The following is a 53,348-nucleotide window of genomic DNA, read 5'->3' as shown; positions in this document are numbered from 1 at the left end:
GCGGGCATTCATCCCAAAGCTAAAGCATTGGGCTTTCTGCCCGAGTTTCTGGTAAGAAAAAAGAACGGACGGGTACGATGCCCCGTCCCCTACTTCTGCTACAGCAATACGGGTACATCTTTCATGAAATCGTTCGTCTGGATTTGCCACATTTGCATATCCGCCGCGAGCGACCGGATAAGGTCGGCATGTTCAGGTAGCTCGGCAAGGTTTGTCGTCTCCCAAGGATCCTGCTCTAAATCGAAAAATTGGATGCAATCCGTGCCAGCACCTGTCTCTTCAGAGACATAGTAACGAATCAATTTCCAACGTCCATCCGTGATGGTGCGGTGAATGTCTCTATACGCCGCGAAGGCTGTAGCGCGCACCCGTTCTACACGCCCCTTCATCAATGGCACTAAACTGCACCCCTCAGTCGTATCTGGACAGGTAACATCGGTGAGATCGCAGACAGTGGGAAACACGTCATACAGATAGGTTAGCGCATCAACCGTTTCCCCTTCAGGGATCCCCGGTCCAGCAAAGATGGAAGGCACGTGGATGCTATGGTTATAGAGATTCTGTTTGCCCAACAGCCCGTGTTGCCCAACAGCGAGTCCATGGTCGGCGGTGTAAATGATAATTGTGTTGTCGAGGTGTCCGGTTGCCTCCAATGTGCTTAGCACGCGTCCCATTTCGGCATCCTGATGCGTAATCATCCCGTAATAGTCGGCGATGTGTTGCTGAACGATTTCGGGCGTGCGAGGGAAGGGTGCTAACACTTCGTCCCGAATGCGCATTTCACCGTTGTCGAACGGATGTTCGGGGAGGAAGTTTTCGGGAACAGGAATATCCTCGGGTGAATACATCGTTGCGTATTCTCCGGGTGCTGTTCTCGGATCGTGCGGTGAAGTAAAGGAAAGGTAAAGAAAGAAAGGGTTCTCTGCGTCGTAGGCTTGCAGGAATTCCACGGAGGCATCTGTGAAGAGTTCCGTAGAAAACTTTTCTCCAATGTACTTGGCATCCTCCGGGTATTTTCCCGTTGGATCGAAATCGAAAACTGGCACTTTATATTGATCGCTCATTCCGCCAAAGAAAATCTTCGCGCCGGCATCGAAACTGTCGGTAAATGTTTGTCGGTCATTGTGCCATTTGCCACTAAAAAATGTGTGATAGCCTGCGTCTCGCATGACCTGTGGCCAAACTGCCAAATCTCGGTTAATTTGGTTGCCACCACTCCGGAAAAGGTTAGCACTCGTGAGGACGGCGGCGCGGCTTGGCACACAAACGGCTCCGACAAGCGATCCCATAATGTGGGTTTGTCGGAAAGTTGTCCCGCGTGTCATGAGGGAGTCCATTGTTGGTGTTTGGACCGTTGGGTCGCCCATGCCACCGATAGCATCCCACCGGTGATCGTCAGCAATCATGAAAAGAACATTGGGTCGTGACATATTTAATTATTCCTTGCGGTTCGGTCAGGTTGGTTTGGAATTTGATGTCAATCCCCGTAGATATAGAGGAAACACCCAAGCAAAAACCCCTCCATTTCATTACGGGCTACGCGCTCTTCAAAACGGGAAGAAGACATCACCTTTGTGATAAGCAAGCAAGAAAAAAATCGTACAGGCACTCAAGTCAGTACTGAATTCACCAGAAATCACCGCGTAATGGAATGGCGCGGTGCCCAGGAGGCCATAAATTAAAAAATGAAGATTGCTAAGATTGAACAATTCTATCCACGTCGCCGGATGCGTCTCGTGAAAATTACAACGGACACCGGCATCGTCGGATGGGGAGAAACCACACTTGAAGGTAAACCCAAAAGTACGTGGGCGGCTGTCGAAGAACTCTCCGACTATTTTATCGGCAAAGATCCGCTCCGTATTGAACACCATTGGCAACACGTTTACCGCTCTGCCTTTTTCCGAGGCGGAAATATTCTCATGTCTGCCCTGTCCGGTATCGATCAGGCGTTGTGGGACATCGCCGGTAAATACCACGGCTTACCTGCCTATCAACTCTTAGGTGGTGCGGTGCGCGATCGTATCCGCGTTTATGCACACTGGGGTATCGGAAGCTTGACAGATGAAGGAAAAGCATCCGCGAAAGAACGCCTCGAATTCTTACAGAAAAAAGGGGGCTACACCGCGTTTAAAAGTGGTCCCGGTGGTAAATGGCGTGGGCATGAACCTCCTGCAGTGATTGATGAATTTGTGGCGCGTGCCTATCTTATGCGTGAATGGGTGGGTCCCGATGTCGAACTCGCCTTCGACTTTCACGGTAAGATGACTCCCGCCCTTGCAATCGAGATTTGTCACGAACTTAAAGGGATGCGCCCCATGTTCGTAGAGGAACCCATCCCGCAAGAGAATGTTGACGCCCTTAAACAGGTGTCCGACCATGTGCCCTTTCCAATCGCGACTGGGGAACGTTTGCTCACCCGCTGGGGGTTTCGAGAGGTATTTGAAAAACAGGCGGTCGCTTACTTACAACCCGATACTTCACATGCTGGCGGCATCACTGAACTGAAAAAGATTGCGAACATGGCAGAGGTCTATTACATGCACATCGCGCCGCATTGTGCGATCGGACCCGTCGCTTTCTCTGCCTCCCTTCACGTTGATGCCGTTGTCCCGAACTTCCTAATTCAGGAACAGATCGACGACGGTCTGGGGGCAGGTTTATTGACTGAAGCGTGGCAGGTCACAGATGGCCATATTGCGTTGCCGACACAGCCGGGACTCGGTTTTGAGATCGATGAAAAGGAAGCGGAACGGATACTTGATACCTATCCAGAGGAGCTCGGTGGCGAATTTTATTACGACACCGATGGCAGCGTCGCGGATTGGTAGATTGGTTGTTAGTACTCACATAAAATTGATTGGGCATGGGGATTAGATGTTCAAAACAGAAGTTTTGGCGTTATCCCCTTAATTCAATCTATATCTACACTAATCCTCGTAAACAATTTTTCCGTTTTCCCTTGCCCATTTCTCCGAAAATCCAACGTGTGAAATGTTATTTCGACTACGATCCAACTGTTGCTCAGTTTTCGCGGCAACGATTTCTGGTTCGAGTTCAAAAATTACTTTTACTTTCGTTTGATTTGATGAATAGAATATGGCCAAATAGATTTTATTATTTCTCCAAATTCTATTCAGGGATTCCTGACGTTTTTCAGGAGGATCTCTAAACATCCTATCAAGCTGCCCGGATCCTCCTTCCTTACATGATAGATATTCATATAAAATCGTGGAATCGTGAGGATCACGAGCATCCGCATTGCGTTTTGAGATAATAAGTTCATGACCTAAGATATCAGCAATAATCATTTCTTTGACAAGCCCAGGCTGTAAAAGATTGTCAATTCCAACGGTTCGGGCTAATTCTGATGCTTTCACTACAAGTTCAACTATTTCGCGATATATTTTGTTACTCACGGGCAAACTCCAAAATTTGTTGATTACATTGCAGTTCACGTAGTCTTTCTTCACCAATTCTAACAAAATCTTGATTAATCTCAAAAGCGATGAAATCCCGCCCATGTCGTTTACAGACTACTGGACAGGTACCTACGCCTGCAAAGGGGTCTAAAACCAGATCTCCAGGTGATGAGCTTGCTAAGACAAGCCTCTCAATTAACTTTTCGGGCTTCTGGATGGTATTGAGTGCCTCTCGACAGGCTAATTCTTTTGATTTATAAGTCAATTGCTTTATGTCGCCCCAGACATTGCCAGGATTTTTCCCTTTTGCGTTAAACTTTGTTTTTCCGAATTTACCCTTCGTTACGGATGGCACACGCTCACACCGAAGCCGATGCTCTAATTCAACAAGTTGCTTGACTCTAATAGCATCTAAGTTATAACAGCGCGGTTTCTTTCCCTTAATGAAATAGCAGATAATATCATAGTTATTGGTGTAATTAATACGCCCTTGCGCGAGTCGACTCGGTTGATACCACACGATCTTTGAACGAAGGTTCAAAAATTTCCGGTAGTCTATAAAGTCGATGCAGTCAGGTTTCCCAAACAGATAAAGTGCCCCTCCTGCCTTGAGCTTCTGCGTGAACCTTTCAATGAGCACGAGATTAAATTCCTGAATTGAGGTGATTTGGTCCCACGGTTCGTCTGTCACCCCATAAGGTCCATCACACACAATTAGATCGACAGAGTCATCTTCTATATCTTCGAGCAAAAGAAATGTATCGCCACAGTAGATAGTGTTGTGTCTGAGCATAATATTAAATGGTGTTGTAATGCTGCTGGTCTGTGTAGCAGTTTTGCATAGAAAACAATGTTCATAAACCCAGGCACTCCAGCGAAGTGCTATATCTACAGAAAATTTGGGTTAGTTCGACAGTATTCTCGAATATTTTCAGTTAAACTGAAATCATCATCCCGTCTTGGAATCTCCTATCAGGTCCTCGCTTTGCCTCCTCAAGAATATGTGTTGCCAACGCAATACCACTTCTTTTATCTATTTTGTCGTCAGCGTTTCCAGTATTGTAATTTTTTGCAGGCTCAATACAATTCTGACACCCCGACCGACATTCACAACTTTCAGCGATTTCAATGCCTTTCTTCAGTACATCTTGCCAGACGCTGAAAAGTTTTTTTGCAACACCAATACCACCAGAGTAGTTTTCGTAATAGAAAGCGGTCGCTTCATCACGAATCTTTGAGTAGGTACTTGTGTCAAATCGGTCCGCTGGAATGACAAACATTCCTCCGACGCGGATAATGTGCTCCAGCGCACTGATTCCGTCAGTGGTACGTTCACTTGGTGGAACATTTATCCAAAAGGCATGTAGATTGTTCTGATAGTATGCATCATTTGTTTGGTGCAGTTCCCTTGGCTCGCCTGTGCGTTCATCTACTATTCTGTAACCGGTGAAATTCATGGTGAGATTCAGAACACCATAGTATACTTCAATTTCACCATAAGCGACTCCATTGAAAACGGCTGTTGGCATCAGCACAGTGAAAAAACTCGGATCTGTTCTGAGATTATGCTCAGTATCAGTCAAGACAACAGCATCTGCCTCATGGGCATGCACAGAGTACTTTCGACGAAAGAAAGTGAAAGTGGCACCGATGTAAGCTTCCCGAAACCGCCGCATCTCCGAAATTTGTCCGAGCTTCTCGTTACCTCGCTTCAATTCAAAAGACTGGCCGATACTCCCACGGATGTTCAAGTTCTGATGCGGTTTGAAGCCCTTTGGAACTGTTCCGGTATTCATTTGAGATATATCATAAAACGCGCTACCGAGAATGTGCTCCTCATCAGAAGACAACTCTCCATCTGTTTCATAGGTAAGAGATGGAAGGTGCCTCCGAATGAGTTCTTCATTAGAAGGATCAATAACTAATTCATCCAACGGTTTGTTTAAGAAAGTGTCCAAGTTTCCGACGAAAAAACGATCTATTGGGTCATTCATAGCATAAAACAGCACAAAAGCCTCTTTGTTCCAGCCGCGTCCTGCGCGCCCAATCTGTTGCCAAGCAGACATAATATTGGAAGGGAATCCTGCAAGTATGACTCCATCCAACCCACCAATGTCCAGTCCCAATTCTAAAGCATTGGTCGTGAATACAATACGAATTTCACCATCTTTAATTTTTTGTTGTATTTCCCGTCGATCATCACTTTTCATATCAGCGTAGAACGGGGATATGTCATCCGGGTTGAGTCCTTGTTCTTCCGCCTTCCGCTTACAATTGATAAGGGCATCTTCAAGGAATCGTTTCGTTGGACAAAACACAAGGGTTTGCAACTGATTGGCAAGAATACTTAAGGCAGCTTGCTCAATCCGTAGCCTAAAAATTTCTCTATATCTGAAATCAGGAATAGCAGGATTCACGAAGACAAAGTGGCGTTTCGGACGGAACATATCTCTTGCTGATATAACCTCAATGTTCCGCCCTATAAGATTTTCGGCATGCTCCGCAGGATTAGCACAAGTCGCAGTTGATAGGAATACACGTGGATTCGCTCCGATACGATCCAGATGGAGAAAAAAGCGGCGTAGTAAAAGTGCCATGTTAGCACCGAAAAAACCGCGATATTCATGCATCTCATCAATAATAACATACCGTAAATTACGCAAAAACCCTTCCCACTGTTCCTTATAAGCTAAGAATGACATGTTCAAGTATTCAGGATTGGTCAATAGAATTGGTATCGGATAATTCCGTAGTAGATCTCTATGTTCCTTGTCTGTGTCCCCATCATAAGGAAATGATTCAATCCGAAGCGGCTCACAAAGTTTTTCAATCTGTTCTCTCTGGTCAAAGGCTAAGGCTTTCATTGGATAGATCATGAGTGCATGAGAACCCGGATTGCGTACCAAAGCGTCAAGCATCGGTGCCGAGAATGCCAAAGTCTTACCACTGGCGGTGGGAGATTCCAAAACTATATCTGTCCCATTCAGCGATCTACTGATCGCCTCTGCTTGGTGTTTGTAGGGAGTAGTGATTCCGGCGTGGATAAGAGCATTGCGTACGGATGAGTGTAATTCAGAGGGCCACTCCTTTACGTGCTGAGGCTGCATGTGCTCAACAGTTCCAGTTTGTATTTCATCATCGTCACGCAATGCATCAAATTCTTTCAGTTGTTCCTTGAATTGCGAAATATCAATCATTTAGTTCCTTCTTTCAATTTACTTAACGTGAGTTTGATAAATATTGGACTGATGTAGCGTCCACTGTTAATGAACATGATATACTGCACAAACTGGAAGTTTATGGTACGTTTCACGCCTCTGTGATGCGAAAATAGAATGGGCAACACATCCGAAATGATTAATCAAACTGGCGTTACTTAGGACTTACGCATTCTGCTCTTTTTTTTGTAGCACAAACTTCCCAGTTTGTGGCGGGAGACCACTATGTTTTCCGAAAATTTTTATCTAACAGAACGGGCTCCAGTCAAAATTGCGTAAGTCCTGTTTACTTATGAAGTTTTGGCTCATGTAAGACTGTGTGCTAACGAAGATGTCAAATCCATGCGGTGCCCGCTTCCACAAAAAACAAGCACACATCACACATACTTTTGACATGAGCGAAAGGTGTTTTCTGTGTCAATTATCTTGTAGGTAGCAACTTGAGTTATATTAGAGTAGGTTACCCACAGCAGCACAGGCTCGGCACTTGCTGCGGACTTGTATACTACGCATTGCACCCTTGCACCAGCAGGCACCGAAAAACAACACGCACACCGTGCGTTTGCCGAGCAAGCCAGATGTTTGTTGTCCAGTCTTAGCGATTTCTATTTATTAATGTTATTTGAAAAGAGATTCAAATAGAATTTTGTTGCTCAATTTTTATTTCTTGTTCCTATTTTTATACTGATTGATCCTTTCAGGGAGATCATAGAGATAAGTTAATAAAAACTCCAAGAATTCCATTATGTCATATACATCTTTAGGTTCTATTGAGTCTCTTCCAGGAATTGGATGCGAAGAGATATTACCAAGCAGTCTTACCTCGTTAGACCATTCTTTCATGATCGGGGGTAAATGCCCTTTTGAGGCAAAATCATCAATTTCCTGTATCAAGGATCTTTTCGCATTACCATCCCAATCTGGGTGACATCTCAATGCTGCTTGCAGTGCGTTTCGCGCCGATGATGCCCCAGTATACCAATTACCATCCTCAACAACCCTTCTCGACTCAACCCAATATATGCCAACTTCTTCTGGCCAGTGTTCAGGATAACTTTCCGTCCGTCTTGCCTGAGGTATAACCAGAGAGTCGTGGATGTTCCCATGCTCACTGGCAGACCAAAAAACTAAGACATATCCAGCACAGTTCCCACACTTAAGTGTATCAAAATTTAGTGTCTTTGATGAATTCGGTTTTGTCTTCTCTTCATGATGTACAGTTTCAAAATTACCGTTCTCCATACAGAATGGACAAATGATATTGTATTTAGACAAGTTACTTCCCGAATAGCCTGATTCACCGAAACGCCACAAACTATGATTCTTCATACCATATTCCTATATAGGTGATTGTAGATGAACTTGTATTTTATGATCCTTTAGATTGTTGTTTCTCTTTATACTTCGCGATCGCCCCACGTTCCACCATTCAAATGGAGAAAATGTCAGTTCGTCCAACAAACATAGTTACCGGAGGGAACACCTCAACTGTGAAAGTTTTGCGTCCATCAGCCCAAGTGATCGTTACCTCAACAGATTTTTTTTGATGTTCTCGTGGGAAGATCAATGTTCTTTCAGGGACTTCTGTGGGTCCAGTCCTTTCTTCAATAGACGCGAGCTTGAACTCAAAGTGAAGGGTTACAATATTACCCGTTTGTTCCCAATCGGCATCTTTAAAGCGATGAAACCCCTGCACGAATTCTGCTTGTAGATCAACAGGCACCCCTTGAAAGACAACATCAAATTTTGCTTGCCACGTATTTACATCGGAACCGACCTGGACACGCGGAGGTTTTACCTCCACAAACACAACAGCACCTATGTTTGTATCCGCCCCACACCCGATAAAGATATAGATAATCAGAACAAAAAACGAAATCCCAAAGGCAACATTACAGTTCATAATCCGATAACAACCACATTGGAATCTGCTTGTTCTGATAATAGTTTCCATTTATTTTCTTTCTTCCTTATACTTCGCGATTGCTCCCGCCCGCCAACTCCGATTTCGCGTAATGCGCCGGCATCTGTGAACTTTTCCACCTGCCCACATCCGCGTTTTTTACCTGATCTGTGACCGCTAAGGTGCGCGTCGTAATCGGTAAATCTATCGTATTATTCTCATTTTTGAACCACCACCGCAAGGACGAGTAGTGTGAATAGAATAAAAAGATACTTTTTCTTCTCATCTTCTTCAACGCAACCTATGCTTTATACCACCGGTTTCCGGTTTGCAACGTAAGGCGGTTCAAGCATCAACCGCTGGTCATCGTCTGACATGAGGTTGCGGAGTTCGTCGTCGTATCTGCCTTGTCCCCACGAGGCATGCCCGGGTGAGTACTTGAACAGAATGGAGCGCCGTTCGTGCGAAGCGGTCCACGGAAGGGTCCCGTGCGTCAACGCCTCTGTGAAGATGACAACATCCCCTGCCTTCTGATGCACAGGTGCCATACAGGTCTGGTTGTCCTTCACGGGTCGGAACTGTGAGGGACACGGATAGTTGCTCTTATGGCTACCGGGGATACAACAGAAACCCCCATGTCCGGGCAGCATATCCGTTAAAGCCCATGACACAACGGTTAATCCGTTATACATCCGATCGTTTCGGAAGACGTAATACTGCGCTGGGTCGTATGGTGTTCCACCCCCGTGAAGCATTCCACCCGGATTCCCCTCTATCATTAAGATGCCGTAGACATGATCCAATCGGAATTTTGGACCCACGATCTCTGCTAAGAACGGCATAATACGCGGATGATTCAGGAGTTTGCGGAACGCGGCGTTCTCCCAGTTCAAGAATCCTCCGAACCTCTGTGAATAGACATCCTCATCCATCGGATCTGGGTAATCTTGTGCATCGATAAGGGCATTGAGTTCTGCGAGCTCGTCTGTCCCTAAAACGTTTTCGATGTTCACATACCCCCAAAGGTCGAACAGATATTTATCTTCGGGGCTCATTTTTAAATTTTCCTTGCGGTTCGGTTAGATGGATTGGGGCTTCATATGCCTTTCCGTCAAACCAGCCCGCCCGTTGGTTGGGCTTACGCTCGCTTTATAATAAATTACGTAAGCCCTATTTTCCTTATTGGTGTGCCGAGCGTGAAGTGGGTTCCAATCGTGTCACAAGGATCTGTTCTCTGTCAATCAGTTCGCCGACGCGGGCAGAGATTTCATTTAGCCATCGGTCGTCTTCATAAACCGCTGCATAGAGCTGTTCTCGCTGCGCTTCGCTCTCAAACCGCCGAATCCAGACGTAGAGATCGTCCTCTTCTTCACCGATGAAACTGCCAATCACAACCATCCCTTTAGAAATTTGGAACGGAAGGACGGTCTCTTCCATGTATTTCACCCAATTCTCACGTTGACCGGGTTTCGTTCTATACTGTCGTAGTTCAAAAAAAGCCATAAAAATCTCCTCTTTTAATTATACCTTGCGGAGAAACGGCGTAGGTTAGGAGTCTGAAGTGTTTTCCTTAAATCCGTTCTCCACTATGTTACGGGCTACGGGTTTATGGTGCGGAAGGCAGAGCGAAAATCGCTCTATTAAAAATCCTTACAATCGGTTGTAACCGTAGCCTTTACCTGTAATTTCAAAGAGTGCTGCTGCCGCTTGGAAGTGAATTTCAGCGTCCTGATCTTGGAGAATCAATTCAAGCAGCGTTACTGCCTTCGAGTTCTTAGCATCTCCGAGCGCCTTGATAGCATCAAGACGGAAGCCTCTTGTAATCTGAGCTTCATGGAGTGCTGTTAGTTTTTCCACCAACGCTGTCACCGCCGTGTCCGTCGCGATTTTACCCAATGCCCGCGATGCATCGCGTCGAATTTCGACGTGGTTTTCATCGTTGTTCATCACTTCAATAAGTGCGTCGGTTGTTGTTTCATCAGCCAACTCACCAAGTCCCTGCGTTGCTGCTCGGCGGACATCTTTTTCGGGTTCGCTTCCGCCTTTCATTATCTGCACGAGTTCCGGTATGAGTCCACTGATTCCGGCTTGCCCAATGCCAAGTGCAGTGGCTTTCCGGATGTCAACATTTGGATCAACTAACCGCTGTCTGAGTTGTGAAAGGTCTAAGGCAACATCCGCTGTATTACACCGACCGAGCACAACCATTGCCGCATTTCTGACTTGGTGATTTTCCCACGCATCCTCAGCGCGGGCTGCCATTTTCGGTGCGACAAACGCTGGTAAATCCAGTTTTTTAGCGGCGTTGACGAAGACTTCCCAACTCCAATTCCGTTTCAGGTCGTCTGCGCCGATGGCTTTCCTATTTGCGGCATCCTCCAATGCGACGATATATTCCGCATCATCAACGAGCCGTCTCCCAACCGCTTCAGCGGCACGGGTGCCTCCAATTTCACCAAGTGCCGTTGCGGCTTTTGTCCGAGCAGAAGCCTTCGCCAACGCATCGGTACTCGCATCCAACACGACCCGTTTGTCTTCCAAAATAGCGATTAACGCCGGAACCGCTGCTTCACTTTTGAGCTGCCCCAAAGCAACAACAGCATTCTTTGATATATCTCCGATCCGGACATCCAAAGCACGCATCAGGACGGCTTCCGCTGCCATGTTCCCAATATTGCCGAGTGCTGCCACAGCAGCGTTACGGACAGTATCCGGTTCTAATGGATCCTCAACGATCTCACTCAGTCTCGGAATCGCTTTGGTATCCTTGAGTTTTCCCAAGGCGACAGCGGCTTGCAATCGGATCTCGGCATTTTCATCGGAGAGTGCAGTTAGCAACGCGGTAGAGGCCCGTTCATCTTTGAGAGCGCCAAGGGATACGGCTGCTGCTGCGCGAACGGATTTCATCTCATCTCTGTTTTCGAGAACAGGAATTAACGGTTCAACAACCCGGCGTTCTTTGAACCCACCCAACGATTCGGCGGCGCGTCTCCGAACGACATAACTTGGATTTTTCAATTCCACCAGCATTGCATCAACGGCAACCTTTTTCGCACTCGCTCCGATCACATGAACGAGTGCCCATCTCGTCCACTCATCCTCTGCAGATTTCAGAGCATCAAGTGCGAATTCGGCTGTTGGAATGTTGTTATCTTTGATTAATGAGGCAATAACCTGGTCTTGAACAGATTGCACCTCGTATCCATCATCAAAACTCCCCAAGCCCTTCTTGATAATATCAACAAGCCCTTTATCCCCGGCTTGAATCTCCAGGAGTGCCTTTGCGGCTTGAAAGCGCGTGGTTTCATACTTATCGTTTTTCAGAACATCTACGAGCGGATCAACAACCTTCAGTCCTTTTATTTTCCCGAGTGCGATCGCTGCTTCCTGTCGGACAGCCCCCTGTTTATCCTTTCTCAACGCAGTAACCAGCGGTGGAATGGCATCATCCCCTTTAACTTCACCGAGTGCCCACGCTGCGCTTTGTCGGACGGTTGCGCGTCCATCGTCCCGAAGTGCGTTTGCCAGAGGCTCTACGACAGTGTCCCCTTTGATGATACCGAGTGCTCGAGCGACCTCACTTCGAACAAGACTTGGAATCGGTTTAAGTTCACCCCATGTCCGATAATTTGCGCGTGGATAGTCAGGCGTCCATTGAATCTGGAAGGTGTCAACCTGTGTTCGGAGTGTATCCAGCGTTTTGTATTCCCGTTTCATGTGCCGTTGAAAATCTGAAATTTCGTCAAATTGTGTGGAAAGCACCCAGAGTAAGACAGGAATCGTTTCAGGGGCTTGAATTCGGCTCAATACCTTGACAGCATTCGCGCGTAAGACTGGACTGGTCTCGTCACTGAACATCAGAAGTAGCATCGGCTGCGTTGCTTCTTGAGGCTTGAGCCGCCAGAGTGCCGTAAGCGCGGCAATGCGTAAGGTCTCTCGCATATTTTTTTCCATCGCTATGAGAATCAATTTTTGAACGGTATCTTCTGTGGATACATCAATTTTTCCGAGTGCCTCTGCTGCATTTGTCGCAGTAGTATCGTCATAGGAGAGTGCGTTCGTAAGAGCGACGACTACCCCGTTATTCTCGCCGCGTGCCCGCATATTACCAAGCCCGACGGCTGCAAGTGCTTTTACCTCTTTGTATGGATCGCTATCCAATGCTTCAGTGAGCGGAACAATTGCGCGCCGGTCCCCGATTTGTCCGAGCGCATCTGCGACCTTCACTCGGATTTCGTCTGTGCCGTTTTTGAGTGCGTCGATCATCGGTAGCACGGCAACGCCACGCATTTCGATGAGTGCTGCCAACGCTTCATCTTGCAAATCTTCATTTTTTAATTCGTCTATGAGTGGCTTTACGCCATCTCCCATTTTGAGCAACCCGAGTGCTTGGATCGCGGCTGATAAGGTTCCGCTCCTATATTTTTTCATCCATAAACTATCAATATAAGCACTCGCGATGTACCGATACTCTGTGGCAAAGCCGAGGTCTTCATCGGGAATAAGGTTTCGGGCGCCAGTGTCTAATACCTCAAGGAGTGGTGCCACGGCGGGTTCCCCGATACGATTCAGCGCGTCTATGGCGGTATCTTTGACGTAACTGTTCGGATCTGCGAGAAGTCGGACGAGGTCAGGCACAGCTGTTTCTGTTTGGAGCCTTCCGAGGAGTTTCGCGGCGTGCATTCGGACCTGTGCACTGTTGTGTCTGAGGGCGAGTTGGAGTCCCGGCACAATGGCTGCGTAAGGGTTGGGTGACCCAACCTCTACGACACCGATGGATTGTTCAAGCGCGACGATTGCTCTGTAGGCGACTTCAGGGTCATTTTTCGTTTCGGCAAGGGCTCCTTCAAAAATTGGGATGAGTTCAGGATTCCGCATCGCTCCAAGATAACGGACAGCCTCCTTTTGTATGGCTGTATCTTTATGATGCATCGCCTGCTGCAAGCGTTCAACAACCGCTTCTCCATTTCCGAGTTTTGTCATGAGTTCTGAGACCGCTGCGAGCGCGTGCGGTTGATAGCATTTTTCTGCGGCTAAAACCCCTATAACGACAGCCGCATCCGAATGCGATACGAGTTCAGAGAGCAATTCTGGACGTTTTCCGCCCGCTTCAACGAGCGATACAGCGAAGAGCCCAGAGATGGCGTTCTGCGAACGGACAAGTCTCTCTTGTCGATCAAGGTCGTCAGAATCCGGATCTTCCATCAACGAGATAGCGAGGATGTCTGCCGCGAGCGTTTCAAGATAAGCGTTCGATTGCGCAATCGCTTGGTGCCACCCTTCCGTCTCAGTGCGCGTGCGGTTTTGCAGGAAAGCCTTGAGGTGTCGCGCCTCCTGATTTGCAGCATCTGTCTTCTGGACCGCGGCTTGTGCAGCAGCATAATCTCCGCGAACGATAGCAGCTCGCGCTTCAATAATGTCCCTGTTCTCTTTCTCACCACACCCTATCACGAGGGCAGTAGTTACGATGAGCGAGAAATGGATACAAATCTTCAATATATTACATAAGAGGTGTTGCTTCATTTTTTAATTTTTCCTTAAAGTCAAAAATTCCCAAACCCAGTAAAACTAATCGGAAACCTGCTCGTAATGAAATTATGTCCTCCTTAAATGGCATAATTTGTCTTTGCTTTACATTTGGAGAGCGGTCCAGGAGCAATAAATTAAATTCCAGCGATCACGAGTTTTGTCAGGTCTGCGACAGCGTAGATATTCCGTCCGATTCGGTTCAATACCGCCAATCTGTTCGCGCGCAGCGATGGATCCTCCGCCATAACCAACACATCATCAAAGAATGTATCTATCGCGGGTTGTAAAGCAGCGAGTTGCGTCAGTAGTTTCGCGTAGTCGCGTTCCCGAATGCTTTGCTGACTTCTGTCTTGCAAGTTTTGGCTTGTGAACTGCGCCAAAAAGAGTTCTGCGTCGGTGATACAGGCATACAACTGCTTCTCAGCAGCGTCCTGCAGGAGTGCAGCGTCTACAGTTTCTGGCGCGTCCGGCGGTAAAATTCTCAATACTCGATTGAGTGCATTATACACTTCCTCAAAATTTGGTGTCAAGCGAAATTCGGCAAGTGCACTGGCGCGTTCGAGAATATCAATGATGTCAACGGTCCCAATCGCCAAGACAGCATCGGCGAGATCTGGCGCATATCGATGCGTCTCCAGCAAAATAACGCGTAGGCGTTCTTTAATGAAGTTAAGAACACTCGTTCGTGTATCTTCGGCTAATTCGACGGTATAGAGGGAGATCGCCTTTTCGACAACGGTATCTAAAGACAGCAGTAGTTTCCGGTCTCGGAGGATTCGGATTGTGCCAAGGGCATGTCGTCTTAAGGAGTATGGGTCTTGTGAACCCGTGGGGCGTTCGTCTATACCGAAATACCCGACAATCGTGTCAAGCTTATCGGCGATTGCGACGAGCGCGCCGACTTCAGTTTCAGGTAGCGGCGTATCAGCACCGAGCGGTTGGTAATGCTCAGCAATAGCCGTCGTAACAGGTTCCGCTTCTCCACCGTTCTCTGCGTAATATCTCCCCGTAATTCCCTGCAATGATGGAAATTCGATCACCATTTGCGTCGTCAAATCCGCTTTACAGAGCCATGCTGCGCGTTCTGCATGACCGACGGTTGTTTCCGGGACTTGCAATTCTGCTCCGATGAACTGAACTAACGCTTTAAGCCGATCGGCTTTATCCCAGAGTGAACCGAGCTTGGCGTGGAAGACAACGGCATCTAAACGTTCAACCTTATCAGCGAGACTGGTTTTCTGGTCTTCGTTGTAGAAGAACTCTGCATCGTTGAGTCTGGCGTGGAGGACGCGTTCATTCCCGTGCCGAACCCCGTCAATATTCCCGTCCGTCCCGTTGGAAATCGTGACGAATTTCGGGGCGAGGACAGATTCACTTCTCCACATCGGAAAATAGCGTTGATGGGTCTTCATTGCGGTAATCAACACCTCAGACGGTATTTCCAAATGCGACTCACTAAAATTGCCCACGATCGGTTGTGGGTTCTCTACAAGATAGTTCACTGTATCCAGCAATTCTTCATCCAGTTTTGGAAGGCATCCTTCGCCCTCAAAAACGTCTCTGACCTGTTTCTCGATTGTGTCCCTGCGCTCTTTTGGACAGGCGATGACATCAACAGCACGCAGTTTTTCAATATACGTGTCTAAGTCGGCAGAAGTTAAAGTTATCGGTTCAGGATGTAAGGAGCGATGCCCATAGGTTAACCGTCCTGCGTGTGCGGCACCGTAGGGGCAGTCGATAACAGCATCTCCGAGTAACGCCACGAGCCATCGGATGGGACGCGCAAAGCGAGCGAATGCCCGCGGTTCTTCGGCGTCGGTCTCCCAACGCATGGTTTTGGGAAAACGGAGGGCTTCAATCCATTCCGTTAACAGCGTTTTCAAGATGTCTCGTGTTGGGCCACCCGTTTCGAGTTTGGAGGCAGCGACATATTCACCGCGTTCCGTTTCAACAATACGGAGTGCTGTCAAGTCAACACCCTGTGTTTTTGCGAAACCGATTGCGGCTTTTGTCGGCTCGCCGTTTTCATCGTAGGCGATACGTTTCGGGGGTCCCACGACCTCTGTCTCTTGGCTCTCCTGCAGCGTTCTTACGTCCTTGATACTGAGCGTGATACGACGCGGTGTGCCGAGTGTTTGAACTTCGCCAAATGGGATTCTGTGATTTGTGAGGGATTCAGTCGCGATCTCGCGTAGTTGTTCAAGGACAGGCGGGACATAACTCGCAGGTATCTCTTCCGTGCCGATTTCAAAGAGGAGGTCAGCGGTTTCAGTGCGGTTAGAAACCGCACCTACCGCGGTGGGGGCTGATTCAGTGTCCCTTCCCAGTAACGGGTGGGAACCCTGGTTAGAAACCGCACCTACCGCAGTGGGGTGTCTCTCTATGTGAAAACGTCCCATGAGGGGGTGTTCCATCTCTTCACGCTGTTTGACATACGCGCGTGCGATCCGCTGTGCAAGCCGTCGGACACGTTCAATGTAACTCACCCGCTCCGTGACACTGATGACCCCGCGTGCGTCCAACATGTTGAAGGTATGTGAACATTTCAAGACATGATCGGTTGCAGGTAGCACTAACCCCGCATCTAAACACGCGTGGGTCTCCTTCTCATACGTGCTGAACAACTCAAAAAGCATGTCTACATCCGCACGCTCAAAGTTGTAAGTCGAGTACTCCACTTCGCTCTGCCGGTGGACATCACCGTAATTGACGTGTTCGTTCCAGCGGATGTCAAAAAAGTCATCGACATCCTGTAAGTAGAGAGCGATGCGCTCAAGTCCGTAAGTAATCTCAGCACATATCGGATCCAGGTCAATGCTCCCCATCTGTTGGAAGTAGGTAAATTGTGTGACTTCCGCGCCGTTCCACCAGACCTCCCAGCCGAGTCCAGAGGCACCGAGCGTCGGTGATTCCCAGTCGTCTTCTACAAATCGGATGTCGTTCTTGCGGGGTGAAATGCCGAGACTATAAAGGCTCTCAAGGTAGAGCGGAAGCACATTTTCAGGTGCTGGTTTGAGTATCACCTGATATTGATAATATGCCCCAACACGGAAAGGATTTTCGGCATATCTGCCGTCGGTTGGACGGCGCACAGGCTCCACATACGCCACGCGCCACGGTTCTGGGCCGAGGCATCGCAAAAATGTTGCGGGGTTAAATGTGCCTGCCCCGACTTCTATATCGCACGGTTGCTGGATGATGCACCCGTGGTCTGCCCAAAATTTCTCTAACGCTAAAATTATTTCTTGAAGAGTCATATCTGTTTTTCTTTCCACGCTCCATTTGGATTGATTAAGTCAAGTAGTTATTGTATCACAATAGATATTTTTAATTCAACGGATTTTCAGGAGTACGCAGTTGGCGGATGTTTGTCTGAATAGCGGATTTTGGCGGATGATACGGATTTCTCGGATTCTATGGGCAGTGAAACTATGGAAAAGTGCTCGGATTTCAGAGTATTCAGAGTAAAATGGGAAAAATTGAGATAGGAAAAACAGCCACGAACCAAGGTGATCCGTGCTTTTATGGCATTTCAGAGGAAAATGCTACTCTGAAAATAAGAGTTGGATTTCAGAGTGGAATTGACTGAATGCCTCTGGGTTTCACATCTTTTTAACTGGACACATACATACAAAAAATGCTAAAATCGTTACAGAATCAAGTTTGTGTGAATATAGGGAGAGATCGGTCATGAGATATACGCTATCTATATTTCTATGTGTATTCGTATGCGTTGCGCCCCTACAGGCACAGTTGAATCCACAAGCCGCAACGGATGCGAGGCGGGATGCTAAAGTGGATACGTCCGGGATCACATGGTTACTCGGTGGCTATGCGTGTAATTTATTTGCTATAGGTTTTGCTTACCTTTCCGAACCAACGATACCTGTTGAAAGGTTGATTGGCAAATCACCTGACTATGTTGAGACCTATACGGTTGTCTACAAGCAGGCTGCGAAAAGCGAGCGAACAACAATGACGCTGGTAGGTGCGGGAGTAGGTTTAGCAACAACTATTTTAGTAAGATACTTCATATTACCAACACTTGGGTTGTGAATGCGTGCCTTTTCAAGCGGGGGGGGGATCTAAAAGTTTCGATCGGTTGACAGGAAATTGGAATCCACACCGCTCAACTATCGATTCAAGGGTTCCTGCAACCTATCTCAGTTCTTTAATCATAACTTATCCTTCACTTTTCCTGAAAGTCTTTAAAGGCATCACGAGTTTTCGTCAATAGCACCCACACGCTAAAGCGTGGGGCTTGTGCTTCATCGTAGTTCGCCTTCCGAAGAAGGACTTACATCTACTCCACAAGGGGATCTAAGCAGCCCCGAAGAATGTTGATCGCAGCGTTGACATCCCTATCGTGGTGTGAACCACATTCGGGACACGTCCACTGCCTATCTGAAAGAGAAAGATTTTCGTTGTGATGCCCACATTCCGAGCAAGGTTTCGTCGTCGGAATCCATTGCCCAACTTGAAAGAACTCACGCTTATGTTTGATACACTTATACTTCAATATCTCAACAAACTGGTAAAAAGCAAGGTCAGAGACTTTACGTCCCCAGAGGCGTTTCATTCCCTCAAGGTTCAGTGTCTCGGTGACAATGTTGTCAAACTGACGACACAGGTCAGTGGCGCGTTTGTAGTGCCAATCTCTGCGTTGATTCGTGATTTTCACGTGAAGCCGTGCGAGTTGACGGATAGCACGCCACCAATTGCCAGACCCTTTTTGCTTGCGACTCACGGCTTTATTGAGTTTTCGGAGTTCGTTCAAGGACTGTTTCAGGGGTTGTGGATGCTGAATCTTCTCACCGGTGCTCAGTGTCAGATAGGTTTCCATGCCAAAGTCTATCCCTACGCTTTCACCTGTAGCGGACAGCACTTTTGGGGAGGTGTTATCTGTCACAACATAGAGCCAATACGTGCCGGCAGCGTCCCGACCGATTTGGACATAACGGACATCGCCATGCCACTGACGATGCTGATGGAAAGAGAAGTAGATTTTCTGATACTTGTTGAACTTTTCAGAAATAGGATTCCACACTCTAAAAGAGATACGGACACGCCCCTCTTGAAGTTTATAGGCATACGGGAACTTCGCAGATCGATATTTATCACGCTTTTTGAACTTCGGGGGACCGACGCGTCTGCCTCGCTTTCCCTTTTTGAGAAAATCAAAAAACTTTTCCCACGCAAGGTGCAAGCGAATAATAACAGCGTCAAGCGTGTCACGGGGTATCCATGCCCACTGTCGCTTGGTGCGGTTGAGCAACTTCGTCAAGTGCGGTTGCAGGCGATACCTGCCGGCATATTTCCCATAGATGCGGTAATATCGATTTTCCAAAGCAAGGAAGTGATTATGCACGTCGCAAAGTTCATCGAGCATATTGCCCAAGCGCATATTCTGCGGATGCTCGCGTATCTGATATTTGTAAGTTCTCACAGTGTTACCAGCTACCAGTTCTTTAACCCCTTCTCAGTGGGTTGGCAGACACATTACCAAGCGGTAATGCTGAGAATGTCGGTTTCCAACTGGTAAGAATAGTATAACATTTCTTAGCAGTTTTTGTCAAGAAAAAAAGAGCGGGCATTCCCCTCCACGCTAAAGCATGGAGTCCCCTGCCCGAAGAAATTGATGGCAATAGATTCAATAGTTCCGACATCAAATGTCAGCATATCAATATCATCAAATTCAGTCTTAACATGTTTTGACATCATGGCATAGATGAACTTATGAGATCTGAACCAGTTATCTATATCCTTATCAGGAATTTCATCTTCTATCACTCTCATTTTCGCAGTGTATTCATCGAGAGTCGCGGGAAGATCAGTCAGTTGATAGGATGTAGATTTGATTTCTACTAATTTCCAATCTATACCAAAGCCTTTTGACTCTTCTTTTAAAATTTCTTTAAATTTCTGCTCAAAATTAACTTTCATTGTTCCCTCCGTTTTCGGCATTTCGGACAGTGAGCATCAATGATTGTCCGTCTTTGCCTTTCACAGCACGTCCTTTGTCGCTTTTCTATGTTTTGGTCGTCCCTATATAAAAAATAACATGCCGCTGAAAGAAAATCAAGTGAAAGCAACAGATTTCAGCCTGTCGATAGTAGCCTGTTCATCCTGCTCAATTGTGATTTCCACAGCACTTTTGATGCATTCCAGGAGATCCTTAGCGTGATCGCGTAAGTTACGAGAAAAAGGGTAAATTACAACGCTTTTCTATATCCCATTTTAATTTGCCACGAGGCAATTTAACATGTTACAATTAAAAATTAAACAAAACTGATATTAAACAGGACTCACGCAAACAGTTCATAAAGGTCTTCCTTACTATAAACACAACCTCTTGAAAATATCCGTTTTTCTCAAAACCAGTGCTGTTCGTAGTAGCGCAATTCATTGCACTTGCCTAAGTTCTATTAAAACCAAGATTACCAATTTCTAAAAGAGGCTCTATGTATTTTCATGAAATCTTTTTACAAAATACCGGCCCTATTTCAGAATGCCATGTAAAGCCACCATTTGATGACGCTGGAAACCCCCTCCCTATAGTGATTGTGGGTCCCAACGGATCTGGCAAAACTATTTTTCTTTCCTACATCGTTGATGCACTTACTGAATTCGCGAAACAAGCCTTCCAAGACATAGTCCTTCCCGATAGTTCAGGTCGCATACCATATTTCCGAGTTATTCATCCAAGGGCAATTAGAAGTGGACAACGGTTTAGTCTAAGCCTCCTTCATTTCAAAGCGAATAATGACAACTTACACTACTGTGAAAAATCTGGAGTCCTTGATGCAGTGTCTTATTCACCGAGCGTGAAATCTGTATTTACTCCAGTCTGGAACTGGCCAACAGATGGAAACCATAAAAATGTATCGGCCAACGAAAAGATTGTTGGGACTCAAATGAAAAGCGGGGCATACGCTTTTTTTCCCGCAAGTCGTCGTGAAGATCCCGATTGGTTAAATCCGAAGAGTTTAAAAACACATCCGACCTCTTCCTCGTCACGTTTTAGTCGACGACTTGATAAACCTCTCTGGATAGAAACTTGTGCTGAGGAAAATATTTCTTGGGTGTTAGATGTATTTCTTGATTCTTTGATTGATCCTGATGAACAACAGAAACTTAACAATTTTGTAAACGCTCTACAAGGACAACAAATTACAATGCCGCTGGAATTATCACCTATAGTGAACAATATGGTGAATAGACACACGTTTAGGCAAGCCCGTAAGAATGTTGAACGCATATTGCAGGCAATACTTCAAGACGGAACTGCAGAGTTAATGCTAAACTTTCGTAACATTGGACCTTCAAGAATTAGTATCAAGATGAGCGATGGACGAATTATCCCTACACTACAGTCACTATCAGAGGGGCAATCTCAATTGTTCCACCTATTTGCGACAGTTATTAGGTATGGTGAACGGACTGATCTCAACAGAAGCGTAGATCTTTCTCAGATTACAGGTCTTGTTGTCATAGATGAAATTGCTGCTCATTTACATCCAACGCTCCAGCACGATGTCCTGCCCGAACTTATAAGTCTGTTCCCGAAGGTCCAGTTTATCGTATCGTCTCATTCTCCGCTGTTTCTGCTCGGTATGGAAAAAAGATTTGGTGTAGACAGGGTTACAATTCTTGAAATGCCAGATGGAGATAGAATTAATAGTGAAAAGTATTCTGAATTCGGAAAGGCATTTGAATACTATAAAACTACAGAACGTTTTGAAGAAAATACAAAACAACTTATCGCCAATGCCACAAAACCTGTTGTGTTGACGGAAGGAAAGACAGATGCGTGTTATATTCAAACAGCATTAGAGCTGCTCAGTGAAGAAGAACTCCTAAACTCTTTGGATATCAGACCTGTTGGTAAAGAAGGCGACGAGGGGAACGCCGGTGGAGGACAAACAGGATTAAATAACTTCCACAAAATTTACGCGGCTCACCCGTTGTCTTTCAACCATGCCATATTGCTCCTTTATGATTGGGATGCAAATAAGCCTGACGATCAAATTGAGAAACTTTGGATAAGATCAATTCCAAAGAATGTTGAAGATACCGAAGAAAAGAGAGGAATTGAAAACCTCTTTCCTTCACACCTTTTCACAGACTGTTTCTATGAAGAGAAACCGAAAAAAGGAATCCACGGCAAATCTAATGTAATTCATGATTTCAAGAAGCAGGAATTTTGCACTTGGATTTGTGAGGAGCGAAGGAATCCTAATGACTTTGAGAAGTTTAAAGAAGTAGTAGGTATTCTTAAGGCATTTATTGAAGCCCATCAGTTACCCACAATCCAGTAACCGCTACCCGGATAACAAGCATTTTTCAAGGCAATTGCGAAACGGATTTCAACCAGTTGATAGCAGTCTGCTCGTCCTGCTCAATCGCGATTTCCACAGCGCGTTTGGCATATTCCAGAAGGTCTTTGGCGTGCTTGTGTAAACTAAAAGATTCATCGACTTTCTGTTGCATTTCAACCTGTTTCTCTTTGGGAAGAATAGGAATAGGAAAATCTAAAATGTCATCGTCGTTCAATGTGGGATAAGACGTTCCAGTGTTGGGCTTCCAGGACCACGTTAGAAAAAGTTTGGAACGTAAACACGCCAATAAAGTTTCTTTATTAACTTGACCATTTTCACTCAACACACAGAATGCCCCGCTTCCAACATACCCATCTTCTCGAACGATAGTAATCGCGCCTCTGTAGGTTCTAACTTTAGAGATAATAACATCGCCCTTTTTCAAAACGCGTTTCGCATTTGCAGGCAAATCTTTACCCAAGACTTCCTCCGGTACTATCTCTCCAGTGGAAACATTGACGCTTCCTATCTCCACATAGCGATATAATTTTTCTGGGTCTACTTCAAAAGTACTTTTGTTCTGTTTGAATTCATTTTTAATTTTGTTAGATCTATTGGAGTAGTTTTCTATTCCCTTTTCTATTTCATCATATTTCGGTTGAAAGTAATCCGCGTCAATGCGTCCAGCGCGCTCGGTGTCCGAAAAATTTTTGACGAAGGTTCGCTGCTGCTCCGGTTGCCAGTCTGCGAGACCGAGTTCGGTAAAAAGTAAGGTTTGTGCTTGGTGGTATACCTTCTCTGACGATTGGATTAGATGAAAAGCTTTATCAAACGATGATGTTATTTCCTTTTGAAGCTGATTGCCTAAAAGTGGTATTTCTATCCTTTTTACTTCCTCTAAGTTAACATTTGATTGATTAACTGAATGTCTTGCTCGCCGCTTGATGTCAATTATACCGTATTTGGTATTCAAAAACGCTGTCAAATATTCAGGCGTAACGATTTCTGGATCGGGATTTATGCGGACAAGGTAGGATGCAAAGACAATATTTTCATCCGAGAATTTCTTGAATATACCCGTTCTTCCTACAAATTCTTTCGAGTTTGTCCTATTAAACAGAACATCTCTATCTTCCAGCTTGTATGACGCGATTTGACTATCACTTAATTCTGCGTGCTTTAATATGCTCGGGTCACACAGCATGTTGCTAATTTCGTTCATCCTGTAAATTTTTGTTCCTATATTGTCTTCATTCATTTCAATTGAAACGCCATATTGACTTGAAATAAGCGTATTTCCTATAGGAGTGTACTGGAGTTTTTCATTTTTGTAAGGTTCGCAACTTAGGTATTGACTATCCCAACGAAAGTCAGGATGCAAGGATAGGTGAGATAGTTTTCTGATTTTGAACTGCAAATTTTTATTCTCCAGACCAAAAACTCAAATTTTCGCTCTTTGCCCATTCAATAAAGGCTTCCGCAATCCCGTCAGAGAGTTCCCCATTGTGATTGTGTAGGTCGTGTTCAACAATCAGATGTCCGTTTTTGTCTAATTTGTATTGCCCAGCGCCATTTTCGAGAAAAACGTAATCGCCGGAATTATCCTTTCCACTTTTCTTGGAGACAGCGAAAAAGATAGGGTAGTCCTCAACTTCAGGACAAAGGGCACCTTTGGACGGATCATCGTTCCACTTTTGCACAAATAGAACACTCGTGTTAGTGCCGGTGTGAGGTTTGAAAGTATTGGTATCCAGCCCGACTACAGCCAAAATACGGGCATGTTCCGCGATAAAATCGCGGATATACTTGTCGGATGCGTTGTTGAATCTGCCTTGCGGAAGCACAATTGCCATGCGTCCACCGGGTTTGAGGAAATCCAAGTTACGCTCAATAAATAGAATGTCGCGTCCCACCTTGGTTTGTGGTTTACCGTTTCCTTTAAAGCCGAGGGTGTATTGGTGGAGGATGCGGCTCTCCTTGATGTCCCCAGCAAAAGGTGGATTCGCCATTAGGATGTCGAAGCTAAAAAGTTTGTCTCTCCCTGGTTCGGTTCTTAATGCTTTAAGCCGATCGAAACCGTCTCCATAGGTACGAACCCACCTACTGTTCTCCTCTGTACTGTCACTCCAGCGGTCATAATCCAATGTGTTGAGGTGCAAAACATTTGTTTCACCGTCTCCTGCAATCAGATTGAGGGTTCTGGCAACCCTGACTGTCCTTTCATCAAAGTCAATGCCAAACACCTTGAGGATGTGTCCTCTGTCGGTATCCAGAATCTCCGAATTGGTGAAAAGTGTTCCAGTCAGTTTGAAAATTGTGTGTACCGGAAACCCGCAACTGCCGGAGGCAGTGTCGATCATATACTCGCCGGACTGCGGGTTAAGCATTTTCACGCACATATCAATGACGTGCCGCGGGGTGAAGTATTGTCCCTTCTCGCCTTTGGCGGATTTACTCACGAGATACTCAAACGCCTCGTCCACGACTTGTAGGTTGGAATTGAACAACTTAACATCTTGCAAACTGGACACGCAGACGGATAGGTGACTATCAGAGAGTTCAAACGTTGAATGTTCGGGAAAAACGCCTTTCCACTGATTCTTTGCCTCGTCAAAAAGCCTTTGAATCTTGGTTTTGAGTTCACTACCAGTTTGACCTGTGTTCCTAAACTCCATAGCTCGAAATCCATCGTCCGAAATCGACGCTGCTGCCAGCCTAATAACCTCATAATTCATGTCATAAGTTATTCCACCTTCTTGTTGCGGAGCACCGCTCTGCTGTTGACGGACAAAGTAGTCAATAACGCCTTTGTCTTTGTAACTCAGCGATTCATCATAAAGCTTAGTAAAGATGAGCTTAAAAACCTCTTCAAAAACATCCACCCCCGCGTTGGCAAGCACTTCATCCTCTAATTCTAAGATGACCTCTTTTAAGGACTTGTGCTCCGTAGTGAGTTTGTCCTTAAGAATGAGATCTTTAAGGGTAAAGTGTTCTTTAAGGATATCCGCCAAAGTCTGCTCGGCATCAGGGATATCAGTAATGTCTTCAAAGTAGTTTGGATCTCTCCGGTGGTAGTGTGAAATCTGTTGTCCATTTGTCCATACGGCAATGGGCGCGCCAGTCGCATTGCAATAGGAACGGAGTTGCTCCTTACCATCTTGAAGTTTCGGTTTCTTTACCTCAATAATAATATAAGGGGTGTCTGGTCTGTCCTTGTCAAGGATAACGATGTCGGCGCGTTTTCTTTCTCTACCGAAATTTACGAGGTGTTCAAATCTCACACGATCTGGGGAATAATGATACCGATTCAGGAGCCGTGCCGCGTAGAGTTGGCGGATCAGTTCTTCAGGTTTTAGTTGGATTTCACTATTGCGAATTATGCATTTAATGTGTGGTGTCTCTTTGCCTCTCGCTGTCTTGATGAAAACTTTTTGGCGCAACGTTTGAACTTCAGGGTCTGTGAAGAGATCCAGGTGGTAATTGCTGTCTTTGAGGATAGTTTGGATGATGTCGGGTTGGGTCATGGATTTTCCTATATCGCCGAAGTAGAGTTTGCAAGTCCCTATTATGACAATAATTGTTATGTTTCATCTGATATATAATTTTTCAAATATTGCCCAATTTCTTCGCTACTTTGGATTATGTCAGTGAAATGTGTTTCACAAACATCGTTGAAACGCAAAAACACATCGCGAGTGGTCGTATTCTTTTTTTCAAAGATACCCAGAGGTCGATAGTCAATACCCCACGCCTTGAATTGGTGTAATGTAAGTGCTGCTGCTTGGGTTTTAGTATCACTATTAAGTGCAAACACAAATAGGGGTGGAACCTTCCCGTTTATCCTACAGTCTACTTTGTAAATCCCATCGGGATCATTCGTCGGATGTTGCCAGTTAAATGTCATACGGTTTGATTCTACCTTTTGATACAAGAAGGCTTGGAAATCGTCAATAAATGTCGATCTAACCGTTTCTCTTGACAGGTACGTAACGTCGATTATTTTGAGTAGAGCCTGGACAAAGTCATAAAGAGCCTCTCCATAACACTCATCGGATACATCAATAATTAATTCGCCATCATAATCCTTAACTTGAAACATGGACAAAGCCTTTAGAATTAACTTCTGGCGATTCCCACTATGAAGTCTCTGTTCGTCCATATAGTACGAAAGGTGCATATAGGTATGTGCTTCATCTGAAAGGATCCACCTATCCCCCATCTTTTTTAGGACAATAACTAACTGATCTCCATCATTGAAATGGAAGGGAGTTGAGACGAGGAAACGATCTTTGCCATCTGCTAAAAGTTGTATTTCTGCAGAGACTTTATTAATAAAGTCTTTTTCTATTGTTTTGATTGACATTGATCTCACCTCCTAAAAAAGTTTTAACTCCAGCTGTGCTGGTAATTCAAAATTGGCATCCTGTATCAGACAATGTAGTGCCCCTTTAAGGTTATCATAGCGGTCTGTTTCTTCTGCATAAGCTTCCTCATCATAACCTCTCTCCTGATATCGCTCTGTAGCAAAATGTATGTGATAACCGAAAATTTTCTGTTTTTCAATTTTGTTTATGTGTGGACGTTTATGCATACCATTATAGCGGCGGATCCGAAAGTCTGCTCCCTTTTTAGGGTTTATAACCGCTAAAATTACCGAGAAATCTGATGGATATTTTTTATTTACATTGGTTATGAGGCGAAAACGGCTTTCGCTTTCCCCAATGATATATAAACTATCGCTTTTATCCAGTTGAGTACGCCAGTCATCCGGCAAAACCTTACGCTCATTAATTAGTTCTGCTATTTGTTGATCGGTATATTTTATATCCATTAATGCTGTCCACTGACAAACTTTTACTACGGTAGATTCATCGGTACAGATGGACAGATGTCCTTCTTACCAACGCTTAAATCATATAATAAAGTATATCACATTATACCAAAATTGCCAATGTTTTCACGCATGTTGTCAGCCCCATTCAATTTTTGTTTTTTTCGGACATCTTCACCGAGGTATCGCAAATTGGGAAATTTGAAGAAATCGAGAAACCCCCAAGCAAAACCCCAAGAAAGTGCTGTAGACATATCGCACCAACGGGGCTAACGCAGGGAGAAACATGCTGCTACACGTATGTCGCACCGATGGGGTTTTGTGTTTCGTGACACACGTGTTTCATCAACATATTGAAAAAGACACAAACAATCAACCGGACAGGACTAAAGAGCAATGTTTTGGGATTCCGGTGCGGTTAGGGGATTTAGTCCGGGAATAAACTAAATCCGTAGCGCCAGAACGGATGCGCGTGTGGCATCCGAGGACAACGTGTGGACTTGCGGGACAATGTATTACATTCCGCACCTACCGTTTGTAGGGTCAAGCGAGGTTGGGAGGAAATCTCGCCAGCGACGGGACATAGGTCTACCGAGAAAGTCGGGTTAGAAACTCTTCTTACAGAAAGAGGATGAACGTGCTGAAGTTGGGTTTCACTACGTTCAACCTGGGGGAAACACCCAAGCAAAAACACCTACGGAATGTCTTAACTTAAGGCTTCAATAATGACCAATCGGGTTCGTCCTCTGGGTCGCCGAGGGGACCGTGGGCGTTGCGGACGATGCGACGTTGTGCGTCATACCAATCCGTATAACTTGTCGCAGGCTGGAGTTCGTCGTTGCGAGCATCCATCAGGTTTGTGAGGGTGTTCTCCATTTCGTCGGCTAACGATTCTGCTTCGGGTGCGTCAATCAGATTGTTCATCTGTAGCGGATCCGCCGCCACGTCATACAGCATCCGTTTACCATCGAACCAACGGGCGTAACTATGCGTTTTAGTGCGGACACCACGCCACTCGTTACCATCAATCAGGTAATCGTAGGTCGATCCGAAGTTCATCGTCAAAACGGCATCCTGTTCAAAAGCATTAGCATTACCGCGCCAAGACGCTGATAGATCGTAGCCTTCGACGGTTCGGGGGGGTTGAATGCTACATAAACCGCAAAGCGATGGGAACAGGTCTACGGGGGAGGTGAGTGTATCACAGGTGCGATTCCCCTCGAAAACGCCGGGCAGCCGCATAATCAGGGGCACTTTGATGGATTCCTCGTAAGGCTCCCGCTTCGCCCAGAAATTGATGCCTTGTCCGCCGCCTTGTGTGCCGTGGTCAGAGCCAAAGACGAGCAGTGTATTCTCGACACGTCCCGTTCTTTCGAGATACGCCATCAGTTCACCGAGCATATCGTCCACCGTTAGCGTCATGGCGAGATAGTGGCGGTAAATTTCTAAGGATTGTTCTTTGACCGAATCTGGAACATTTTCTGGCAGTTGGAGTTCGGTGGGTAGCCGGTCATAGTATTCCGGTGGTGCGAATTCATAAGGCGTGGAGTGCGCTTGGTGGGGGGAGATAAACAGACAGAACGGGGTATCGTCATCCACATCATCCATGAACTGGAAAGCGTATCGGTTCAGGGCATCAGTTTCGTAGCCTTCCCACGTTTCGTTCCGCCAATCGTCAAGGTTCACTGTCCCGTTGAAATAGTCGGTATGGAAGTTATAGCCGCGCCAGTGTTGGAATCCGAGACGGTCACGCCCTTCAGGGACGTAGTCGCGTCCCCCGATCTCCGGGAATGAACCGGTGTGGAGATGCCATTTTCCGACCCACGCTGTCCGGTACCCGTTTCTGCTGAAAACGTCTCCGAGCCCGATTTCATCGTGCCGGGTTCTGACGAAATTAATGAGATGACCGGTTGTTTGTGGGTGCCGTCCGGTGAGCATCATGGAACGGTAAGGGGTGCAGACAGGCGCAGTAGCGATTGCGTTTGAAAAAACGGTGCCTTCCTGTGCAAGTCGGTCGATGTGTGGTGTCTCGATCTGCGTATCGCCATATACCGGCAATGAGCATGCACGAATCTGATCTGCGAGAAGATAGACAATATTCGGTGTGTTTGTCATATTCGGTATCCTTAAAATTGGAGCCCCACACTCACTCGGTGTACCTGTTGTAAACGTCCGAAGTCAGCATAAGCATAATCGAGAGAAAGCATCCGTCTGCCAAGGTTCAGATGGATACCCAAGCCGAGCGTAAGTCCCTCTTCATCGTCGGCGCGGTCTTCACCCAAGCGGAACTTGTAACCGCCACGAATTGCTGCCATTTTTCTGTACCAGTACTCCATACCGATGTTCAATCGTTCACTGTTGTCGTTGGGATGGTTGGCATCGAGTGCGAGGGTGAGAAGATTGCTACCGGAATCAATAATATCGTAGGCGAGCCCGAGCCGGAAATTGGAGGGCAGCGGGAATTCAATCGTCTCTAATTCTGCTTTGCGTTCCGGATTCGTGGTGTCTGGAAATGGACGGTAACTTGCTATTCGTGGGTCCCCTGCCACTTCTGACCCGCTTGTCAAATCGGGGCCGCCGAAGCGCATCTCCGGTCCAAAGTTCGAGAAACACATCCCGATCCGTAAACTTCGCCAACCGGTATGGTACAAGGTCCCGACATCAATAGCGACCCCTTTGGCACTTTCGCGGTGGATCTGCTGATGGATGTATTTGGCGTTAATACCGACAGACAACTTAACCCCAGATTCCTGTTCATAAAGTTGTCGGGCATACGCCAACGAAACAGCAGTATCATAAGCGGAATACCAGAGCCCTGTGCCATCGGGCTTTGCGAGCGTGGTAATCTCCGTATCAGGGACGTTGAGAAATGTGACGCTCGCGCCTAAAGTGCCGATGTTTTTTATCGGCGTTGCGAACGCCAGATAGTTATACCGGACATCGGCAAGCCAGACGGTATGTGTGTCTGAAAAACTGGTTTTTTCGAGTTGGCTTATTCCTGCGGGGTTCCAGTAGATGCTTGTTACGTCGTTGGCAAGCGCGCCAAACGCTCCCCCAAGACTGTCTACCCGCGCACCGGGACCGATTTTCAGAAACTGGGCACCCGCCGTGCCGACATTGGTTGTGGCGTGCGCGGGAAACCCCCAGATTAAAAGAAGTATGAACAATAACTTGTAAATCACATGTCGCATTTTTTTAATTTTCCTTGCGGTTCGGTCAAGTGAGTTATAGTTTTCACGTTCTCCGCCGTACATCCGCCCTCCATTACATTACGGGCTGCGCGTTCTGTAGAACCAAAATCCTCAGTTGATTATTAAAAAGGAACGAGCTATCGAATGATCGCAAATCTGCCGATCTTGTTACCGACGACTTCACCACTTTCGTCTCTGGCTTCAACATGATAGATATAAACACCACTCGCGAGTGCCTGATTATAGCGATTGAGGAGTTCAAATGACGCTGTCCCGCCCTTGTCACCCTGTGCCCGTTCACCCGGGTTATAAAGGGCAGTGCTCTCGTGTTCAAGGGTTCGGACTAATTCACCCGCTAATGTGTAAATCCGTATCGTACACTGCGGTGGGAGGTGCGTGAAGAAAATCTTGTCTGTTCCTTCGGACAGGACCGCTCTGTTCGTAACGAAATAGGGGTTTGGAACGACCCGAACTTTCCCGAGATCGGCTGCAATGTCTTCAGGAGAGAGGGTCTCCCCTTTTGTATTGAGCAGGAACTGATCCTCATCCTGTGGTGCGCTAATACCTCCCATTTCAACAGTAAAAACATCGCCAGCGGAGATTTCAGCGTTCGGATCTTTTATAAAGACATATCCGCCACGAATGTAGATTCGGAAGAAACCGGGTGTTTCTGCTGGGTTATATGTATCCCTCCAGCCCGTGCCTGTGAGAATAGCGTATCCAGCGGCGCGTTGGTCGTTGAATTGAATTTCTTCACCCGTATTTTCATCTACCACCTTGACGTGGGTATCATCAACAAACGTAATTGAGTACGTGTGTGGACGATAGTAGGTTGCCCAGAAAATATTCGGCCAGGTATTCTCACCGAAACCGGGGGATTGGATGTTCACCTCCCACCCTGTCACTGTGCCCGCTGTCAGTTTAACGTCGTTAATCGGATTTTCCATCGGAGTTCCGTAGGATACGTTAGCCCCAGTTATCTTCAAAACGATGCCATCGAACATTGGTGAAAGGACTTCAACGGCCTCTTGATGGAGCGGATCGAACCAATCAAAGGATTGTAGCTCAACAACAGTTTCGTCGGTCGTCATATTGACGATCTCGTAGGCGGGGGGTTGATATCCGGGACCGGTGATATATGCCGCGGGCCCCGTTTGCTTGGCACCATACCAGACTATCTTGTATTGATGTCCTGTTACCTTGTTAGGCGCAAGCACCATCGGTTCAACAGTAACGGTTCCCTGTCCGTGCTGTTCTATATCAGCAGTAGGCTCTCGGTATCCCGAGGGTTGGGCGCGTGGAACAACGTGAACCATCGTCTCAATCTGGCTACTCTCCATCGCGATTAACCCCGTTTTTGGGTTGCCTGTATCATAGGAGGTCACGGCATACGTGTATTCAAGTCCATTGGTTAAGCCTTCATCGGTGTAAAAATTCTTGATGCCTGCGTCCCCACCGAGTGCTTGTGAAGGGGTCGAGACGATTTGGAAAACGTCGCCAGCGACAGGGGGACCTGAGGGACCGTCGCTAATTTGCACGTAGAGTCCACCAAAATAGATTCGAGCCCCGGAACGATACGTCCCGTCGGGATGCGGTTCACCTGTATTTGGGTCTTTGATGACGACATATCCGCCGCCATTCCCAGGGAAGGCGGGGTTATACGCCATAACTTCCCACAGCGTCGTATTGATCACTTCAAAATCTGTGCTGGAGTTGAATTTGATGACGTAGACGGCGTTTTTGAAGAAATCCGCGAAGAAAGGCTCATCGCCCATGCCCTCAATGATCGCATCTGACTGCTTACCCACATGCGACACAGTAAAGAAATTGCCGGTAGCACTCGGTTTATCGAACTCCATGAGCATCGTCCAATCTTCGACCGGATTGCCCGTGGATTCATCATAAGAAACACCACGCCTATAAACCCGATACCCCTCAAAAATTTTCTCTGGATCGGTTACATCAATATATTCTTCGATGCTCTTGTTGACACCAGCATCAACCCAACGTCCCTCGCTTTCCCAGACGAGCGTCACCTGTTTATCGGCGGGATACGCGGTTACCAGGGGTGAAGGCGGCGGTGCTGGTGCGACGTAGCCATCATCATATAACTTCTGTGCCCAGTCTGCAGAGGCTTGTAGACCGGAAAGCCCTTCACCGATTGCCACCGCGATAATAATATTGAAGGAATCTCCAGGGGCAAGCGATTCAACTGGTCCGTATGATTGGATGAACCGTTGGTCATCATAGTTTGCGGGGAGTGGCTCAACACCGGGCGTGCTGATAAGCGCGTACATCTCCGCATCCGTCGTTGGGTCGGTGGAGATCGTAATCCGTTTGTGTGCTGTGAAAGGGATTTTTGCCGCCGGATCCTCAGCATTCTCCCCGGTATACGCATCCAATACCCGTAAGCCGATATACCCGGGTGCCGAGGCGTTTGAGAATCCGTAAGAGAGGTAACGATTGGGATGATCTACAGGGTTGAGGGCATCTGGTGTCTGGTCAAGGGCAACGAAGTCGTCAGCGGAGTAACTCGCCGTGCCTGTCTCGTTACTGGAGATGTCTACGTCGTATCGGAACGCCATAAATACGTCTTCGAGCGTGTCGCTCCCAACATTTTTGACGTTATACTCCAGAATAAAGAAATCGTAGAGCGGTGCGTAGCTCCATTGAAACCCGTTGACCACGAGCTCTAAACCCAAAATCAAATCCTTATTCGCCTCAGGGTTTGTGTCAGAGCATTTGAACATGAGTGCTTGGTTCGTTGGTGTTTCTTTTGTTGTTACACCGGGTTTGTTTGAGATAACCTCTGGCACGTCGTCAGTGGGCCAAATTTCGCTGTGCCTGCCGTCTGACGCAGAAACGCCAATCTCCCCGCCTTTTTTCGCACCGATCCAGATATTTCCCTCGAAGATATAGGAATCGTTTGTGCCTGCGGGCCACCATCCTGAAGGGTTCGCTGTAGGGTTGCTTGGAAACCCAACAACTGCTGTATTATAGATAGCCGACGATAGGTTGCCGACATCGAGCGCTTTCCAATCCACGTCTGCGCTCGCCCATAACGCGACGAGCATCAAAATTGTAGATAAGCATATAAATCGTAATAATCTCATAGGTTACGTTTCACCTCATATATTTATTGAATGTTGCAATGACAAATCGCTCTTGATGGAACTTGATGGAAAATGTAGGCAAGAAATGATTCCAGTAAATATCAAAAATGTTTATAAAGCCGCTCGTAATGCATAAGGCTGCACCAAAATATCCGCTGGTATTCCAAGTTCCATGTGCAATTTCCGAATCATGTCCAGAGATAAACTGCGTTGACGAGCCAAGACTTCTGACACGCATGGATGCGAACCGAGATAGGGTTCAAGATCGCGTTCAGATAACCCTCGATTTTCCATGTAGTGAAGAATCGCCTCAATAGGATCTGGTGGTGGAATGGGATAATGCTCATCTTCATAAACTTCTACCAACGTGACGAGCACATCAAGTTTATCCCCTTCTGGTGAACCATAATTTGATCCCCACAGTTGTTCTATTTCCTTTAGCGCAGCTTCATAGTCTGCTTCGGTCTTAATTGGTTTAATTTTCATTGTTATCACCTCAGATTGTAGCGGCGTTAATCCGATTATAGGCTTGGTGTGTCCCAACAAATCGGACGTAAACAATACCGTATTGATAATTAATTGCCGCTACCAAACGGTAGGCGTTGCCTTTAATATTAAACACTACCCGGTTGTTTCCAATGAAACTGGCATTTCGATAAATTGCTTTGACCTCAGATGGTGTTCTCCATTTTGCCCGTTTCACATTAGCATACCACGCTTGCAGAGATCCCTCAGCATTGGGATGTCTTGCCCAAAAGTCTCTTAAAGCACTGCGTGATATAATTCTCATATAGGTATTAAACCATAATTTACAACTGGCAATTCATCTAATCACTGGGTCTCTGCAATTTCAAAAACCCGATACTGTTGCATTTTTCCGTTTCCGATGTCCACTTCGCCTTCGATGAACAAGGGATAATTGTAAACCGTTTCTTTGACAGAGAAAAGATACGGGATCGCACCCGCTTCGCGTGCTATCTCTGCTTGACTCTTGAAATCGCGAGGCCCTTCTTTTCTATGCTTATTGTAAATCTGATACGTTGACCTGTCGGCATAATACATCAGATCGAAATGCGCGCCGACGCGTTCATCGTCAAGAAAGAAGCAGGCGTTCTCTGGCATTTCACGTTGGAGACGTTGCCCGCTCACTTCGTATAGAGGAACCTGACTGTTCCGCTCCGTAACCCTGTAAGCGGCATGCACATACCGTCCTGCATAGAACAACGCGATTATCAGTGCGGTCGTCCGGAGCCCCAGCCATATCCATCTCTGCAGGTTGCGGTGACGAATCAGCATATAAACACCCACGAAAATTGCGAGCAACACCCCGAACCCGATCAGTTGCTCAACAATCCAGAAATTCGTCTGGATAAAAGGCGCGACTTTCTTGAGTCCATCGAACTGATCTCTGCTTTTGACGAGCGTCCACCCGCCAGTGATAACAGTAATCGCGAGCATCCCTGCCATCCAAATAGATGTATAAATCCAGTCTCGTCGTTGCCATGCTCGGCTGATAACTGCTGCGAGACACATCAGTAGCGGTGGCACGGCAATCATCGTCGCCGATGGTGTTTTCGTCTGTGCAAGCGTGTGCGGAACGATCACACCGATCCCCCATGCTAACACAAAAAGTTCCGCCAACCCCCAACGCTTGAATAGGACCACTATCAAACATAATACGGCTGCAATGAGTGCGGCATAGAATACCGGATAAAACAGCGGCATGTAATCAAACAGCGGTCGATCCCAACTTGCGCCCCAACTTTCAACATCTGTGTTCAGATGATCCAACACGCGTTTATGTTCCCAAAGGAATTCCTTGCGATAGTAAATCAGACAATAGATGACCCACGGTGCGACTGTCGCAATTGCCGCTAAAAGTTGTAATCCAATGTCTCTGAGGCGAATCTTTGCCTCTTGCGCCTCGTTTTGCGAGCGATGATCTGATCTGCGTTTCTCGTGATAGATTTGTTTGCCTCGTGCAACACACCAAAAGACAAGCGCGATACCAAAGGTGATGAGCGCGAGGTAACTTTTCGACAGATACGCGACACCCATCGCAACGCCGGATAAGATGTAATTCCGCCGTTTTCCTGTTCGAATCGCTCGGAGCAGGAACCAACACGAGACTTGTACCCAGAGTAACAAAGCGATGTCAATGTGATCCGAATAACGATAGCCGTGAACCGACTCAAAGAGAAACGGGTTAAACGCTTGAAGAAACGCCGCTATGAGTCCCGCCCGTTTGTCAAAGAGATCCGAAGCGATTCGGAACGTCAACCATGTCGTCACAACTAAACTGATTGCCGATGGCAATCGGAGTGCGAACGTATTGATACCGAAAATCAGGTGCGAAATCCAGATCGTCCACATCGCTACCGGTGGTTTGTGTAGCCAGATGTGGTTTTCACCCCAGCCTTTGTAGTCGTAAGGGAGCCACGGTTGATCGTAGAGCGTGAATTTGAGTGGATGTTTCGTCAAATTCCGTGCAACGACGGCGTGGAACCCTTCGTCCCAATACGTAATGCCACTGTGCCCGAGGTTCCGCAGCACCAGAACTCCTGAAGCAATCAGAATGCAGAGAAGGACAATTTTTACGAGTGTAAATTCGCTTTTTAAGCGTGCTCTCCCAAAATTCATCTGCAGTTATAGATTCTTGGCTCCTTCTATTACTTTCAAAGCGAATCGTAATGCCTCATTAACGGCTTGTTCGCTTGGAAAAGCAGCAGCAACATCTGGTTCAAGGCGGACAATGTTTGTCCCAGCAGCGTATTGCTTCGCGTATTTCCCACGAACGCCATCTTTTAGCATCGTTTCGTCGTATTCGGGACGCAATTCGTCATTCAGTTCGGTGGTATCAGTCGTTTTGAAACTGAACAAAAATAGTGTTTGACAACCCGTAGGGGAAACCTCCATCAATCCAATCTCTTTGACTTCCGTGGAAACCGGCAAATCCATTTGCCGACAAACGTTTACTGCTTTAGTAATCTGGTCCTCTGACAGCCCAAAAGCGAGCGTGCAGTGCGGTACCCACTGCCCAACGGTGTAATATTCCCTTTGTTCTTTTGCGTATTTTTTGAAGATTTCATGAAATGCCGCGTGTAGATTCAGCAATTGCGAAGTGGCTGTTGCGCCCCAGTAAACAAACCCTTCCGATGTAGAAAAGATGCTTATGTTTGGGAACGACAATCGGAATGGCGCAAGGCTCGCCGCAAACGTTGAAAGCTCCTTCGCAAACGCATTAAGTTCAAGGTGCTCGCAAATCCCAAGTGATATATGTGGACGATAACCACCTTTGGGCATAGAATCACTAATTCCTGCTTCATCAAGGGCGTGCCACGCGCCGCGAAGGTGTTCTTCGGTTGAGGGATCAAAATACAGTTCAGCAACAAATGGCATACATAACCTCTTTAAAGTCTGTCAAACTCGGTTGAGGACTCGAAGTACAGTTCCAACGCTTCTGCCAGATTGTCTAAAGCCCCTTCTTCACTTTCACCTTGACTTGCAATATCGACCTCTAAACATTGGGCAATAAACCAGTTATCTTCTTTCCAGACACTCGCCGTAAAAGTTTGTGTTTTCATTTTCGATCCTTCCCTTAAACTATCAATTTGCGGCATTCAAGCACAGACTAACAGTCTATGCTACAATACCTGTCCCCATTTAACGGATTCTGCTACAAAGATGGCAACCCGCGTTATAGATCAGAATCCTTGATTCTATTGTAGATGTCAGTGCCCTTGGCAACTAATTTCTCGCGAATTTCATCCCAATCATCGCGGTCGTTTTTGCCTTTGTTAATGACAGGAAAAATCACCGTTGTACGGGTGGGTGTATCCTTGTATTCGTAATCGTATTCCGATTTCGGAAATAATGGCATAATCTTGTCTCGACGCTCAAAGTGGTTTGGTTTCAGAAAGTACAATCGAATATAGCATTTCTGGTTAGTAAGTCTAAGCCACACTTCTACACCAGGGATAGTTTTATTACCCATCCAGCCGTTATTGTGATGAGACATAGGCGGTCCCATAAATAGTTTTCCGAGTTCACCCCTGCGAATCGGTGCCCAGAATTCATCATATTCAATGTCCAGTTGTCTCTCGGTTTGAATATCTATTGCAGGTCGAGCAACATGATGAAAGTATAGTTCCTCATGCGTATTTGCCTGTGCTTGAATGAGATACCAATCAATGCTACTGTCTTCATTTCGCAGATTGCACGTAACAATCATCAGTTCTTCAAAACTTTCGGCTACTAACGCTGCCACATCGGCTTCCTTCAAGCGCGCGTAAGACTCAAGTCTGCCCCAGTGATCCCAATTTGCCTTGCCGAATTGGTTTTCGACAACGAGTGTACCATTTTCACCGACAGCGACAATGTCTGCTCTGCGCGTGCCTACGTTGGATTCCGTTTCAGCGTCCTCAAAACTACCAATTCTGAGCACATCAAGATTATCAGCAAGATCAGCCGAAAAGTCTTCTTCTTGGTTGTAAATCTTTGATAAGGATACTGTTTTTTGACGTTTCATTTGAGTTCGCTATCTCTCCTAAAAGTCAAGACTCACACCCATCATATTTAAGGGTGGTCATTTGGATCATCTACTGACAGTCCTCCAGCTGCAGCTGCGGCATTGAGTCCCCTATCTGCAGAGAGAAAAGAGAGCGGTGGAATTCCACTTGCGATACAAAGTGCCTGAACTTCGCAGGCCGCTGCGAGTTGTACCGCATCAAAGCCGCGTAAACCATAAATTTCAGCTAAGATCATCGCCCGATTCACTAACTGCTCGGTCACTTCAATGATCTGATACTCGTTCAGTAAGTCATTTTTCAAGGTGGCAATTACCATCGCAGCATCAGCCGAGACAATTGTGCCCTCCCGTTTCCGACGCGAGACAGCAGAAATAACCTCAACCCCTGTAATACGGACAGTGTAAATCTCGTTTCCTGCAGCAGGGTCAGTGATGCTGAGAACCCATTGTGAACCAATTTCATTGACGTAACGTTTAACAAGACAACTACTATCCATATAGTAGATCACCGCCTATTTTCGCTCCTCAATAATTGTTTGTGAGACAGGTTTCCCCTTGACCTCAATGAGTTGCCGTTCAATAGTGTCAGCGACAGAAGGGTTCTTCACTTCTTTAACTAAGCCTTTCGACAGTAGGACTTGATGAAATACTTCCAGTTTATCGGCTTCGTCTTGCGCTTTCAAGAGTTTCCGTAAGTGGGACCGATCAGTCGAACTTAACGTTTTTATGGCTTCTGCGATTTCCGGTATTCGCATCGTTCGCCTCCTTATTATCCTATTCAATTAAAAGTTCAGACTCATGCCCATCATCACTAAGCGCGAGGAACTCCATGATAGTGGAACACAAGATCCAAAACGCAAGGCACAGGCTAACGGTCTCCTATGCTACAACTAAAAATCCAAACTCACGCCCATCATAATCAACCGCGGCGAACTCCATGACAACGGATGCGAATGCTTCTGATTGTCAAGCGGGATACCGTATCGGTCATATGTTACTGCGTCTAAGAGATCGTCCAGATTTTTCGTGTTGAAGATGTTCCGAATGTCCGCAAAGAAGGTATAGGTCAACCCACCAATGCGACTCCGTTTACTGATAAGTGCGTCCACATTATAGGTCGCGGGATAACGCTTCGAGTTGATATCGGGTTTGACGGGTGCCCTCGGATTCGGTGTGTAGGGTAAACCGCTGCCATATCTGCCAATTAAATTGACAGCCGCATCAAGGGGCAATTGGATGTCCAACAGTCCAGAAAAAACGTGACGTTGATCCCATGCCAACGGATGGCTTTCCGTTACGTCAGGCTGTTGTCGATAGTAGGTGAGATAGCCCAGATTTCGACTGGAGCCTTTTCCCTTCGCGACGGAATAGGTGTAACTGAGCATCCCAGAGACCGGACTTCCGCCTGTGCGCCACTTGCGAATCGTGAGTTCAAATCCCTGCACTCGCCCATAGATGCCGTGGAGCATACCCTCGAATTCACCGTTGAGGAAGTAACTGTAATCGTTGGTGATGTCAACATGCACGCTATTGACAAGCTTATCAATATCCTTGGTGAACCCCGTGATGTCAATCGTCAAGTCATCGGTGAATTGTCGTATGATACCGACTTCATAAGCGATGGTTCTCTCCGGATCTAAGTCAGGGTTCCCTCTTCTTCGGATTGCACCCCGCATATCAAAATTGAGATTTTCGTAGAGATCATCACCTCGCGGAATCTGATAGTAATGCCCGTAGGTAAAGTGCAACTTCGATCGGTCGGTAACCGGGAAGGAAATACCCAGACGCGGTGCGACCATGTGTTTGGTGGAAGCCTCAACAGGATTCTTAATGATCGGGAGTCCAACTTTATAGGTGCTTTTATCCAATTTAATAGTGCCATCGTCGTTCAGTTCGAGCGGATCAAACGGGTCTGCGGGTGAGACTCCAGATGGATTATACAGGTCATATCGTAAGCCAGCGTTGACGATCATGCCTTCATACTCCATCTTGTCTTGGAGATACATACTCAAGGATTGAGGCTGGACATCATAGTACTCCATATAGAGGTTGGAACTTCCGTAATTTGTTGTGCTGAGATTATAGAGATCGTATCCCAAAAACTCAACACCCGTCTGGATCAGGTGATTTGCTGTAACTTGGCTGGCAAAATCGGCTCTTGCTATTGAAGTTGTTGCCCTGCTGGACCCCCAAGAATTACTGTCACCTGCGACGAAATAGGTTGTATCGTTGTAAGCCTGTTGGGGCGGGTTTCTGATTCTGCCCTCTTCTTGATTCTGTGCAAAGGATTTATCGGGATCCCATGCGTTTTCACCAAACGTCTTTTCCAACGGATCCCACACCTTTCCGGGTTGATGCGCCTCACCAGAACGATGAAATTGCCCAAGTGTCAGCGTATAGAAAGTACCAGAGTTGATATTATGTGAGAGTCGCACGGACGTATTCCGCGCGCTTGAATTTGATACCGGAACGGCATTGGGCCAAAAGCGGAGCGAACCGCCATAGGAATGACTCTCGCCGCGGTTGAAAAGCCCACTTGCGGTGAGTTTGATACTCGGTGTCACTTCAAACTTCAGTTTCCCTTGGAAGATATAGGATGTCCCGTTGCTATTCGGGAAAAAACTGTGATTTCGTGATAGCTGGCTGGAGGCGGCAAACGTTAAACGATTCCCCCATATTGGTCCGCTGAGCGCAAATTCACCGATATGGCTCGGCGATAGATCATACTTCTTCGTGTCATTGAACAACCCACTATACTGTTCGAGATCGACGACGTAACCGTCTAATAAAGTAACCTGTCTCTTCTCATAGTCGATAACAGTGCCATCGGCATCCTTGTAAGGTTGGCGTGTCATGATTGTTTCACCCGTATCGGGGTTAACTTGGGGTTCACCTGTCTCGGGATCCATCACCGGTTGAAGCGGGTTTTGGGTCCTGTCGGCATATACGCCCGGGAAAATCTCCGTAAAGACGACCTGTTCATCGCCTTCCCGTTCTGCTAACTCCGCAACGGTGACATCCTGTCCACGGTAGGGCGTTTGATAGTCGTAGGGTTGCCCGAAGAAAATACCTCTGAAGGGTTCAATCGCAACCGGTCGAAATCCGTTGTCTGGATCGAGCCATGGACCGTATAACGGATCGCCGTGATGGGTCCCCCACTGTCCGACCCGGTACCGGATTCTACCAGAGAATTTATTTGTTCCGACCTTCGTGATGAGATTAACAATACCGGATTGTGCGTCCCCGTGTTCCGCATTGAATCCGCCCGTGATGACTTCCATCTGCTCAAGGGAATTCGTGCCGATACTCAAACCCAAACTTCTGCTGATCGGATTATTAATTGGGATACCGTCAATGAGATACCGAATCTCCATCGACCTCCCGCCCCGAACATGCGTTGAACCGGTTGAGTTCAGGACCGCAACCCCAGGAAGGGTTTGTAAAATCCCATTCACGGTATCGCGGGGCATCGCTTCAATATCGTCCGATTCAATGATCCTCGTCGTCTGCGTAACGTCCCGCTTGACGAGAGGCTTGACAGCCGTCACCGTTATCCCTTCAAGTTGCACCGCAGCACTTTTTAGGGTAAAGTCTAACGTCGTCGTAAGACCGGCGATTACCCCTGTCCCCGCTACAGTCTCTACCGCATACCCCGTGAGGTTAACCCTCACATCATAGCTTCCGGGTGGGATGTTCGTCATAACATAGTAGCCAGCGGTGTTGGTTGTCGTGGTACTGCTCGTTCCGACGAGCGTCACCGTGACGTTTGCCAGCGGTTCATTCGTTGCTTCAGCGGTGATGACACCCGCAATTTTTCCAGTGATCGCAGCAGAGGCATCAAAGTTCACTCCTACTGCCATATATCCCGCAACAAGTAAGAAAAGCGTCACTTTAGTGAAACCTGTGAAACTTGCAAGTTTCCGTAACTCACCGCTAAAAGTTTTTAAGATACTATTTTTCTTCAATTTGATAACTCCTTATCTGTTCTGAATGTTTCCAGACTAAATATATAAAATTTTGATCGAGAAACCCAGCGTATAAATCGTTTGGGGTCTACAAAACATTCTCAATAAATCTGAGGCTTTTTAAGGTGCGTTCGGTATGATATTCAATGAAATTGCCAAGCAGACGCTTAAGTTCCTGATGATTGCGGGTAGAGGCGCGGATTCGGTTAAACCGCTCCCATTCAGATTTCCGAAGCACTTTCAACAATTCGCAACTACCGAGTGCAATTGCCAAGGCAGCACCGTCTCGATTTTTGCACTCACCACAAAGCACACCACCGTATCGGACGCTGAAAGCGATGCCGAATCTGTCTGTCGTTCCCTCTCTCACAGATGAACCGCAATGCACACACCGTGAAAGTTCCGGTCCATACCCTGCACAATCGAGAAACTTAATCTCAAACCCTCTGGCGAGCAAAGGAATATCATCCGCATGAACTAAAGCGTGGTAGGTGGTATGGAGGAGACTGAAAATCTCAGGGCTGGCGATCCCCTCTGATGCGATGCTGTCTACGAGTTCAGCGAAATAACATCCGTAGGTGATGCGTGTGAAATCGGAACGAATCGCGTCAAACCCGTCAATCAGATTGAAGTCGGTGATGTTTTGCAATTCCCGATTTTCGCGATGCTGAAAGAGAAGGGTTCCGTGGTTGAGGAGTTCTAAGCTTCCACTGAGGCGACTTTTTGGACTTTTTACGCCGTAAGCGACTGCCTTAACTTTCCCGAAATCAGGCGTGTAGAAGGTAATGATTTTATGGAATTCTTGGAGGGGAAAGGTGCGAATGACAATCGCCTGGGTTTTTTGAGCTGCCATGGTTTCGGGTGTGGTAGATGCGCTTTCGCTGAAGGACTAAAGTCGGGGCGAGAGGATTTGAACCTCCGACCTCCTGCTCCCGAAGCAGGCGCGCTAGCCGGGCTGCGCTACGCCCCGTTCTTATGTTTAATTATACCTCTTCTGCGGCGGATTGTCAAATTAATTTCAAAATTGCAACGTTCGTACAAATTCCATTCCCTTCGGAAACGGGTCCCCTTCAAAAGTCCGCCCGTGGAATGGAGGTCAGCAATTCCTACTTTTAAGATGCATCACCGGTGTCGATATCTGGCACCCGAAGATGAATCCTATGGACGCGACGTTCATCCGCCTCGAATACGGTAAAACGGATTCCGCGGTAGGTAAATTGATCGCCCTGTGCAGGCACGCGCCCGAGATGGTCTACGACAAAGCCACCGATTGTATCAATGTGTTCCGCTTCAAGCTCTGTCCCGAGTTTTTCGTTCAACTCAATAAGATTCAGCCTCGCATCCACCGAATAGGTGTTGACATCTATCTGGACGTAGTCATCCTGTTCATCGATTTCGTCTTCATCGTGGATTTCGCCGACAATTTCTTCGATGATATTTTCTAACGTCACAATCCCAGCAGTGCCGCCGTATTCATCCACAACGATTGCGATGTGCTGTTTATGCGCTCGAAGTTCCCGGAAGAGTTCTGAAATATTCTTACTCTCTGGTGTGAAAAAAGGACTCCGATCAACGATCAGTTCCCCCAAATTGATCGGTTCGCCTTTCTCCCAGCAATCCAACATATCTTTAACGTGTAAAATGCCGACAATTAGGTCGATGGTTTCCTCATAGATGGGAATACGGGTATGTCGGCAGGCGATGGTTGTCTGTAAAACCTCGTCCCCAGGGGTGGTAACTTCAAGACAGATCATGTCGGTCCGTGCAACCATGATTTCTCGAACGACTTTATCTGGCAAATCTAAAATCCGAGAGATCATTTCTCGGTCGTCTGGTTCTAAAATTTCTTGGCTATCGGCGACGTTATCGAGGGTCTCCAAAACCTCTGGAGATACGAGGCTGTCTTGTGCTGTGGTCACCTTACCTCCAAAGACGCGGACGATAAGGTTTGCGAGGAAATTCAAGGGGATTAAAACCACGAATCCGCCCCAATAGAGCGCACGGAGCACCCTGAGTGCTCGAATCGTGGCTTCCCCCGTGCTACCCTGCACATAATTTTTCGGAAACAATTCAGTAAAGACGACGAAACAGGCGACTGCGAGAGCCGCATTCGCCACTGGATATTGGTATTCCCAAAACGTCATAAATACCATAACGCTCACCACTATCAGAATCGTTTTAGCGGTGATAATGGTCAACGAGTAGTGGCGCGGGTTGCGCAATAGGGAAGTTAGTAGTTCGTAGCGTTTGCCGCCCTCCTCGGCAAACTTGAGAATATCATCTCGCGTTAACCGAGCAAGTAACGCTTCGGCAGCTGAAAACAGCGCATTGAGAATTAAAAGTATGCCTAAGCTAACAAGTTTGATGACTAAGGCTAGGTCGTCCAAACGTAAAATCACACTCCTAATAACGGACCAATTTCGCGGTGATCAGATTTTTAATTTTACCTTTCCTGTAGTAACCGAAAGATACTCTCCTGTTTCTCAAACATGATCTCGGCTTCTTCTTGCGTTTGATGGTCGTAACCGAGCAGATGTAGCATGCCGTGGACGGTGAGCAACGCGGTTTCGGTTTCAAGATTACCGCAATCTCCACTCAGTCCATCTCTCGTCAATGCTTGCCGCGCAGCGGTTTCAAGGGAGACAACAAGATCCCCAAGCAAACTTGGATTTACATCACCATCTTCACCTTCACGCATTGAAAACGCTAACACATCTGTCGGTGCATCAGTACCACGATACTCGCGGTTGAGTTGTCTCATGTCACTATCATCTGTCAAGAGGACGCTGACCTCACACGGTTCTGCGTCATGCGCCTTTAGCGTTGCACGCACCGCGTTGTAAACCACTTCTACATCAAAAGTGGTATCGCGACTCGTATTGGTAACCCGAATCAAAACGGTTATCCTTCTTCACTGGCGGCATCCGATGGATTCACCCCGTTGCGTCTCGTATTGTGCGGCGATGCCTGCTCATACGCCTCAACAATCCGTTGGACCAATTCATGCCGGACGACATCAACTTTAGAGAAATAGACGAACTGGATACCTTTGATATCCGAAAGCACCTCTTGTGCGTCTGCGAGTCCTGAGACCTTATGGTTCGGCAGATCGGTCTGCGTAATATCGCCCGTAACTACGGCTTTTGAATCGAAACCGAGTCGGGTCAAAAACATCTTCATTTGCTCAATAGTAGCATTTTGTGCTTCATCCAAGACGACAAACGAGTTATTGAGGGTCCTACCTCGCATGAACGCAATAGGTGCGACTTCAATCACATTGCGTTCAATGTATTTGTCGAGTGTATCTGCGGGCATCATATCGTAGAGGGCATCGTATAACGGGCGTAGATAAGGATGGACTTTGTCTGCGATGTCACCCGGTAGAAAACCGAGACGTTCACCGGCTTCAACTGCGGGACGCGTCAAGATAATACGACTCACCTGTCCGCTTTTGAGTGCAGAAACCGCCATCGCCATAGCGAGATACGTCTTTCCCGTTCCCGCCGGTCCGATGCCGAAGACCAAATCGTTGTGCTTAATTGCCTCAACATATCGTTTCTGCCCAGCAGTTTTCGGACGAATCACACCGCGTTTCGAGAATACTGGAATAGACTCGGCTCCAGTTTCCTCTAAAATATCGCGTTCACCCGCACTCGACGCTCGAATTACATAGTTGACATCGGCTGTCTGAATGCGTTCTCCTTTCCGGATGCGGTGAAGTAGAGATTCGAGAACTGTTGTCACCCGGTTAACTTCTGTAATATCTTCACCAATGACAGCGACGCTGTCGCTTTTCAAAACAACGCGCACATCAAACCCATCTTCGATGATTTTCAAGAAGGCATCACTTTGTCCGAAGAGGGCTTGCACTTCAGCATTGCTCTGTATGGGAACACCCTTTGATTCTTGTTTTTGCAATCGAATTCTAATCCTCCGGCTATTTGAACGGGAAACCTATAGGTTTCGCCGCGTGTGTTCTGTCTAAACCTTAGCACACCTGCTAAAAAATGTCAAATTTCAGGAGTTATACACAATTTTCTAATTTACCTTGCGGGGAACAACGATAGACAACCTCGTCATTCATTTTTATTTTACAAGATTTTTAAACAAAAGTCAAGTGGATTTTATTACCTGCCATAGAATTTAACTTCTCGGATTGAGGCACCTTTAAGCGGGATTCGCAATTCACCTATTTCGTTGCCGTGGGACACATTATCTGAATCCTCCAACGCATTCGCTGTCAATCGCAAATACAGCACTATTCGTTCAATTTGGAATTTCACTGGGAGTGTGCCTTCTACACGCTGGGAGCGTTTATCCTCTACCGCCGTAAACGAAAGCATCCACTTCGGCGATTTCTCTTCAGCAGTGGCATCCAAAGCGAAATTAGGAATGGTCGATGCGGGGTAGACTTCGATATACTTGATATAGGTCGGCGCGTCGAGTTTAATCAACGTCTCGGTTTTTAGACTCCCTATCACTCGACGCTGATATTGGCGTGACGCGTATCTCAAGTTTCGCACAAACTCTTTTTTGATGGACCCTTTTGCCGCAAAGGTGCCTACCGTCGACAGGTCGCCATCCACCATCTCAGGATTTTGTGTACAAGAAAGCCGCGAAGCTGGTATTGCGATAGGGGGTGCTTCTTGCAACAAGGCACAGCCTATAACACCGAACACCAGCAACAATAGAACGCCGAACATTCGCAATTTCATTTCTCGGCCCTCTTCATCAGATAGGAAACTCTTCTTATGGCAAAGTCAGCGATTCAGTAGACATCGGATAATTGGCGAGGTTAGGATACCCCGCCAGCGAAGATGACGCTTTTGCGTTTCCATGATCCACCCAGCATGTCCACTTACTTTTCTGTTTTACTATACAACGGCTGTTGTCCGTAGAGTTTGATTTCGCGAATGGAAGCCCCTTTCAATGGAATGTCAATTCCTTCGTTACTTACGCTGTCATCAAACCGCGTGGCATCCTGTCGATCCTCTACTGCATCTGCCGTCACGCGTAGGTAAAGCAATTCCCTTTCCACTTGGAATTTCACCGGTTTTGTGCCTTCTACATCTTCATACTGTTTGTCATGCACAGGCTTGAAACCTGTACCGGATTCACCGAAGTGACGTTCCGATTCATCCAAGGCGGTGCTGAGTGCCAAAGTGGGAATAGGCGACGCCGGATAAACTTCCACAGAACTCACATACATCGGTTTTTCCAGTTTAATCAAAATCTCACATCGGATTGTTCCGTCAAGCTCTGTTACATACTGGTTTTTGCCGTAGAAACCCGACTCGCCCTCCACGATATCATATTTTTTTTCCACAGCCCCTCGCACTTCAAAAGTCCCGACTGTTTCCAAGTTACCATCTACTATTTCGGGATGGGTGTCGCAGGTCAGTCGAGAAGATGCGATTTCCTCAATAGGCGTGTCCTGAAGCCAAGTTAAACGCGACGGTAGAATTTCCGTTCCCGATTTCCCTTGAAGTCCTGCACAACCAGCGATGCTGAACGACAGCAACAATAAAATGCTAAACGCCCATTTCTTCATTTTCTCGCTCCTTCCCCGTTACGGGGTCTGATGGATGTAAAATTTGACTTCCCGGATGGAAGCCCCTTTCAGTGGAATCTCAACGCCTGAGTTCGCGGTTCGTTCGGAATTCTGTCTGTCCTCTATCCCATCTGCACTCATTCGCAGATAAAGCACCTCTCGTCCGATACGATAACGCACTGGGTTCAGCCCTTCTATGTCCTGATGCTGCTTGTCGGACACCCGTTCAAAGGCGATATCAAAGCGCGGGGGGTCATCGGTCGTTGTCATCATCGCGAAATTCGGAATCAGTCGCGATGCCGGATAGACCTCTACATGGGAAACATAGGTCGGAGCATCCAGTTTGATAATCGCCTCTGTCCGGCGTTGCCCTTCAACCTGTGTTATGTAACGCCGTTGTGCATAGGCAAGCCCGCGCCCCTGCCCTTCGTGAAGGATATACGCTTTTCGGACAAATCCCCTCACTGCGAATGCGCTCTCCGTCTCCAGATTACCATCTACAAACTCTGGGTTAGATTCACAGGTGAGGCGTGACGCCGTCATCTCACCAATGGGCTGATTCAGGGCAGCACACCCCGCAATACCGATAAGCAAAACAAACAAGCCGTAGACTTTCATTTTCTCCTCCTGTTGCATGTTTACGGCACACGGCGTGTGCCTACCACTATACGGGAACCGGAACATCAAAGCGTTCTGCGGCTTCAACGAGGCGATTCCAAGTCGGCTCTTCTATGGGTATACCTTCACGCAGGCGTTTCTGGCGGTTCCGTTCCTCAAATTCTCCAGGGGCATAGATTTCGTCAACACCGGGCAACCGCGCGGAAGACTTCACCCACTCTACAAGATACGCGATCTCTTGTTCATAATCCGCTAAATCGATGAAATCTTCAATTTTAATCGCAAACATCACAATACCACTCGCGCCGCGGGTCGGTTCTTCACGGCTACATCCTGCCCAAGACAACCCACCCGCGATGGCATCTATCATCACACCGAGACCAAACCCTTTGTGTCCGAACTGGAAACCACCGAGTGGCATAACGGCTGTGTCCTGTGGACGTTCACGAAACGCATTCGGGTCGGTGAGCGGTTCACCTTCGGCATCTATCATCCAGCCTTCCGGTATAGATTCACCACGCGCCGTCTGAACGAGCAATTTCCCGCCTGCGACGACACTGAGCGTCATATCAAGGAGAAGAGGTTCCCCGCCCTGACGCGGCACTGAGATCGCAATCGGATTCGGTGGCAGTCTGCGAGAAGTCCCACCGTGCGGATGCATGAAACGTCCACCGCCGTTGAGCAGAACGATCCCGATCATACCAGCACGTGCCGCAATCGGTGGATATTCACCCATCCGTCCTGCGTGCCCACACCGATGCAACCCAACCGCACCGATCGTGCAGCTTTCTGCCTTTTCGATAGCCATCTCCATCGCCTTACGAGCGGCAACCATACCGAGCGCACCGTTGGCATTGATAACGGTCGCTGCACCGCTCTCTCTGACAATCTCCATTTTATCTACGGCGGGACCCCCTTCCATGCCGCCGATATAGTTCGGGGCGTTGATAACACCGTGTGAATCGTGTCCGACGAGGTTAGAATCGACGACGTGGTCACTGACGATACGTGCGTCCTCCTCTGTGCCACCCGCCCCGCGGTATATGTCATACACAAACTTTCTCAAAACATCATGAGTTACAATCGGCATAAATGCCCTCCCTGAAATTTAAAACAGTCAGCAAAATGAAACAATTCAGAATTCCACACTCTTGCTATACCTGACGAAACCCGTCATCCGTGCGATGCCAATTCTGTCCGTGATTAGGATCACGGAACGGTATATGCCTACCTAACAACTGTTTTAGCACATCGCTTTCGCCTGCCAACTCGTCATCTGTCAGCTGACGCGGCATATCCTCCTGTGGATAGATAACCGAACGGTTATACATACCGAGTAATCCGACGCGGGATGTATCCGTCAGGTTCGCCCGAGACTGATGCCAGATTGCACCGTTCGTGAACATGATAGAGCCTTTCGGTGCGACAGCGATGCGCATCTCAAGCCCTTCTGCCTCTCCTAACTCCGGGCGGCGGAGCGTTTTGTGTGACTCTGGAATACACGCCGTTGCCCCGTTCTCTTCAGTAAAGTCATCTAACATCCAGACCGTCTGTCCCGTCAATGAACCGGACGGGAACGGGGATTGCATCGCCCAATAGGGATAGTCGATATGCCAACCGCCTGCCGGTGCGCCGGGTCCAACGATGTTCGCAGTAAACGTGGAAGCGATAACATCTTCGCCGAGCATCCGTTTCCACACTGCAACCACAGTTGGGTGCTGGATGAAATAGCGGAAGATTGGCGATTTCCCGACGATTGCCCAGACGCGTCGAATTTTACCATCCCCATAACTGTGATCATGTCCGTTGGCGATATCCTCTTCCACCATGTTCCAGACTGCCTCGCGCGCTGCGTCTGCCTCTTCGTCGGTAATCACATTTTCGATGATATGGAAGCCGACTTCGCGCAGGTCATGTTCAACACGGTCAAGTCTCTCTGAACCTAATGCTGCCCCAATTTTATTGCCCTGTATTTGTAGCATATTTGCACCTTTGCACTACCGGATACGCGGTAGATTGCGAACCGTCTCAATAATCCGATCCTCCAGATCGTCGGCATCGCTATCTGGAACCAGATTGTGTTTGTCCATCCACGCGATGTTTTCTGCTACACCCTCTGTAACCGGAACTTGTGGCGTAAATTCAGGTAATACTGCTGCCAACTTCTCGTGGCTGAAGATTTGAGTGTGCCCGAAGTTGCCCCGCAAACCGCTGAACCGCTCCGGTGCCATCGCGATGAGTGTCTCTAGGGATACATGCACAATCTCTATGTCAACACCGAGTGCCTCCGCCGCGGCACGGTGCCATTCGTCCCACGTTCGCGCCTGTGGATGGACGATATTGTATATTTCGCCGAAGCCATCGGATTTGCCTAATATATCTGTAAACGCAATTCCAGCGTCGCGAGATGACAGGAATTGAAAATAGTTCAATCCGTCGCCTGCGGAGAGGATCGGTTTCCCCTTCCGCAACCTGTCTATCCAACTGCCGTCTCCACCCACCTGCCGATGGAGGTTCATGCCGGGTCCGTGTGTATAGGACGGCTTGAAAATGGTTACAGGGAACCCATCGCGTGCGTGAGCTTCTAAGAGGAGGTTATCCGCTTCGACTTTCCCAAGTCCATAGCCGGATGTGCCTTGCAACGGTGCCGTCTCTGGGAGGTTAATCCCGCTGAATGGGGGTCCGTAGGTCATCACCGTTGAACAGTGAACGAAGTGTCCGACGCGTCCCTGACATGCGCGAAGTGCGGAAGCGGCATCTTCGGCGTTGAAGCTAATCATATCAATGACTGCATCCCATTCCTCCGCGCCGACTTTCGCTTCAAAATCCTCACGATTTTTTCGGTCACCATGAATTACGCGAACACCTGGCGGCGGTGGATCGGCGTGTTGTCCGCGATTGAACAGGACGACTTCATGGTTTCGGTTTTGCAGCGCGGCAACAATCCCACGACTGATGTTGCCCGTGCCTCCGATAACTAAAACTTTCATTGGCTGGATTCCTCCTCTATCAAATTTATCTCCATGGGAGTTAATTCATACAGTTCGTATATCAATTGGTCTATTTTCCATTTAGTGTCCGCGACCTCAAAACTGTCAGGGTCATTCAGTATCCGCTGGACTAACTCCGTGAGTTCTGCTTTTTGTTCTTCCCTCCGATCGGCTATTGGAGCCTTCTGCATGTTTCCTATGTTGAGCTTCAACCTTTTGAGAGCTTCGTTCCAGTACTTCCGATGAGCATACCAAGCAAAAAGGTTGCTGTTTAAAATTGCCAATAGAGAGAGGTCTTCTGTTGAGAAAAATGCAGCGGATGTCAGGAGTTTCCCAGAATCATCATAGGCAGCGCTCATAGAAGATGTTGTAGGTGGCCAAAAGATTTTCGGACGTTTTAGATCAGCATAAAAATTATACGCAGGCAAGTCCCAATAAAACTCAGCAGTAGCATAACGGCTCTTATAGGCAGATCGTTCTTTTAGTTTATCTATGTGGGAGCTCATGTGTTTGCTAATTTCTGGATAGGTTTCTGCAAAAATTTGCTCCGCTGTCGATTCATCTTTTCCGGTCCAGTGCCTCGGAATGCAGATGAGACATCCTAATTCTCCTTTCCATTTCCTCGGTTTAAGTAAAGGTTTTATCAGCTCGATGCTATCAGGATCTTCATTGACAAATTGATCACGGGTACATTCATCTATGAGGAACGCGGTGTGTCCTGGCACAATACCGATATGGAGGTTACCGTATCGACTCAACGGTCCTCCAGTTTTTCTCAGTTTGGCAAGCAAAGTCTCAGGTGAGGTTGGCTTGGATCTGTGCCTCTGCTGAGTAGCACCGTAGCCTTCAGAAGCTGATGTTTCTTTGGTTTCCTTCTGTTCATCAGAAGGGGGTTCATCTTTCTCTCCATAGGGAACGTCTCTGCCCTCATCTTTTGAAAAAAGAGCAGTTGGGATCTCATGTTCAGAACTTGTGTGGATATGCGTATTCTCTTGCGTCCAAGCCAAAATGTTTAAGACAGCTGTCGGCCAGTTTTTGAAATAAGCAATTGCGAAAGGTTGAAAGTATTCATTCATACAGATAAAACGCAATTCGGCGACCCTGCGTTTTTGTCCATCCAAACCTTTAGCAATAGCACGCAAGGCTTCAGCATAGCCCGATTCATTGTTGAATCGAATGAGAATAATTCCTGAAGATTCTCCGGGTGAAACACTGAATTCTTGGCAATCTAAAACTTGATTGGCAACTGTCCCACTGAGTCCCAGGGCAAAATTAGCATAGTTTATGGTAATATCCTTAAGCGAATACCCCTCTGGAATAGGTAAGTTCAGTTTTTCTTCTAAAAAGTGCAATAATGTATCTTCATCACCAATGCATTGAATATCTTCTCGTGTAATTTTAGTCATAACATTTTCCCTCCATTGCTTGCAGCGTTATGTAAATTTATGTGCTTTCAAGTCTGTGAAGGCGAGGAAACCTCGCCTCTACGCCGAGCCTACCTATCAGTTCAAAGTTGATGAAGTCCTAAGGTATGTCGGGCGGGGAAACCCCGCCCCTACGAACAATTCTATCTATCAGTTGAATATGGGCAGAACACTATTATGTTTGCTGAAAAGGTGGTTCTTGGATCACAGGAATAACGTAACTCCGAATTGTAAGATCCGCGAGTATTTCTGTTTCTGTCCGAGAAACTGGATTTTTCCGATGATCAAATACAACATAGTATCCCTCGGTTGCTTCCTCCAACTGCATATACGCTGCGAGTTGTTTTTTGCCTGCGGCGTATGAACGCTCGCCCTCCCAAATCTTGGTTTCAACGATATACTTTTGCGAATTGTGAAGAATTAGCAGATCCATTCTACCACGTCCTGTATGGACTTCCAGGTACATTCGCCCCTGGACCAACCGCACAAACTGATCAAGATAGGCAAACAGAAGGTACTGCCCAACAAACTCTTTCGGGGTCTCCGGTACCTGCAGGATTCGATAGCCTGCCCGGGCGATAAAGTTCTGAAAGTTATCAAGTAAGGCCTGTAGTCGAATCTGTCCATCAGGTGCGAGATAATCTAAGAAATCGGTTTCTGCGTCTTCTGGAAAGTATTCGTGCTCCAGTCCATTTATCAGGGGTTGGAACGCTTTCATGATGCGATACTGATAAATTGGGTTGACAA

General features: G+C 47.1%; 42 protein-coding genes and 1 tRNA gene. 3 read left to right on the top strand and 40 right to left on the bottom strand.

Annotation, left to right across the window (positions count from 1 at the left end; genetic code table 11):
• Positions 1 to 98 precede the first annotated feature (98 nt).
• Complete coding sequence (locus tag F4X88_03945) at positions 99 to 1,430, bottom strand: sulfatase-like hydrolase/transferase (GenBank protein ID MYA55427.1); 1,332 nt, start codon at positions 1,428 to 1,430, stop codon at positions 99 to 101.
• Between the two features lie 255 nt (positions 1,431 to 1,685).
• On the opposite strand from F4X88_03945, the gene dgoD reads away from it, so the two are divergent.
• Positions 1,686 to 2,831: a galactonate dehydratase gene (gene dgoD, locus F4X88_03940; GenBank protein ID MYA55426.1), complete on the top strand. Its 1,146-nt coding sequence runs from the start codon at positions 1,686 to 1,688 to the stop codon at positions 2,829 to 2,831.
• 99 nt (positions 2,832 to 2,930) lie between these two features.
• Here the strand turns inward: dgoD and F4X88_03935 are convergent, their stop codons facing one another.
• From F4X88_03935 to F4X88_03890, 10 genes are all read right to left on the bottom strand, one after another.
• Positions 2,931 to 3,419 (bottom strand): hypothetical protein, encoded by a 489-nt coding sequence (locus F4X88_03935; protein ID MYA55425.1) that lies wholly within the window; start codon positions 3,417 to 3,419, stop codon positions 2,931 to 2,933.
• Complete coding sequence (locus F4X88_03930; GenBank protein ID MYA55424.1) at positions 3,412 to 4,215, bottom strand: hypothetical protein; 804 nt, start codon at positions 4,213 to 4,215, stop codon at positions 3,412 to 3,414. The genes F4X88_03935 and F4X88_03930 overlap by 8 nt, the downstream gene beginning before the upstream one ends.
• A 142-nt stretch (positions 4,216 to 4,357) precedes the next feature.
• A complete protein-coding gene (locus F4X88_03925) occupies positions 4,358 to 6,619 on the bottom strand; it encodes a DEAD/DEAH box helicase (protein MYA55423.1) in 2,262 nt (753 codons plus the stop codon).
• A gap of 681 nt (positions 6,620 to 7,300) precedes the next feature.
• On the bottom strand, positions 7,301 to 7,969 hold the full coding sequence (locus tag F4X88_03920) for a DUF4145 domain-containing protein (protein MYA55422.1): 669 nt from the start codon (positions 7,967 to 7,969) through the stop codon (positions 7,301 to 7,303).
• Positions 7,970 to 8,069: 100 nt separating this feature from the next.
• On the bottom strand, positions 8,070 to 8,594 hold the full coding sequence (locus F4X88_03915) for a hypothetical protein (protein ID MYA55421.1): 525 nt from the start codon (positions 8,592 to 8,594) through the stop codon (positions 8,070 to 8,072).
• Between the two features lie 16 nt (positions 8,595 to 8,610).
• Complete coding sequence (locus F4X88_03910) at positions 8,611 to 8,829, bottom strand: hypothetical protein (protein MYA55420.1); 219 nt, start codon at positions 8,827 to 8,829, stop codon at positions 8,611 to 8,613.
• Between the two features lie 22 nt (positions 8,830 to 8,851).
• Entirely contained in the window at positions 8,852 to 9,598 is a 747-nt protein-coding gene (locus F4X88_03905) for a phytanoyl-CoA dioxygenase family protein (protein MYA55419.1), read from the bottom strand.
• Between the two features lie 124 nt (positions 9,599 to 9,722).
• Positions 9,723 to 10,046, bottom strand: a complete 324-nt coding sequence (locus F4X88_03900) for an NIPSNAP family containing protein (GenBank protein MYA55418.1) — start codon at positions 10,044 to 10,046, stop codon at positions 9,723 to 9,725.
• A 147-nt stretch (positions 10,047 to 10,193) separates the two neighbouring features.
• Positions 10,194 to 14,066 carry a HEAT repeat domain-containing protein gene (locus F4X88_03895; protein MYA55417.1) on the bottom strand — a complete coding sequence of 1,291 codons (3,873 nt, stop codon included), beginning with the start codon at positions 14,064 to 14,066 and terminating at the stop codon, positions 10,194 to 10,196.
• A 140-nt stretch (positions 14,067 to 14,206) separates the two neighbouring features.
• The gene (locus F4X88_03890; protein MYA55416.1) at positions 14,207 to 17,329 is read right to left on the bottom strand and encodes a glycine--tRNA ligase subunit beta; all 3,123 of its coding nucleotides are present in this window, start codon (positions 17,327 to 17,329) and stop codon (positions 14,207 to 14,209) included.
• Positions 17,330 to 17,762: 433 nt separating this feature from the next.
• Between F4X88_03890 and F4X88_03885 the strand changes: the two genes are divergently transcribed.
• Positions 17,763 to 18,128 (top strand): hypothetical protein, encoded by a 366-nt coding sequence (locus tag F4X88_03885; protein MYA55415.1) that lies wholly within the window; start codon positions 17,763 to 17,765, stop codon positions 18,126 to 18,128.
• Positions 18,129 to 18,375: 247 nt separating this feature from the next.
• Here F4X88_03885 and F4X88_03880 read toward each other — a convergent pair whose 3' ends face one another.
• Positions 18,376 to 19,518, bottom strand: a complete 1,143-nt coding sequence (locus F4X88_03880) for a transposase (GenBank protein MYA55414.1) — start codon at positions 19,516 to 19,518, stop codon at positions 18,376 to 18,378.
• Positions 19,519 to 19,631: 113 nt separating this feature from the next.
• Positions 19,632 to 20,015, bottom strand: a complete 384-nt coding sequence (locus tag F4X88_03875; protein ID MYA55413.1) for a hypothetical protein — start codon at positions 20,013 to 20,015, stop codon at positions 19,632 to 19,634.
• A 518-nt stretch (positions 20,016 to 20,533) separates the two neighbouring features.
• Between F4X88_03875 and F4X88_03870 the strand changes: the two genes are divergently transcribed.
• Positions 20,534 to 22,390, top strand: a complete 1,857-nt coding sequence (locus tag F4X88_03870) for an AAA family ATPase (protein MYA55412.1) — start codon at positions 20,534 to 20,536, stop codon at positions 22,388 to 22,390.
• Between the two features lie 25 nt (positions 22,391 to 22,415).
• Here F4X88_03870 and F4X88_03865 read toward each other — a convergent pair whose 3' ends face one another.
• From F4X88_03865 to F4X88_03735, 27 genes are all read right to left on the bottom strand, one after another.
• On the bottom strand, positions 22,416 to 23,807 hold the full coding sequence (locus tag F4X88_03865) for a hypothetical protein (protein ID MYA55411.1): 1,392 nt from the start codon (positions 23,805 to 23,807) through the stop codon (positions 22,416 to 22,418).
• 4 nt (positions 23,808 to 23,811) lie between these two features.
• A complete protein-coding gene (locus F4X88_03860) occupies positions 23,812 to 25,914 on the bottom strand; it encodes an N-6 DNA methylase (protein MYA55410.1) in 2,103 nt (700 codons plus the stop codon).
• A gap of 56 nt (positions 25,915 to 25,970) precedes the next feature.
• Positions 25,971 to 26,753 (bottom strand): DUF1828 domain-containing protein, encoded by a 783-nt coding sequence (locus F4X88_03855; protein MYA55409.1) that lies wholly within the window; start codon positions 26,751 to 26,753, stop codon positions 25,971 to 25,973.
• Positions 26,754 to 26,765: 12 nt separating this feature from the next.
• Positions 26,766 to 27,221, bottom strand: coding sequence for a hypothetical protein (locus tag F4X88_03850; GenBank protein ID MYA55408.1), 456 nt, complete (start codon positions 27,219 to 27,221; stop codon positions 26,766 to 26,768).
• Between the two features lie 711 nt (positions 27,222 to 27,932).
• Complete coding sequence (locus F4X88_03845) at positions 27,933 to 29,336, bottom strand: sulfatase (GenBank protein MYA55407.1); 1,404 nt, start codon at positions 29,334 to 29,336, stop codon at positions 27,933 to 27,935.
• 11 nt (positions 29,337 to 29,347) lie between these two features.
• Positions 29,348 to 30,475, bottom strand: a complete 1,128-nt coding sequence (locus tag F4X88_03840; GenBank protein ID MYA55406.1) for a UPF0164 family protein — start codon at positions 30,473 to 30,475, stop codon at positions 29,348 to 29,350.
• Between the two features lie 74 nt (positions 30,476 to 30,549).
• A complete protein-coding gene (locus tag F4X88_03835; GenBank protein MYA55405.1) occupies positions 30,550 to 33,525 on the bottom strand; it encodes a hypothetical protein in 2,976 nt (991 codons plus the stop codon).
• A gap of 111 nt (positions 33,526 to 33,636) precedes the next feature.
• Positions 33,637 to 34,011: a transcriptional regulator gene (locus F4X88_03830; GenBank protein MYA55404.1), complete on the bottom strand. Its 375-nt coding sequence runs from the start codon at positions 34,009 to 34,011 to the stop codon at positions 33,637 to 33,639.
• A gap of 10 nt (positions 34,012 to 34,021) precedes the next feature.
• Entirely contained in the window at positions 34,022 to 34,315 is a 294-nt protein-coding gene (locus F4X88_03825) for a type II toxin-antitoxin system HigB family toxin (protein ID MYA55403.1), read from the bottom strand.
• A 41-nt stretch (positions 34,316 to 34,356) separates the two neighbouring features.
• Positions 34,357 to 36,165 (bottom strand): hypothetical protein, encoded by a 1,809-nt coding sequence (locus F4X88_03820; protein ID MYA55402.1) that lies wholly within the window; start codon positions 36,163 to 36,165, stop codon positions 34,357 to 34,359.
• A gap of 6 nt (positions 36,166 to 36,171) precedes the next feature.
• Complete coding sequence (locus F4X88_03815; protein MYA55401.1) at positions 36,172 to 36,924, bottom strand: 2'-5' RNA ligase family protein; 753 nt, start codon at positions 36,922 to 36,924, stop codon at positions 36,172 to 36,174.
• Positions 36,925 to 37,222: 298 nt separating this feature from the next.
• Complete coding sequence (locus tag F4X88_03810) at positions 37,223 to 38,053, bottom strand: hypothetical protein (GenBank protein ID MYA55400.1); 831 nt, start codon at positions 38,051 to 38,053, stop codon at positions 37,223 to 37,225.
• A gap of 47 nt (positions 38,054 to 38,100) precedes the next feature.
• A complete protein-coding gene (locus F4X88_03805) occupies positions 38,101 to 38,550 on the bottom strand; it encodes a type II toxin-antitoxin system VapC family toxin (GenBank protein ID MYA55399.1) in 450 nt (149 codons plus the stop codon).
• Positions 38,551 to 38,565: 15 nt separating this feature from the next.
• Positions 38,566 to 38,808, bottom strand: coding sequence for a hypothetical protein (locus F4X88_03800; protein MYA55398.1), 243 nt, complete (start codon positions 38,806 to 38,808; stop codon positions 38,566 to 38,568).
• A gap of 135 nt (positions 38,809 to 38,943) precedes the next feature.
• The gene (locus F4X88_03795; protein ID MYA55397.1) at positions 38,944 to 42,018 is read right to left on the bottom strand and encodes a TonB-dependent receptor; all 3,075 of its coding nucleotides are present in this window, start codon (positions 42,016 to 42,018) and stop codon (positions 38,944 to 38,946) included.
• Positions 42,019 to 42,106: 88 nt separating this feature from the next.
• On the bottom strand, positions 42,107 to 42,871 hold the full coding sequence (recO, locus tag F4X88_03790; protein ID MYA55396.1) for a DNA repair protein RecO: 765 nt from the start codon (positions 42,869 to 42,871) through the stop codon (positions 42,107 to 42,109).
• 42 nt (positions 42,872 to 42,913) lie between these two features.
• Positions 42,914 to 42,988, bottom strand: a tRNA-Pro gene (locus F4X88_03785).
• Between the two features lie 142 nt (positions 42,989 to 43,130).
• On the bottom strand, positions 43,131 to 44,405 hold the full coding sequence (locus F4X88_03780; GenBank protein ID MYA55395.1) for an HlyC/CorC family transporter: 1,275 nt from the start codon (positions 44,403 to 44,405) through the stop codon (positions 43,131 to 43,133).
• Between the two features lie 56 nt (positions 44,406 to 44,461).
• Positions 44,462 to 44,911, bottom strand: a complete 450-nt coding sequence (gene ybeY / locus F4X88_03775; protein ID MYA55394.1) for an rRNA maturation RNase YbeY — start codon at positions 44,909 to 44,911, stop codon at positions 44,462 to 44,464.
• Positions 44,912 to 44,919: 8 nt separating this feature from the next.
• Positions 44,920 to 45,936, bottom strand: a complete 1,017-nt coding sequence (gene phoH, locus F4X88_03770) for a phosphate starvation-inducible protein PhoH (protein MYA55393.1) — start codon at positions 45,934 to 45,936, stop codon at positions 44,920 to 44,922.
• A 209-nt stretch (positions 45,937 to 46,145) separates the two neighbouring features.
• Positions 46,146 to 46,733: a hypothetical protein gene (locus tag F4X88_03765; GenBank protein MYA55392.1), complete on the bottom strand. Its 588-nt coding sequence runs from the start codon at positions 46,731 to 46,733 to the stop codon at positions 46,146 to 46,148.
• Positions 46,734 to 46,876: 143 nt separating this feature from the next.
• Positions 46,877 to 47,569, bottom strand: coding sequence for a hypothetical protein (locus F4X88_03760; protein ID MYA55391.1), 693 nt, complete (start codon positions 47,567 to 47,569; stop codon positions 46,877 to 46,879).
• An 18-nt stretch (positions 47,570 to 47,587) separates the two neighbouring features.
• Complete coding sequence (locus F4X88_03755; protein MYA55390.1) at positions 47,588 to 48,187, bottom strand: hypothetical protein; 600 nt, start codon at positions 48,185 to 48,187, stop codon at positions 47,588 to 47,590.
• Positions 48,188 to 48,233: 46 nt separating this feature from the next.
• Positions 48,234 to 49,277, bottom strand: coding sequence for an Ldh family oxidoreductase (locus F4X88_03750; protein MYA55389.1), 1,044 nt, complete (start codon positions 49,275 to 49,277; stop codon positions 48,234 to 48,236).
• A gap of 64 nt (positions 49,278 to 49,341) precedes the next feature.
• Positions 49,342 to 50,169 (bottom strand): phytanoyl-CoA dioxygenase family protein, encoded by an 828-nt coding sequence (locus F4X88_03745; protein ID MYA55388.1) that lies wholly within the window; start codon positions 50,167 to 50,169, stop codon positions 49,342 to 49,344.
• Positions 50,170 to 50,184: 15 nt separating this feature from the next.
• Positions 50,185 to 51,177, bottom strand: coding sequence for an NAD-dependent epimerase/dehydratase family protein (locus tag F4X88_03740; GenBank protein MYA55387.1), 993 nt, complete (start codon positions 51,175 to 51,177; stop codon positions 50,185 to 50,187).
• Positions 51,174 to 52,583 (bottom strand): hypothetical protein, encoded by a 1,410-nt coding sequence (locus tag F4X88_03735; GenBank protein ID MYA55386.1) that lies wholly within the window; start codon positions 52,581 to 52,583, stop codon positions 51,174 to 51,176. The genes F4X88_03740 and F4X88_03735 overlap by 4 nt, the downstream gene beginning before the upstream one ends.
• Positions 52,584 to 53,348 lie beyond the last annotated feature (765 nt).

It is taken from the genome of Candidatus Poribacteria bacterium, assembly GCA_009839745.1.
Lineage (GTDB): Bacteria > Poribacteria > WGA-4E > WGA-4E > WGA-3G > WGA-3G.
This window is presented reverse-complemented; position numbering and strand designations above follow the sequence as displayed.

Coding starts and splice junctions, on each gene's coding strand:
- F4X88_03945 (MYA55427.1), bottom strand. CDS start 1,430: ATGTCACGACCCAATGTTCTTTTCATGATTGCTGACGATCACCGGTGG.
- dgoD (MYA55426.1), top strand. CDS start 1,686: ATGAAGATTGCTAAGATTGAACAATTCTATCCACGTCGCCGGATGCGT.
- F4X88_03930 (MYA55424.1), bottom strand. CDS start 4,215: ATGCTCAGACACAACACTATCTACTGTGGCGATACATTTCTTTTGCTC.
- F4X88_03925 (MYA55423.1), bottom strand. CDS start 6,619: ATGATTGATATTTCGCAATTCAAGGAACAACTGAAAGAATTTGATGCA.
- F4X88_03920 (MYA55422.1), bottom strand. CDS start 7,969: ATGAAGAATCATAGTTTGTGGCGTTTCGGTGAATCAGGCTATTCGGGA.
- F4X88_03915 (MYA55421.1), bottom strand. CDS start 8,594: ATGGAAACTATTATCAGAACAAGCAGATTCCAATGTGGTTGTTATCGG.
- F4X88_03910 (MYA55420.1), bottom strand. CDS start 8,829: ATGAGAAGAAAAAGTATCTTTTTATTCTATTCACACTACTCGTCCTTG.
- F4X88_03905 (MYA55419.1), bottom strand. CDS start 9,598: ATGAGCCCCGAAGATAAATATCTGTTCGACCTTTGGGGGTATGTGAAC.
- F4X88_03900 (MYA55418.1), bottom strand. CDS start 10,046: ATGGCTTTTTTTGAACTACGACAGTATAGAACGAAACCCGGTCAACGT.
- F4X88_03895 (MYA55417.1), bottom strand. CDS start 14,066: ATGAAGCAACACCTCTTATGTAATATATTGAAGATTTGTATCCATTTC.
- F4X88_03890 (MYA55416.1), bottom strand. CDS start 17,329: ATGACTCTTCAAGAAATAATTTTAGCGTTAGAGAAATTTTGGGCAGAC.
- F4X88_03885 (MYA55415.1), top strand. CDS start 17,763: ATGAGATATACGCTATCTATATTTCTATGTGTATTCGTATGCGTTGCG.
- F4X88_03875 (MYA55413.1), bottom strand. CDS start 20,015: ATGAAAGTTAATTTTGAGCAGAAATTTAAAGAAATTTTAAAAGAAGAG.
- F4X88_03870 (MYA55412.1), top strand. CDS start 20,534: ATGTATTTTCATGAAATCTTTTTACAAAATACCGGCCCTATTTCAGAA.
- F4X88_03860 (MYA55410.1), bottom strand. CDS start 25,914: ATGACCCAACCCGACATCATCCAAACTATCCTCAAAGACAGCAATTAC.
- F4X88_03855 (MYA55409.1), bottom strand. CDS start 26,753: ATGTCAATCAAAACAATAGAAAAAGACTTTATTAATAAAGTCTCTGCA.
- F4X88_03850 (MYA55408.1), bottom strand. CDS start 27,221: ATGGATATAAAATATACCGATCAACAAATAGCAGAACTAATTAATGAG.
- F4X88_03845 (MYA55407.1), bottom strand. CDS start 29,336: ATGACAAACACACCGAATATTGTCTATCTTCTCGCAGATCAGATTCGT.
- F4X88_03840 (MYA55406.1), bottom strand. CDS start 30,475: ATGTACGGCGGAGAACGTGAAAACTATAACTCACTTGACCGAACCGCA.
- F4X88_03835 (MYA55405.1), bottom strand. CDS start 33,525: ATGAGATTATTACGATTTATATGCTTATCTACAATTTTGATGCTCGTC.
- F4X88_03830 (MYA55404.1), bottom strand. CDS start 34,011: ATGAAAATTAAACCAATTAAGACCGAAGCAGACTATGAAGCTGCGCTA.
- F4X88_03825 (MYA55403.1), bottom strand. CDS start 34,315: ATGAGAATTATATCACGCAGTGCTTTAAGAGACTTTTGGGCAAGACAT.
- F4X88_03820 (MYA55402.1), bottom strand. CDS start 36,165: ATGAATTTTGGGAGAGCACGCTTAAAAAGCGAATTTACACTCGTAAAA.
- F4X88_03815 (MYA55401.1), bottom strand. CDS start 36,924: ATGCCATTTGTTGCTGAACTGTATTTTGATCCCTCAACCGAAGAACAC.
- F4X88_03810 (MYA55400.1), bottom strand. CDS start 38,053: ATGAAACGTCAAAAAACAGTATCCTTATCAAAGATTTACAACCAAGAA.
- F4X88_03805 (MYA55399.1), bottom strand. CDS start 38,550: ATGGATAGTAGTTGTCTTGTTAAACGTTACGTCAATGAAATTGGTTCA.
- F4X88_03800 (MYA55398.1), bottom strand. CDS start 38,808: ATGCGAATACCGGAAATCGCAGAAGCCATAAAAACGTTAAGTTCGACT.
- recO (MYA55396.1), bottom strand. CDS start 42,871: ATGGCAGCTCAAAAAACCCAGGCGATTGTCATTCGCACCTTTCCCCTC.
- F4X88_03765 (MYA55392.1), bottom strand. CDS start 46,733: ATGAAATTGCGAATGTTCGGCGTTCTATTGTTGCTGGTGTTCGGTGTT.
- F4X88_03760 (MYA55391.1), bottom strand. CDS start 47,569: ATGAAGAAATGGGCGTTTAGCATTTTATTGTTGCTGTCGTTCAGCATC.
- F4X88_03755 (MYA55390.1), bottom strand. CDS start 48,187: ATGAAAGTCTACGGCTTGTTTGTTTTGCTTATCGGTATTGCGGGGTGT.
- F4X88_03750 (MYA55389.1), bottom strand. CDS start 49,277: ATGCCGATTGTAACTCATGATGTTTTGAGAAAGTTTGTGTATGACATA.
- F4X88_03745 (MYA55388.1), bottom strand. CDS start 50,169: ATGCTACAAATACAGGGCAATAAAATTGGGGCAGCATTAGGTTCAGAG.
- F4X88_03740 (MYA55387.1), bottom strand. CDS start 51,177: ATGAAAGTTTTAGTTATCGGAGGCACGGGCAACATCAGTCGTGGGATT.
- F4X88_03735 (MYA55386.1), bottom strand. CDS start 52,583: ATGACTAAAATTACACGAGAAGATATTCAATGCATTGGTGATGAAGAT.